At 59.2% G+C, this 56,632-nt stretch carries 52 protein-coding genes, 1 tRNA gene and 1 pseudogene (2 of these 54 only partly in view); 31 read left to right on the plus strand and 23 right to left on the minus strand.

The window, feature by feature from the left end; all coding sequences use genetic code 11:
• Positions 1-83, minus strand: partial view of a LysR family transcriptional regulator gene (locus PSJ8397_RS00815; protein ID WP_085863431.1) — the beginning only. Its footprint begins 823 nt before the window's first position; the window shows 83 of its 906 coding nt (coding positions 1-83); the start codon lies at positions 81-83; its stop codon lies beyond the left edge, outside the window.
• A 160-nt stretch (positions 84-243) separates the two neighbouring features.
• On the opposite strand from PSJ8397_RS00815, the gene PSJ8397_RS00820 reads away from it, so the two are divergent.
• The 10 genes from PSJ8397_RS00820 (at position 244) to PSJ8397_RS00865 (ending at position 11,664) form a co-directional block, all read left to right on the plus strand.
• Positions 244-3,654, plus strand: a complete 3,411-nt coding sequence (locus PSJ8397_RS00820) for an indolepyruvate ferredoxin oxidoreductase family protein (protein ID WP_085862672.1) — start codon at positions 244-246, stop codon at positions 3,652-3,654.
• 72 nt (positions 3,655-3,726) lie between these two features.
• A complete protein-coding gene (locus PSJ8397_RS00825; RefSeq protein WP_085862673.1) occupies positions 3,727-4,611 on the plus strand; it encodes a lysophospholipid acyltransferase family protein in 885 nt (294 codons plus the stop codon).
• A 3-nt stretch (positions 4,612-4,614) separates the two neighbouring features.
• Entirely contained in the window at positions 4,615-5,424 is an 810-nt protein-coding gene (gene murI, locus PSJ8397_RS00830; RefSeq protein ID WP_085862674.1) for a glutamate racemase, read from the plus strand.
• A 52-nt stretch (positions 5,425-5,476) separates the two neighbouring features.
• Entirely contained in the window at positions 5,477-6,505 is a 1,029-nt protein-coding gene (argC, locus tag PSJ8397_RS00835; protein WP_085862675.1) for an N-acetyl-gamma-glutamyl-phosphate reductase, read from the plus strand.
• Between the two features lie 15 nt (positions 6,506-6,520).
• On the plus strand, positions 6,521-6,991 hold the full coding sequence (gene ccmE / locus PSJ8397_RS00840) for a cytochrome c maturation protein CcmE (protein WP_085862676.1): 471 nt from the start codon (positions 6,521-6,523) through the stop codon (positions 6,989-6,991).
• Positions 6,992-7,033: 42 nt separating this feature from the next.
• A complete protein-coding gene (locus PSJ8397_RS00845; RefSeq protein ID WP_085862677.1) occupies positions 7,034-7,645 on the plus strand; it encodes a holin-associated N-acetylmuramidase in 612 nt (203 codons plus the stop codon).
• The gene (locus tag PSJ8397_RS00850; RefSeq protein WP_085862678.1) at positions 7,636-8,208 is read left to right on the plus strand and encodes a holin family protein; all 573 of its coding nucleotides are present in this window, start codon (positions 7,636-7,638) and stop codon (positions 8,206-8,208) included. The genes PSJ8397_RS00845 and PSJ8397_RS00850 overlap by 10 nt, the downstream gene beginning before the upstream one ends.
• Positions 8,209-8,304: 96 nt before the next feature.
• Positions 8,305-10,356, plus strand: a complete 2,052-nt coding sequence (locus PSJ8397_RS00855) for a heme lyase CcmF/NrfE family subunit (RefSeq protein WP_085863432.1) — start codon at positions 8,305-8,307, stop codon at positions 10,354-10,356.
• On the plus strand, positions 10,353-10,799 hold the full coding sequence (locus tag PSJ8397_RS00860; protein WP_085862679.1) for a cytochrome c-type biogenesis protein: 447 nt from the start codon (positions 10,353-10,355) through the stop codon (positions 10,797-10,799). Before PSJ8397_RS00855 ends, PSJ8397_RS00860 begins: the two co-directional genes overlap by 4 nt.
• Before the next feature lie 88 nt (positions 10,800-10,887).
• The gene (locus PSJ8397_RS00865; RefSeq protein ID WP_085862680.1) at positions 10,888-11,664 is read left to right on the plus strand and encodes an enoyl-CoA hydratase-related protein; all 777 of its coding nucleotides are present in this window, start codon (positions 10,888-10,890) and stop codon (positions 11,662-11,664) included.
• 88 nt (positions 11,665-11,752) lie between these two features.
• Here PSJ8397_RS00865 and PSJ8397_RS00870 read toward each other — a convergent pair whose 3' ends face one another.
• From PSJ8397_RS00870 to gltX, 4 genes are all read right to left on the minus strand, one after another.
• Positions 11,753-12,394, minus strand: a complete 642-nt coding sequence (locus PSJ8397_RS00870; protein WP_085862681.1) for an alternative oxidase — start codon at positions 12,392-12,394, stop codon at positions 11,753-11,755.
• A 136-nt stretch (positions 12,395-12,530) separates the two neighbouring features.
• Positions 12,531-13,025 (minus strand): GNAT family N-acetyltransferase, encoded by a 495-nt coding sequence (locus PSJ8397_RS00875; RefSeq protein WP_085862682.1) that lies wholly within the window; start codon positions 13,023-13,025, stop codon positions 12,531-12,533.
• A 54-nt stretch (positions 13,026-13,079) separates the two neighbouring features.
• Complete coding sequence (gene gltA / locus PSJ8397_RS00880; protein ID WP_085862683.1) at positions 13,080-14,372, minus strand: citrate synthase; 1,293 nt, start codon at positions 14,370-14,372, stop codon at positions 13,080-13,082.
• A gap of 93 nt (positions 14,373-14,465) precedes the next feature.
• Complete coding sequence (gltX, locus tag PSJ8397_RS00885) at positions 14,466-15,869, minus strand: glutamate--tRNA ligase (protein ID WP_085862684.1); 1,404 nt, start codon at positions 15,867-15,869, stop codon at positions 14,466-14,468.
• Positions 15,870-15,969: 100 nt separating this feature from the next.
• On the opposite strand from gltX, the gene PSJ8397_RS00890 reads away from it, so the two are divergent.
• Entirely contained in the window at positions 15,970-18,060 is a 2,091-nt protein-coding gene (locus PSJ8397_RS00890) for a ComEC/Rec2 family competence protein (RefSeq protein ID WP_085862685.1), read from the plus strand.
• Positions 18,061-18,081: 21 nt separating this feature from the next.
• Here the strand turns inward: PSJ8397_RS00890 and lexA are convergent, their stop codons facing one another.
• From lexA to PSJ8397_RS00920, 6 genes are all read right to left on the minus strand, one after another.
• Complete coding sequence (gene lexA, locus PSJ8397_RS00895; protein WP_085862686.1) at positions 18,082-18,795, minus strand: transcriptional repressor LexA; 714 nt, start codon at positions 18,793-18,795, stop codon at positions 18,082-18,084.
• A 72-nt stretch (positions 18,796-18,867) separates the two neighbouring features.
• Entirely contained in the window at positions 18,868-20,058 is a 1,191-nt protein-coding gene (locus tag PSJ8397_RS00900) for a molybdopterin molybdotransferase MoeA (RefSeq protein ID WP_085862687.1), read from the minus strand.
• Positions 20,055-20,531, minus strand: coding sequence for a cyclic pyranopterin monophosphate synthase MoaC (moaC, locus tag PSJ8397_RS00905; protein WP_085862688.1), 477 nt, complete (start codon positions 20,529-20,531; stop codon positions 20,055-20,057). The genes PSJ8397_RS00900 and moaC overlap by 4 nt, the downstream gene beginning before the upstream one ends.
• Entirely contained in the window at positions 20,531-21,337 is an 807-nt protein-coding gene (trpC, locus tag PSJ8397_RS00910; protein ID WP_085862689.1) for an indole-3-glycerol phosphate synthase TrpC, read from the minus strand. The genes moaC and trpC overlap by 1 nt, the downstream gene beginning before the upstream one ends.
• Before the next feature lie 156 nt (positions 21,338-21,493).
• Positions 21,494-22,510: an anthranilate phosphoribosyltransferase gene (trpD, locus tag PSJ8397_RS00915; RefSeq protein ID WP_085862690.1), complete on the minus strand. Its 1,017-nt coding sequence runs from the start codon at positions 22,508-22,510 to the stop codon at positions 21,494-21,496.
• Entirely contained in the window at positions 22,507-23,100 is a 594-nt protein-coding gene (locus tag PSJ8397_RS00920) for an anthranilate synthase component II (RefSeq protein WP_085862691.1), read from the minus strand. The genes trpD and PSJ8397_RS00920 overlap by 4 nt, the downstream gene beginning before the upstream one ends.
• Positions 23,101-23,284: 184 nt before the next feature.
• On the opposite strand from PSJ8397_RS00920, the gene PSJ8397_RS00925 reads away from it, so the two are divergent.
• A complete protein-coding gene (locus tag PSJ8397_RS00925) occupies positions 23,285-24,871 on the plus strand; it encodes a divergent polysaccharide deacteylase family protein (protein ID WP_085862692.1) in 1,587 nt (528 codons plus the stop codon).
• Between the two features lie 252 nt (positions 24,872-25,123).
• Here PSJ8397_RS00925 and PSJ8397_RS00930 read toward each other — a convergent pair whose 3' ends face one another.
• The 6 genes from PSJ8397_RS00930 to fabI all read right to left on the minus strand — a co-directional run bounded on the left by PSJ8397_RS00930 (position 25,124) and on the right by fabI (position 31,555).
• Entirely contained in the window at positions 25,124-25,486 is a 363-nt protein-coding gene (locus PSJ8397_RS00930; RefSeq protein ID WP_085862693.1) for a hypothetical protein, read from the minus strand.
• Between the two features lie 8 nt (positions 25,487-25,494).
• Positions 25,495-26,997, minus strand: a complete 1,503-nt coding sequence (gene trpE, locus PSJ8397_RS00935) for an anthranilate synthase component I (RefSeq protein ID WP_085862694.1) — start codon at positions 26,995-26,997, stop codon at positions 25,495-25,497.
• A gap of 3 nt (positions 26,998-27,000) precedes the next feature.
• Positions 27,001-28,845, minus strand: coding sequence for a peptidylprolyl isomerase (locus tag PSJ8397_RS00940; RefSeq protein ID WP_085862695.1), 1,845 nt, complete (start codon positions 28,843-28,845; stop codon positions 27,001-27,003).
• Between the two features lie 72 nt (positions 28,846-28,917).
• On the minus strand, positions 28,918-30,087 hold the full coding sequence (locus PSJ8397_RS00945; RefSeq protein WP_085862696.1) for an aminotransferase: 1,170 nt from the start codon (positions 30,085-30,087) through the stop codon (positions 28,918-28,920).
• Between the two features lie 119 nt (positions 30,088-30,206).
• Entirely contained in the window at positions 30,207-30,737 is a 531-nt protein-coding gene (gpt, locus tag PSJ8397_RS00950) for a xanthine phosphoribosyltransferase (protein WP_085862697.1), read from the minus strand.
• Positions 30,738-30,742: 5 nt separating this feature from the next.
• Positions 30,743-31,555 (minus strand): enoyl-ACP reductase FabI, encoded by an 813-nt coding sequence (fabI, locus tag PSJ8397_RS00955; protein WP_085862698.1) that lies wholly within the window; start codon positions 31,553-31,555, stop codon positions 30,743-30,745.
• A 160-nt stretch (positions 31,556-31,715) separates the two neighbouring features.
• Here fabI and pdxH point away from each other — a divergent pair, with 160 nt between their 5' ends.
• From pdxH to PSJ8397_RS00975, 4 genes are all read left to right on the plus strand, one after another.
• Entirely contained in the window at positions 31,716-32,336 is a 621-nt protein-coding gene (gene pdxH / locus PSJ8397_RS00960) for a pyridoxamine 5'-phosphate oxidase (RefSeq protein ID WP_085862699.1), read from the plus strand.
• Positions 32,337-32,453: 117 nt separating this feature from the next.
• Entirely contained in the window at positions 32,454-32,981 is a 528-nt protein-coding gene (locus PSJ8397_RS00965; protein ID WP_085862700.1) for a cold-shock protein, read from the plus strand.
• Positions 32,954-33,445, plus strand: coding sequence for a DUF192 domain-containing protein (locus PSJ8397_RS00970; RefSeq protein ID WP_085862701.1), 492 nt, complete (start codon positions 32,954-32,956; stop codon positions 33,443-33,445). Before PSJ8397_RS00965 ends, PSJ8397_RS00970 begins: the two co-directional genes overlap by 28 nt.
• 62 nt (positions 33,446-33,507) lie before the next feature.
• A tRNA-Pro gene (locus tag PSJ8397_RS00975) sits at positions 33,508-33,584 on the plus strand.
• Between the two features lie 31 nt (positions 33,585-33,615).
• Here PSJ8397_RS00975 and PSJ8397_RS00980 read toward each other — a convergent pair.
• Positions 33,616-34,080 carry a hypothetical protein gene (locus PSJ8397_RS00980; protein WP_235000532.1) on the minus strand — a complete coding sequence of 155 codons (465 nt, stop codon included), beginning with the start codon at positions 34,078-34,080 and terminating at the stop codon, positions 33,616-33,618.
• Positions 34,081-34,631: 551 nt separating this feature from the next.
• Between PSJ8397_RS00980 and PSJ8397_RS00985 the strand changes: the two genes are divergently transcribed.
• Both PSJ8397_RS00985 and PSJ8397_RS00990 read left to right on the plus strand, forming a co-directional pair.
• Positions 34,632-38,306, plus strand: a complete 3,675-nt coding sequence (locus PSJ8397_RS00985; protein WP_085862703.1) for a vitamin B12-dependent ribonucleotide reductase — start codon at positions 34,632-34,634, stop codon at positions 38,304-38,306.
• Positions 38,307-38,617: 311 nt separating this feature from the next.
• A complete protein-coding gene (locus PSJ8397_RS00990; RefSeq protein WP_085862704.1) occupies positions 38,618-39,625 on the plus strand; it encodes a hypothetical protein in 1,008 nt (335 codons plus the stop codon).
• 646 nt (positions 39,626-40,271) lie between these two features.
• Here PSJ8397_RS00990 and PSJ8397_RS16770 read toward each other — a convergent pair.
• Positions 40,272-41,312, minus strand: a complete 1,041-nt coding sequence (locus PSJ8397_RS16770; RefSeq protein ID WP_159453073.1) for a LacI family DNA-binding transcriptional regulator — start codon at positions 41,310-41,312, stop codon at positions 40,272-40,274.
• A 105-nt stretch (positions 41,313-41,417) separates the two neighbouring features.
• Here PSJ8397_RS16770 and PSJ8397_RS01005 point away from each other — a divergent pair, with 105 nt between their 5' ends.
• From PSJ8397_RS01005 to PSJ8397_RS01040, 8 genes are all read left to right on the plus strand, one after another.
• A complete protein-coding gene (locus tag PSJ8397_RS01005) occupies positions 41,418-42,953 on the plus strand; it encodes a sulfatase family protein (RefSeq protein ID WP_085862705.1) in 1,536 nt (511 codons plus the stop codon).
• A gap of 41 nt (positions 42,954-42,994) precedes the next feature.
• Positions 42,995-43,930: a Bug family tripartite tricarboxylate transporter substrate binding protein gene (locus PSJ8397_RS01010; RefSeq protein ID WP_159453074.1), complete on the plus strand. Its 936-nt coding sequence runs from the start codon at positions 42,995-42,997 to the stop codon at positions 43,928-43,930.
• A gap of 54 nt (positions 43,931-43,984) precedes the next feature.
• Positions 43,985-44,443 (plus strand): tripartite tricarboxylate transporter TctB family protein, encoded by a 459-nt coding sequence (locus tag PSJ8397_RS01015; protein ID WP_085862707.1) that lies wholly within the window; start codon positions 43,985-43,987, stop codon positions 44,441-44,443.
• A gap of 3 nt (positions 44,444-44,446) precedes the next feature.
• Complete coding sequence (locus tag PSJ8397_RS01020) at positions 44,447-45,919, plus strand: tripartite tricarboxylate transporter permease (RefSeq protein ID WP_085862708.1); 1,473 nt, start codon at positions 44,447-44,449, stop codon at positions 45,917-45,919.
• A gap of 10 nt (positions 45,920-45,929) precedes the next feature.
• Positions 45,930-46,847, plus strand: a complete 918-nt coding sequence (locus PSJ8397_RS01025) for a formylglycine-generating enzyme family protein (RefSeq protein ID WP_085862709.1) — start codon at positions 45,930-45,932, stop codon at positions 46,845-46,847.
• A 73-nt stretch (positions 46,848-46,920) separates the two neighbouring features.
• Positions 46,921-47,850 (plus strand): LysR family transcriptional regulator, encoded by a 930-nt coding sequence (locus tag PSJ8397_RS01030; protein WP_159453075.1) that lies wholly within the window; start codon positions 46,921-46,923, stop codon positions 47,848-47,850.
• Positions 47,851-47,916: 66 nt separating this feature from the next.
• Positions 47,917-48,159 carry a hypothetical protein gene (locus PSJ8397_RS01035; protein ID WP_085862711.1) on the plus strand — a complete coding sequence of 81 codons (243 nt, stop codon included), beginning with the start codon at positions 47,917-47,919 and terminating at the stop codon, positions 48,157-48,159.
• A gap of 10 nt (positions 48,160-48,169) precedes the next feature.
• Entirely contained in the window at positions 48,170-48,427 is a 258-nt protein-coding gene (locus PSJ8397_RS01040) for a hypothetical protein (protein ID WP_085862712.1), read from the plus strand.
• A gap of 703 nt (positions 48,428-49,130) precedes the next feature.
• Here the strand turns inward: PSJ8397_RS01040 and PSJ8397_RS01045 are convergent.
• Entirely contained in the window at positions 49,131-49,673 is a 543-nt protein-coding gene (locus PSJ8397_RS01045; RefSeq protein WP_159453076.1) for a superoxide dismutase family protein, read from the minus strand.
• 633 nt (positions 49,674-50,306) lie between these two features.
• Between PSJ8397_RS01045 and PSJ8397_RS17310 the strand changes: the two genes are divergently transcribed.
• Both PSJ8397_RS17310 and PSJ8397_RS01050 read left to right on the plus strand, forming a co-directional pair.
• Positions 50,307-50,429 carry a hypothetical protein gene (locus PSJ8397_RS17310; RefSeq protein ID WP_268794652.1) on the plus strand — a complete coding sequence of 41 codons (123 nt, stop codon included), beginning with the start codon at positions 50,307-50,309 and terminating at the stop codon, positions 50,427-50,429.
• Positions 50,430-50,682: 253 nt separating this feature from the next.
• The gene (locus PSJ8397_RS01050; protein ID WP_085862714.1) at positions 50,683-51,462 is read left to right on the plus strand and encodes an SDR family NAD(P)-dependent oxidoreductase; all 780 of its coding nucleotides are present in this window, start codon (positions 50,683-50,685) and stop codon (positions 51,460-51,462) included.
• A 93-nt stretch (positions 51,463-51,555) separates the two neighbouring features.
• On the opposite strand, the pseudogene PSJ8397_RS01055 reads toward PSJ8397_RS01050, so the two are convergent.
• A pseudogene (locus PSJ8397_RS01055) lies at positions 51,556-51,972 on the minus strand (phytanoyl-CoA dioxygenase family protein); the annotation flags it as partial.
• Between the two features lie 83 nt (positions 51,973-52,055).
• Positions 52,056-53,303: a urate hydroxylase PuuD gene (locus PSJ8397_RS01060; RefSeq protein ID WP_085862715.1), complete on the minus strand. Its 1,248-nt coding sequence runs from the start codon at positions 53,301-53,303 to the stop codon at positions 52,056-52,058.
• A 96-nt stretch (positions 53,304-53,399) separates the two neighbouring features.
• Here PSJ8397_RS01060 and PSJ8397_RS01065 point away from each other — a divergent pair, with 96 nt between their 5' ends.
• Positions 53,400-54,332: a LysR family transcriptional regulator gene (locus PSJ8397_RS01065; protein WP_085862716.1), complete on the plus strand. Its 933-nt coding sequence runs from the start codon at positions 53,400-53,402 to the stop codon at positions 54,330-54,332.
• Here the strand turns inward: PSJ8397_RS01065 and uraH are convergent.
• On the minus strand, positions 54,317-54,670 hold the full coding sequence (gene uraH / locus PSJ8397_RS01070) for a hydroxyisourate hydrolase (RefSeq protein WP_085862717.1): 354 nt from the start codon (positions 54,668-54,670) through the stop codon (positions 54,317-54,319). The genes PSJ8397_RS01065 and uraH overlap by 16 nt on opposite strands.
• A 152-nt stretch (positions 54,671-54,822) precedes the next feature.
• Between uraH and puuE the strand changes: the two genes are divergently transcribed.
• Together puuE and PSJ8397_RS01080 are read left to right on the plus strand one after the other, a co-directional pair.
• Entirely contained in the window at positions 54,823-56,235 is a 1,413-nt protein-coding gene (gene puuE / locus PSJ8397_RS01075; protein ID WP_085862718.1) for an allantoinase PuuE, read from the plus strand.
• On the plus strand, positions 56,232-56,632 hold the 5' portion of the coding sequence (locus PSJ8397_RS01080; protein WP_085862719.1) for an ureidoglycolate lyase. Its footprint extends 103 nt past the window's final position; the window shows 401 of its 504 coding nt (coding positions 1-401); its start codon is at positions 56,232-56,234; its stop codon lies off the right edge, out of view. Before puuE ends, PSJ8397_RS01080 begins: the two co-directional genes overlap by 4 nt.

Here is a 56,632-nt window from a genome sequence, read left to right on the forward strand (position 1 = left end):
GACAAATGAAGGATATCGCCGGCATGGGTCAATGACCCCGCCGCAGCGACCGCGTGAAAGATTCGAAGTTTATCCCAGTCCATCGGATAGCCCTGCTGCATCTGATACCGCTCACATTTTTCCTAAGGTTGCGCGGCCTTTATGTCTGTTTCAGTTCGTGATGTCAGGTCAAAATATGGTTTGTAGGTCAGGATTATTGACCTAAGGTGAGTGTACGGCATCAAGCAGGGGAGGAGCCTTGGCGTGCGTGACGATATTTCATTGAATGATCGATTTGATCTTACCAAAGATCAGGTGCTTTTGAATGGCACGCAAGCGCTGGTGCGGCTGATGTTGATGCAAAAGGCGCGCGATGAGGCGGCGGGGTTAAACACTGCGGGGTATGTCACGGGGTATCGCGGATCGCCCTTGGGGGCCGTCGACATGCAGATGACGCGGGCAGCAGGGCCACTGGCCGAGGCGGATGTGACGTTTCAGCCCGGATTGAACGAGGATCTGGCCGCCACGGCCCTTTGGGGCACCCAGCAGGCCAATTTGCGCGGGGAAGGCACCTATGACGGCGTTTTTGGCCTGTGGTACGGCAAGGGGCCTGGGGTGGACCGGTCGGGCGATGTGATGCGTCACGCCAATATGGCGGGCACGTCGCCCCATGGCGGTGTGATCATGGCCATGGGTGATGATCACACGGGCGAAAGTTCGACCACATTGCACCAATCCGACTGGGCTATGGTTGATGCTTACATGCCCATCGTGAGCCCCGCTGGCGTGCAAGAGGTTTTGGACATGGGGCTGTATGCCTATGCGCTGAGCCGGTTTGCGGGCGTTTGGGTGGGCCTGAAGACCATGAAAGATACGATCGAGGTCACGTCCGTGGTGAATGGCGACCCGCATCGGCTGACTTTTGTGGAGCCTGACTTTGAGGGGCCGGACGAGGGGGTGCACATCCGGCTGGTCGACACGCCTGTGGCGCAAGAGGCGAGGATGATCGACCACAAACGGTTTGCCGTTGAGGCGTTTGCGCGGGCCAACGGGATCGACCGGACCGTCTGGCCAAAGGACGGCGCCAAGATCGGATTTGTGGCGGCGGGGAAAAACTGGCTTGATCTGATCCACGCGCTGTCGCTGCTGGGCATAGATGAGGCAGAGGCCGCACGTTTGGGGATCACGACCTATAAGGTGGGGCAGGTCTGGCCGCTGGATGTGCAAAGCTTTGACGCATGGGCCGCTGACCTTGATCTGATCGTGGTGGTCGAGGAAAAACGCAAGCTGATTGAGGTGCAGATCAAAGAGGCGCTCTTTGATGACCGGCGCGGGCGGCGTGTCTATGGCTGGCACAAGGGCGATAACGTGGTGAATGGGCGACGAGAGGAGCTGTTCCCGACGCTCTATGCACTCGACCCCGTTTGGATCGCTGAAAAGCTGGGTGCGATCCTGATCGAGGAGGGCTGCGGCACGCCGGATCTTGACGTGGCCATGGCCCAGCTGGCCGACGCCAAACGCAGCGACAATGCCGAAGAGATCGCCGCGCGGCTGCCGTATTTCTGTTCTGGGTGCCCGCATAACTCCTCCACCCGTGTGCCTGAAGGTGGTCGGGCCTATGCGGGGATCGGATGTCATTACATGGTGCAGTGGATGGACCGCGACACCATCGGGTCGACACAGATGGGCGGTGAGGGCGCAAATTGGATCGGGGAGGCCCCGTTCTCCACCCGCAATCATGTGTTCCAGAATATGGGCGACGGCACGTACAACCATTCCGGCGTGCAAGCGATCCGATTTGCCCAGATGGCGGGCACGAATGTCACCTATAAAATCCTGTACAATGATGCCGTCGCCATGACCGGAGGGCAGGGCAATGACGGCGGGTTGACCGCCGATCAGATCTGCCGAGAGATGTTGGCGATGGGCGTGGCGGAGGTGCATCTGGTTCACGACCCGTCCGAGGGGTTGGATGTGGGCAAGATCCCAGCGGCTGTCCACATTTCGACGCGGGATAAACTGGACCAAGTTCAGAGAAACCTTAGTCAGGTCAAAGGCGTATCTGTGCTTGTTTATGTGCAAACCTGTGCGGCCGAAAAGCGGCGTCGCCGCAAACGCGGGCTGTTTCCCGATCCCGACAAACGCGTGTTTATCAACACCGACGTCTGTGAAGGTTGCGGCGATTGCGGGGTGCAATCCAATTGTGTGTCGATCGTTCCGGTGGACACGGAATTGGGACGCAAACGCGCGATTGATCAGTCGTCGTGCAACAAGGATTTTTCCTGCGTGAACGGGTTTTGCCCGTCTTTCGTGACCGTCGAAGGGGCGGTGATGAAAAGGGCCGCGACGACGACGATTGAATTGCCGAAGATGCCCGCGCCCGAGACGGCAGAGATCAAAGGCACCCATAATGTGGTCATCACAGGCGTCGGTGGCACTGGCGTTGTGACCATCGGTGCAGTCTTGGCGATGGCCGCCCATGTGGACGGCAAGGCCGCCAGCATGATGGAGATGGCAGGCCTCGCGCAAAAGGGCGGTGCGGTGCATATCCATTGCCGGTTGGCGGAACGGGCCGAGGATATTCAGGCGATCCGTGTGTCTACGGGCGAATGTGATACACTGATTGGCGGTGATTTGGTCGTCTCTGCGGGGGCCAAAACGCTTGGTCTGATGCAGACGGGACGCACGCGCGGTGTCGTCAACGGGCATGAGATCATGACCGGGGACTTTACGCGCAACACTGAATTTAGATTGCCGACAGATCGGCTGTCACTGGCGTTGCAGGCGCGGCTGCAGGACGGGTTCGCGATGTTTGACGCCTCCGGTCTGGCCCGCGCGCTGATGGGGGATGCAATCTATTCCAACATGATGGTGTTTGGGGCCGCGTGGCAACAGGGGGCAGTGCCTTTGTCCCATGACGCGATCCGCCGCGCGATTGAGCTGAACGGCACAGCCGTGGCGCGCAACCTGCAGGCGTTTGAATACGGGCGGTGGGCCTATTTGTACCCAGAGGACGCGGCGCAGGTTTTGGCCCCACAGGACGTGAATTCCCCCAAATCGTTGGACGAAAAAATTGCCTTTCGGGTTGATCATCTGACGGCGTATCAGGATGCCGGCTATGCCGCGCGATATAGGTCAATGGTTGATCGTTTTGAGGGCGATCTGCAGGCGGCGGTGGCCGAAGGCTATCACAAGGTGTTGGCCTACAAGGACGAATACGAGGTCGCGCGGTTGTTGATGGATACCCGCGCCAAGGCCGAGACGGAATTCGATGGCGAATTGAAGCTGACCCATCACCTTGCCCCGCCGATGTTGACGCGCACGGGCGCGGATGGACGGCCCAGAAAGGTCGCCATGCCGCGCATGGTCGCACGCCTGTTTCCCCATTTGGCGCGCCTGAAACGGCTGCGCGGAACGCGGTGGGATGTCTTTGGGCGCACGGCTGAACGGCGGATGGAACGGGCGCTGATCACCCAATATGAGGCAGATATGGAGGAGGTCCGCCAGATCATGCGCCCTGATACTATGCAGGCCGCTGTGGCCCTGGCACGGTTGCCATTGGACATTCGCGGCTTTGGACCGGTGAAACTGCAAAACGCAGCGAAGGCGGAAAAACGGCGCGAAGAATTGTTGGTCGTTCTTCGGGCTGGCCCCATGCGGGCCGTTGCCGAATAACAAAACCGTCACATTGGCTGGATAAAGCGACAAGAGGCGCATAGAAGGCAACCAAAGCAAAAGGGGCAGGCCATGGCACCACGTCACGCAGCACGCGAGATTTCCTATGCGCATTCCGCAGAGACGCGGCGTGCCCGCGCGGTGATCCGTCTGATGGAAAATTCGACCGGACGTTTGCGCTTGTTGCGCCATGCCAAGGGCTACGACCAAGAGGTGGCCGAGGGCGCCGATTTCTGGCGTGTCATGTGTGACCGCTATAAACTGGGGCTGGATGTTGTTGGCGGTGATCTGTCTCATATTCCTGAGACCGGCCCGCTGGTTGTTGTGGCCAATCACCCATACGGCATTCTGGACGGTCTAATGATGGGACGGATCCTGTCTGAACGTCGCGGCGGCGACTTTAAGGTTTTGGCCAATTCGGTGTTCCGTAAATCGAGCGATCTTGAGAAGGTCATTTTGCCGGTGTCCTTTGACGACACGAAAGACGCGGCTGTGCTGAACCTTAAGACCCGACGTGATGCGCTGTGCTATCTGAATGGGGGCGGGGCCATTGGTGTTTTTCCGGGCGGCACAGTCAGCACCGCCGCACGGCCTTTTTCCAAGGCGTTGGATCCACAGTGGCGCAATTTCACGGCCAAGATGATCGCCAAAAGCGATGCGACCGTGGTTCCGATCTTCTTTGATGGCACGAATAGCCGTGTGTTTCAGCTGGCCAGCCGAATGTCGCAGACGTTGCGCATGGGTCTTTTGATCCGCGAATTTCGGGCGCGTGTCGGATCTGATGTGCGCACGGTGATTGGCGCGCCGATCCCGCCGTCAGAGCTAAAGGCGCGCGCTGGGGATGCCAAAAGCCTCATGGATTTCCTGCGTAAAGCGACGTATGACCTGTCCCCAACACCGCTGCCCGCCAATGATCTGGGGCTGGAATTCGAGACGCGGTACAAACGTAAGGGTTGAATTATGGCAGTGGGTATTTTTGACAGTGGGCTAGGCGGATTGACCGTGCTGGATGCGGTGCAAAAGCGGCTGCCGGATGTGCCGTTTGTCTATTACGCCGACAGCGCGCATGCGCCCTACGGGGTGCGCACAGCCGATGATATTTATGATCTGACAACGAAGGCCACACAGGCGCTGTTTGATGCGGGGTGTAATCTTGTGATTTTGGCCTGCAACACGGCCTCGGCCGCCGCTTTGCGCCGCATGCAGGAGGGCTGGGTGCCCGAAGGCAAGCGCGTGTTGGGCGTCTTCGTGCCCCTGATTGAGGCGCTGACCGAACGGTCATGGGGTGACAATTCCCCCCCGCGTGAGGTCGACGTGAAACATGTGGCGCTTTTTGCGACACCGGCCACCGTGTCCAGCCGCGCATTTCAGCGCGAACTGGCGTTCCGCGCGGTGGGTGTCGATGTTGAGGCGCAGGCCTGCGGCGGTGTCGTCGATGCCATTGAAGACGGCGATATGATCTTGGCGGATGCGCTGGTGCGGTCCCATGTGGACGCGCTGAAACGGAAGATGCCGCAGCCGGATGCCGCGATCTTGGGATGCACGCATTATCCGTTGATGCAGGACCAGTTTCAGGATGCCTTGGGTGCGGATGTCAAAGTGTTCTCGCAGGCCAATCTGGTGGCAGAAAGCCTTGCCGACTACCTCGACCGGCGGCCTGAGATGAAGGGGAGCGGCACGTCGCGCTTTTTGACCTCTGGCGACCCAAAGCGGGTGAGCCAGCGGGCCATCCAGTTCTTGCGACGAGACATCACATTTGAAGCAGCTTAATTCTAATATGTGATGAAAGACCTGCGTGAGCATCGCAGGCAAGGAGACTGAAATGACTTACAAAATCGCCATTCTTGGGGCGTCCGGGTATACGGGAGCAGAATTGGTCCGCCTGATTGCGAACCATCCCAACATGGAGGTCGCGGCGCTGTCGGGCAATTCGAAGGCAGGCATGACCATGGCGCAGGTGTTTCCGCATTTGCGGCACCTTGATCTGCCCGTTTTGACCACCATTGATGACATGAATTTCGACGGTATCGATCTGGCGTTTTGTGCCTTGCCCCACAAGACCAGCCAAGAGGTGATTGCGAAACTGCCAACGGACCTGAAGATCGTCGATCTGAGTGCGGATTTCCGGCTGCGCGATGTGGCGGCCTATGAAAAGTGGTATGGCAATCCTCATGCGGCGCCAGAATTGCAGAAAGAGGCGGTCTATGGCCTCACCGAGTTTTATCGCGATGACATCAAAAGTGCGAGGCTTGTGGCCGGGACGGGCTGCAACGCGGCCACGGGGCAATATGCGCTGCGTCCGTTGATTGCTGCGGGGGTGATTGATCTCGATGAGATCATCCTCGATCTGGCGTGCGCTGTGTCCGGTGCAGGGCGGTCGCTGAAGGAAAATCTGTTGCATGCGGAATTGTCCGAAGGGGCGCATGCCTACGCTGTAGGTGGCACGCACCGGCATTTGGGTGAATTTGATCAGGAATTTTCGGCCCTTGCGGGCCGTCCGGTTGAGGTGCAATTCACGCCTCATCTGATCCCTGCCAACCGCGGGATTCTCGCGACTGTTTACGTCAAGGGTGACGCGCAGGTTATTCATAATACACTGCAATCTTCCTACCTCGGGGAACCCTTCGTTGAGGTTTTGCCCATGGGCGAACATCCCAGCATCCGCCACATCCGCGGGTCCAACTTTTGTCATGTCGGCGTCGTGGCCGACCGGCGTAAGGACCGCGCGATTGTGGTTGCAGCCCTTGATAACCTGACGAAAGGTTCATCTGGCCAAGCCTTGCAGAACGCCAATCTGATGTTAGGTGAGGATGAGACAACGGGCCTGATGATGGCGCCGGTTTTTCCGTAGATCTGTGAGGTTGCGATGAAATCCCTCAAAAAGACCCGACGCATTCAGATTATCGCAGTGGCGTTTGTGGCGCTGACGTTGTCCACGGGAATCATCGGGTATGCGCTGCGCGACGGGATCAACTATTTCCGGTCACCGACCGAAGTCGTGTCGGAACCCCCCGCAGAGACGGAGCTTTTCCGTATTGGTGGCATGGTGCAAGAGGCGTCGATCGTGCGCGGTGAGGGCACTGAAGTGAGTTTTGTCGTCACCGATTGCTTCAGCGCGGTGCCTGTCGTCTACGAGGGCATTTTGCCGGATCTTTTTGAGGAAGGTCAAGGCATGGTCGGGCAGGGCCGTTACGTGAACGGAACCTTCGAAGCCGTTGAAATCCTTGCCAAACATGACGAGACCTACATGCCCGCCGAGGTCGAGGACATGCATGAAGCCCAAAACTTTTGTGAGCCAGAGGTTAACGACCCGAACGGTGACACCACCACCGGTTAACCCTTTGCGCACACCCTTATGGCCAAACATGAGGGGTGCGGTATGCAAACTGTTGAAGACATTGCCAAAGAGATTGTCGCCCGGGAGGGCGGCTATGTGAATGACCCGGATGATCCGGGCGGGGCCACCAACCACGGCGTGACCATCCACACGATGCGTCGGTTGGGGCTTGATCTGGACCGTGACGGGGATATCGATGCGCAAGATGTGCGCGTGCTGACCCAAGATCAGGCGCTGACCATCTTTGTTGAACACTATTTCGATCGTCCGCGTATTGCGGCCTTGCCTGCGCCACTGCACCCAACGGTGTTTGACATGTACGTGAATGCCGGGGCCAATGCGGTGCGCATTTTGCAACGTCTGTTGCGTGACATGCGCATTGACGTCGATGTTGACGGGTTGATTGGGCCGCAAACAATTGGGGCCACCCAGCAGGGCATGGCGGCGGCGCCAGACCATTTCGTGGACGCCTACGGCATCGCACGGCGCAACTACTATTACGCTTTGGCCGATGGCCGCCCTGCCAGCCGTAAATATGCGCGCAGACGGGATGGCGGCAAAGGCGGTTGGATCGTGCGGGCGGAGGAGTTCATCTCGCCGCGGTTTCATCTGACCGCCGCCGAACACCGTGAAAGGACTGCACGATGGGGCTGATTGACCGGATTTTTGCTGCGATTTTCGGGGGCGGTCGCAATGTGGTCGTCGAGACGGCGCAGGTGTTTCGTGAGAACGCCGAAAACGCCGGCGTGCGGGACGCCGCTGTGAAGCAACAGGCAATGCAGCAATATGCGGCGGAGTTCATGGTGGCGCGCCGGGGCGGGTTTGACCGTCTTATGGACGGCCTGAACCGACTGCCGCGCCCTTTGCTGGCGTTCGGGACGATTGGATTGTTCGTGGTCGCGATGGCGGACCCTGTGTGGTTTGCCAGCCGAATGCAAGGGATCGCGCTGGTGCCTGACCCTTTGTGGTGGTTGATGGGGGCCATTGTCAGCTTCTATTTCGGCGCGCGTCATCAGGCCCACAACCAAGAGTTCCAACGCTCTATCGCGCAAACCATGGCGCGTGTGCCCACGGTCGTCGAAAACACGGCCCGATTGGACGCCCTGCGGGCGGATGCGCCCCGTGCGGCGGATACGCCAGAACCTGCGGTGATTGAGCAAGCCACGGTTCCGTCAGACAATCCGGCCTTGTCGGAGTGGGCACGGCTGAAATCATAAAGCGCTGACACAGACGTGACCATTTGCCCGCCCTGTCACACCGTGTGGCAGGGCGGTTTTGCTGGCGGCCCCCGCAGCGCGCCTTATATTCAGCGCATGATTACAGAAATCGGACATTTCGCGTTGATTCTTGCGGCGCTTGTAGGCGTCGCGCAGATGGTTATGCCCCTTGTGGGCGCGCATAGAGGGTGGCGGGGCTGGATGGCCATGGCAGACCCTGCGGCGACGGTGCAATTCTTGCTCGTCGCGGCAAGCTTTGCAGCCTTAACCTACGCCTTCGTTGTCTCGGACTTTTCGTTGAAACTGGTGGTGGCCAACAGCCATTCCGATAAGCCGATGCTGTACAAAGTCACGGGCGTTTGGGGCAATCACGAAGGGTCCATGCTGCTGTGGCTGCTGATTTTGGTGCTGTTTGGCGCCTGTGCCAGCTGGTTTGGCGGCAATTTGCCTGACAGCTTGCGGGCGCGGGTTCTTGGGGTGCAGGCCGCGGTCAGTGTCGCATTTTACGCGTTCATTCTCTTTACATCCAACCCGTTTGAACGCCTCGATTTTCCGCCCTTTGACGGGCGCGACCTGAACCCGCTTTTGCAAGACCCCGGCTTGGCGTTTCACCCACCGTTTTTATATTTGGGCTACGTCGGCCTTTCGATGTCGTTTTCTTTCGCCATCGCGGCCCTTCTGGAGGGGCGCGTGGACGCCGCATGGGGCCGCTGGGTGCGTCCGTGGACCTTGGCCGCGTGGCTGTTTTTGACCGTTGGCATCGCGCTGGGGTCCTGGTGGGCCTATTATGAACTTGGCTGGGGCGGCTTTTGGTTCTGGGATCCGGTCGAGAACGCGTCGTTCATGCCATGGTTGCTGGCCGCGGCCCTGCTGCATTCGGCCATCGTCGTGGAAAAGCGCGAAAGCCTGAAGGCCTGGACAATCCTGCTGGCGATCCTTGCCTTTGGCTTTTCGCTTTTGGGGACATTCATCGTCCGCTCTGGTGTGCTGACATCGGTGCATGCCTTTGCCAATGATCCTGAACGGGGCATGTTTATCCTGATGATCCTCGCCGTATTTACCGGTGGCGGTTTGCTGCTTTTTGCGCTGCGCGCGAGCGCGATGGAGGCGAAAGGCGTGTTTGGCAGCGTCAGTCGAGAGACGGCACTGGTTGCGAACAATGTTCTGTTGGCGGTGTCATCTTTCGTCGTGTTTGTCGGCACGATTTGGCCTTTGGTGATCGAACTGGCCTCGACCAATGCGCGCTGGACGTTTGGCAGCACGCAATTTGCCAATCCGTTTTACACTGTCGGGCTGTTTGACCGGCCCGAACAGGTGTCCGTTGGCCCGCCGTTTTTTGACGCGGCGTTTACGCCCTTCTTTGTTGCCTTGTCGCTGATCCTACCCATTGGCGCGGTGTTGGCGTGGAAGCGTGGATCTTTGGCGAAAGCTGTCAAACCTATGGTGCCGGTGGCGATTTTGGCGATTGCCTTGGGTGCGCTGGCGTTTGCCATGCAGACAGGGCGCAGCGCGCTTGGTCCTATCGGGGTGGTGCTTGGCGCGTGGGTCGTTGGGGGGGCCATGATGGATCTTTGGCTGCGCACTGGCCGCGGTGACATCCGGGGTCGTCTTGGCCGTTTGCGCCGTTTGCCGCGCGCTGATTGGGGAAAGGCCACAGCCCACGCAGGCATGGGGATCACGGTCTTCGCCGTTGCGGCCCTTTTGGCGTGGGAGGATGAGGACATCCGCGTGGCCAACGTGGGCGACCGCTGGGACGTCGGCGTGCATGAGATCGAATTGGCAGGTGTGCGCGACGTACGGGGGCCTAATTTCATCGGCCAAGGGGCGGATATTATTGTCTATCGCAACGGACGTGAGGTCGGACATATCTTCCCTGAAAAACGGTTTTACCCTGTGGCGCAGATGCCGACCACGGAAGCCGGAATTCGGAACGGTGTAGTGCGCGATGTCTACGTCACACTCGGTGATCCGCAGGAGGGCGGCGGTTGGGCCGTTCGGACATATATCAAGCCCTTCGCCAACTGGATTTGGGGCGGGTCGATCCTGATGGCGATTGGCGGTGTCATTTCCCTGACGGACAGACGGTTGCGTGTCGCGGTAGGTGCGGCGAAGCCCAAACCCAAGACGCCAGCGGTGCCTGCGGAATGAAACGGGTCGCTCTTGCATTGTGCCTTTGGGTGGCGCCGGTCTGGGCTGTACAACCGGATGAAGTTTTAGACGATCCGCTGTTGGAAGAGCGCGCCCGCGCGTTGTCGGACGGTCTGCGCTGCCCGGTCTGCCGAAACGAAAGCATTGATGAAAGCAATGCGGGCATCAGCCGCGATCTGCGCATTTTGCTGCGCGAACGCTTGGTGGCCGGAGACACGGACGCCGAGGCGCTGCAATTTCTTGTGGATCGATACGGCGATTACATCCTGCTGAACCCCAAGGTTGAGGGGGCGAATATCCTGTTGTGGCTGGCCGCGCCTTTGATGTTGATCCTCGCCGGTGGGGTGGCGTTTGTCACCGTCCGAGGGCGGTCGTCCGCGCCCGCACCTGAGCAGTTGAGCGAGGCTGAACAGCGCAAATTGGATGATATCCTGAAATCCTGATGGGTCCTGCGTCAAATGACGGGACGTAGGGGGTTTTCTAAACCGCTCCGTTCACTAGGTTAGGGGCAACCAAGATAAAGGACGCCCCATGGACTACGCCGCGATCACCTATGAAAACGTCAACAACGTGGCTACGATCACGCTGAACAGGCCTGAGTTGAAGAACGCGCTGAACGTCCAGATGCGTGCGGAAATTGTGCATGCCGTTCGGGCAGCGGAGCGCGATGCGCGCGTGCTGATTCTTGGCGGGGCAGGCGACGCCTTTTGTTCTGGTCAGGATTTGGGCGACAGCGGAAATGCCACCAATCTTGATCTGGAACGTACGTTGCGGGACGAATATGTGCCCATGCTGCGCGCCATTGCGGAATGCAAAATCCCGACGATATCGGCGGTTCATGGTGCGGCCGCCGGGGCCGGGGCCAACCTTGCGCTTTGTGCGGATGTGGTGATTGCCGCTGAGGAAGCCTATTTTATTCAAGCCTTTACGCGCATCGGCCTGATCCCGGATGCAGGTGGCACCTATTTTCTGCCACGCCAGATGGGTGCGGCCAAGGCCATGGGGGCTGCGCTGTTTGGCGACAAGATCACGGGTCGGCAGGCCGCGGATTGGGGAATGATTTTTGAGGCAGTGCCCCTTGTGGAGTTTGATCGCCATGTGGCGAGCCGCGCGCTTCATCTGGCGCAGGGGCCCACGGCGGCCTATGCACGGATCAAACAGGCTTTGCGCGGATCGTTTGAAAACACATTGGATCAACAGCTGGCGGTCGAGGCAAAACTGCAAGGCGAATGCGGCAAAACCCGTGATTTCCAAGAGGGCGTGATGGCCTTTCTTGAAAAGCGCCCCGCCCAGTATGAGGGCCGATAAAGGCGCCATCCTGCGGTTCGTTCTTCCGCGATAAACCCCATGGTGCGGCAGATTGAAAGGGGCCGACGGCCCCACTGACTGTCGACCTTTAGGGGGCGGACCCGTCGATGATCTTGTCGGCAAACATGTGGTTCGTGTCGCGATGTTCCGCTTCATCCTGACGGATGACGACAACCACGTCACGCAGGCGCGCATCATCGGGCAGGTTCCAATAGGCCTTGGCGATTTGAGGCGCAGGGATGTTTTCGATATGGCCTGCGTCGATTTCAGCAAGATACTGGGTGTAGGACGTCACGGCCTCTTCCTCAAGGTATCCGACCACGCGGTGGGCAATGCGCGGGGCAAACAGATACAGGAAGAAGTAAAAGTTATAGAAGATCAGCTGCACAGCCATGATCAGGAACCGTTCAAACCGGCTTGGCTGGGCAATTTGGATGAACGTCATCAGGTGCATGCGCTCATTGTCCGCCTCATCGATCAGTTCCTTGATCCACCCCTGATCATCACGGATGTGGCGCAACGCTTTCAGGTGCTGCAACAGACCGCCGACCATTCCGGGCACGGCCGCCACGGTTTCCAGCACGACGGCGCGATGTCCGTAGCGTTTGGCGAAGAATTTATCGGGAACGACGCGCATCAGCTTGACCAACCGGAACGCAAAACGGTCGCGCCAGTCTTGCGGGACATGGTGAACCGTTTCAAATGCGGTGGTTTCGACGTCGTGTTTCATTTTGATCCCCTGTTTGGGCGCAGTGTCTTCATCGCCTTAATGAACAGATAAGAACGCGGCCCACCCCGCGTAAAGGTGCGACACCTGCGGCAAATTACCCGACCGGCAGCATACTTTTGTATGCGATGTCAGGGGGTTAGGTGGGGCGATTCAATCTGAAATACACGCTGTCAGACCACAGGCCGTTGATACAGAACGTCCTTTCAGCGCGGTGCGTTTCGTGAAACCCCAGCGATGTCAGCAGCCCGCAGGACGCCGCATTCAACGGATCTGCATCGGCAAAAAGATGGTCGTGGTCGGTGACCTCCCACAGATAGGGAACGATCGCCTCCATGGCCTCGGTCAGGATGCTTTGCCGCCAGAATTGACGTTGCAACATAAAACCCACTTCGTTGCGGGCGTAATTGCCAGCATTGCCGATATAGTGTCCGTCCAATTCGATCTGGAAGTTGACCTGAGCCTTGGCCCAATGGGCGATGCGCCCGTCCAGAAGGGTTTGCGTCACGTCGGGTGTTTCATGGGGCGGGGTGGACCAATACCGCATGGCCTGAGGATCAGAATAGGCCGCGAACATGGCGTCCAGATCTTCGGCACGCGGTTCGCGCAGGATCAATCGTTCCGTTTTAAGCATGAAAAAAGCCCCCCAAGAGATCTTGGAGGGCCTTTGGTGTCACGTCCAGCGTGATTAGCGTTTTTCAATGTCCACATAGTCCCGAGCAGTCATGCCGCAATACAGCTGACGGGGGCGGCCAATTTTCAGTTGCGGATCATCCAGCTGTTCTTTCCACTGAGAAATCCAGCCCACGGTGCGCGCCAGCGCGAAGATCGGTGTGAACATGGAGGTCGGGAAGCCCATCGCCTCAAGAATGATGCCGGAATAGAAATCCACGTTCGGGAAGAGCTTCTTCTCAGCAAAGTATGGATCGGCCAAGGCCTGTTTTTCCAACTCCATCGCGACTTGCAACAGTGGGTTGTCTTCGACGCCCAGCAATTCCAACACTTCGTCGGCGGATTGCTTCATGACCGTCGCGCGGGGGTCGTGGTTTTTGTAGACGCGGTGGCCAAAGCCCATCAGGCGGTAGCTGTCGTTCTTGTCCTTGGCGCGGGCGATAAACTCAGGAATGCGATCGGGCGTGCCGATTTCCTTCAGCATTTCCAGACAGGCCTGGTTCGCACCGCCGTGGGCTGGACCCCAAAGGCAGGCGATGCCAGCCGCGATACAGGCGAACGGATTGGCACCGGACGAGGACGCCAGACGCACGGTCGAGGTCGATGCATTCTGCTCGTGATCAGCGTGCAATGTGAAAATGCGGTCCATCGCGCGGGCGAGGATCGGGTTCACATTATAATCCTCAGCCGGAACGCTGAAGCACATGTTCAGGAAGTTCGACGCGTAATCCAGATCATTGCGCGGATATACGAAGGGCTGACCGACCGTGTATTTATAGGCCATGGCCGCAATTGTTGGCATCTTGGCGATCAGGCGGATCGTGGCAACCTCACGCTGGTGCGGGTCGTTGATGTCTGTCGAGTCGTGATAGAAGGCGGACATGGCGCCCACGACACCGGTCATAATCGCCATCGGGTGCGCGTCACGGCGGAACCCACGGAAGAAATTGACCATCTGTTCGTGGATCATCGTGTGATTGGTCACGAGGCTTTCGAATTTTTCCAATTCAGCGGAACTTGGCAGGTCGCCGTAAAGAAGGGCGTAACAGACCTCAAGATAGTGGCTGTCACCGGCCAGTTGTTCGATCGGGTAGCCACGGTGCAGCAATTCACCCTTGTCACCGTCGATGAAGGTGATGGTGCTGTCGCATGACGCGGTGGAGGTGAAGCCGGGATCGTAGGTAAACACGCCCGCCTGACCATAAAGTTTGCGAATGTCGATGACATCAGGCCCCGCAGTAGGCGAATGGATCGGCAGTTCATAGGACGTGCCGTCGATGGTCAGCGTTGCGGTTTTCTGATCGGCCATGTGTTTCCCTTTCTTGGCAGCGCGGGGGGCGGCCCCCGTGCGTCAGCGGTGGTTCGGCTGCACCACCGCTAGCCTCAAAAGGTTAGCGATAGGTCAACCTGCGGCATCTTGGATGCGAGCGATGGATTCCTCGCGCCCAAGAACGAGCATCATGTCAAAGACCGAAGGGGACACCGCGCGCCCTGCAAGGGCCGCGCGCAGCGGGCCTGCCAGTTTGCCAAGTTTGGTGTCATGAGCCTCTGCGAGGGCGCTCACGATCCCCTGAAGGTCGTCTCGCGTCCAGCTAGCATCTTGCAACTGCGGCGTCAATTCTGCCAGTATACCTTTGTGTACACCATCCAGTGATTTCGCTGATTTCTCATCCGGAACGACAGGGCGCGATGTCAGAACAAAGTGTGCCTTATCAAGGAGTTCCGGGAAGGTTTTAGAGCGTTCTTTCAGGCTTGGCATGGCCGTTAACAAACCGTCATTTTGTTGTGAAGTGAGCGCCGGCGCACCGGTTGCGGCCAAATAATCTGTCACTTCATGCAGCAGTGCAGCATCCTCGGCCACGGCGATGTGCTGACCACACAGGTTTTCGAGCTTTTTGGTGTCAAACCGTGCCGGCGACTTGCCGATGCCGCCCAGATCAAACCAGTCACGGGCCTGCGCATCCGTGAAGAATTCATCATCCCCATGGGACCAGCCCAGACGGGTCAAGTAGTTGCGCATGCCCGCGGCGGGATAACCCATCGCCTGATATTCAGCCGCGCCCGTGGCGCCATGGCGTTTGGACAGTTTTTTGCCGTCTGGCCCGAAAATCAGCGGGATGTGTGCGAGAACAGGCTTTTCCCAGCCCATCGCGTCGTAGATCAGGTTTTGGCGGAAGGCATTGGCCAGATGATCGTCGCCACGGATCACATGGGTGACGCCCATATCGTGGTCATCCACCACAACGGCCAGCATATAAACGGGGGATCCGTCAGACCGCAGCATCACCATATCGTCAAGCTGGTCATTCTGATAGGTCACGTCCCCTTGAACCTCATCATGCAGCGTGGTCGACCCCTCGCGCGGGGCTTTGACGCGGATCACGAAAGGCCCGTCAGGATGGTCGGCCTCTGGCACGTCGCGCCAGGGGGAGCGGAAGAGGGTGGAGGATTTGTTGGCGCGGGCCTCTTCGCGGAAGGCCTCGATCTCCTCTTGGGTGGAGAAACATTTGTAAGCGGTGCCCTCGGCCAGCATCTGCAACGCCACCTCGGCGTGGCGGTCGGCATTGGCGGCTTGCGATGCAGGTTCGCCATCCCAATCCAGACCCAGCCAGGTCAGACCGTCCAGAATGGCCTGCCGGTTTTCCTCGGTTGAGCGGGCCTTGTCCGTATCTTCAATACGCAGCAGGAATTTGCCGCCGTTGCCACGCGCATAAAGCCAGTTGAACAGCGCCGTGCGGGCGCCGCCGATGTGCAAAGCGCCCGTGGGAGAAGGGGCAAAGCGGGTGACGACGGTACGGTCGGACATGATGACATTAACCTTTTGCTAACCACGAGGTGGGACAGTTGTCGCGGCCAATCGGCGCGCCTGCGCCGCAGATACATTTGCAGCTGTGGAAGGACAAGGGATGCAACGCGCCTTGCGTCAGATTGCAGACCACATCGCGCACCAACGCGACCAGAGCTTTCTGTGGGCACCCATCGGGGTGGCGTGCGGCATTGCGTTGTATTTTTCGTTGAAATTTGAGCCGGCCTTCGCCGCATCTGCCGGTCTGTTGGTGGCGTCCTTGGGGCTGCTGTTGGGCCAACGCTGGCTGCCTTACGGTGTGCGGGCCTGTCTTGTGGCGGCGGCCCTTGTGGGGGCTGGGTTTGGCATTGCGGGCGTTCGCGCGCACATGGTGGCCGAACCCGTCTTGGGCTTTCGGTATTATGGTCCGATTGAGGGGCGGGTGGTGGTGATCGACAGGTCTGGCTCGGATGCGGTGCGCCTGACGCTGGACCGCGTGGTGCTGTCACGCATGGATCAGAGGCGGACGCCCGACCGGGTGCGCATTTCTTTGCACGCAGAGCAGGGCTACATCACCCCAGAGCCCGGGCAGACGGTGATCCTGACGGGGCATCTGTCGCCGCCCTCCGGCCCGGTTGAACCCGGCGGCTTTAACTTTCAACGCATGGCGTGGTTTCAGGGCTTGGGCGCTGTGGGGTATACTCGGGTTCCCGTTTTACTGGCCCGTCCGGCAGAGGACGGGGCAGGCGGGCTGTGGATATACCGCTTGCGGGTGTCGATCAGTCAGGGCGTTTTGGACAGGTTGGGCCCGAGGACAGGATCCTTCGCTGCGGCCATCCTGACGGGCGACAGATCCAACATCCCACAGGACGATCTTGAGGCGCTTCGCGCGTCAAACCTTGCCCATCTGCTTGCGATTTCGGGGATGCACATGGGCATCCTCGCGTCCTTCATTTTTGGAGTGGTACGCTACGGTTTGGCCTTGGTGCCCGCTGTCGCGTTGCGCTGGCCGACCAAGAAGATCGCGGCGGTCACGGCGTTGGCGGCGGCTGCGTTTTATTTGGCCTTGTCGGGGGGGAATGTGGCCACGCAGCGGGCGTTTGTCATGGTCGCTGTGATGTTGGTGGCTGTGTTGTTTGACAGGCGGGCGCTGACCCTTCGGGCGGTGGCGATTGCGGCGCTGATCGTCCTGACCTTGCGGCCCGAGGCCTTGTTTGGCCCTGGGTTTCAGATGTCTTTTGCCGCGACAACCGCCCTTGTCGCTGTGTTTTCCCGCCTGCGCTATGTCGAAACGCAAATGGTGCCGAAATGGCTGCGCCCGTTCAGTGCTGTGTTCATCTCATCGTTGGTGGCAGGGCTGGCCACGGCGCCCATTGCCGCATTTCATTTCAATCAGGTGGCGCAATATGGATTGATTGCGAACCTTCTGTCCGTGCCCTTGATGGGGGTTCTGGTCATGCCGGCGGCAGTGTTGGCGGCTGTCCTTTATCCTATTGGGCTGGAGGGCGTGGGCCTTTGGTTTATGGGGGCTGGCCTCGATTGGATCTTGGGGGTGGCCCATGTGATCACCGGTTTTGAGGGCAGCCTGCGCCACGTGGTTACGCCTCAGCCCTGGGTGTTGGTGTCAATTGCGATGGGCGGGGTATTGGCCGTTGTGTGGCGCGGCCCTGCGCGTTGGGTCGGCGTTGTCCCGATCATTATGGGGTTTGCGGCGTGGCAGGTTGCGGACCGTCCTGATCTTTTGGTCGCTGACAGTGGATCGTTGATCGGGGTGATGACACCGCAGGGACGGGACGTGTCCAAGGAACGGGGCGAAAGCTTTGCTGCGGGCAGTTGGCTTGAGAATGACGGCGGCCCCGTTCCCCAAGAACAAGCTTACGCGCGCGATGGCCTGATCGAAGACGGGCGTATTGTTTGGGCCGTTTTGGGCGACACGCGCGTGGTCAATGTACGGGGGAAAACCGCGTTGGAGGCCTTGGGCGGATGTGGTGGCGCGGATGTCCTGATCACCAACCAAGAGGCCTCATTCACTGGCTGTCAGGTCTACGATATCAACCGTCTAAGGAAAACGGGGGCCTTGGCTGGATGGGTCGAGGAGGGCCAGCTGCGCCTTGAAAGCGTGCAGGACAGAGCAGGCGCCCGTCTGTGGAACTCTCGGACTGTCCAACGGCGCGCAACGCCGCTGGACCGAGTTCTTGCGTGGGGGGACTGACGCGCCTGTGCGGCGGGCGCCCTAATAGGACCGGATCAGCCCGACCAACCGGCCCTGAACCTTGACCTGATCATCGCGGAACAGCCGCGTTTCATAGGCTGGGTTCGCGGCCTCAAGCGCGATGGCGTTGCCGTTGCGGCGGTAGCGTTTCAACGTCGCCTCCGCGTCTTCAACCAAAGCGACCACGATATCACCGTTGTCGGCTGTCTTGGTTTCGCGGATGATCACCACATCGCCGTCGTTTATGCCCGCGTCGATCATCGAATCGCCTTTTACCTCAAGGGCATAGTGTTCCCCTTGGCCGACCATACCGGCCGGCACGGCGACGTTGTGGCTGACCTCTGAAATGGCGGCGATGGGCACACCTGCAGCGATGCGGCCCATGACCGGCAATTCAATGGCGGCCGCCGACGTATCCAGCGTTTGCGCGGCCGTTGGCCTGCTGTCGGGGCGATCCCCGTCGATGACACGCGGCGCGAAGCCAGAGGGGGCAGAGGTTCCACCCAATTTTGCCTCAAGCGCTTCGGGCAGTTTCACGATCTCAAGCGCGCGGGCACGGTGGGCCAAACGGCGGATAAACCCGCGTTCTTCAAGGGCCGTGATCAGACGGTGAATGCCGGATTTCGACCGCAGATCAAGGGCTTCCTTCATCTCGTCAAAACTGGGTGGGACGCCGTCGCGCTGCACACGCTTGTGGATGAATTCCAGCAGATCAAGTTGCTTCTTGGTGAGCATTTGGCCCCTCTCTCAACACTATTGGTTGGGGATGTTCTACTGCTGTTCCCGTTTTGTGTCAATATGTTCTGGCTAGATCGGATAGATTGTCACCGGATCGCCTGTATCCTTGGGACCATCGCCAATCGGGCGCAGCAACAGACAATTCGCATCCGCCAGCACCGTCAACATGGAGCTGTCTTGCTTATCAAAAGCCGTAACAGTGCGGCTTGTGTCCCCTTCGTCAAACACGGCGCGCATGTAGTGAGCGCGGGGGCCGCCCTTGGGCAGGGGGGCCGCCAGGCGCGCGGTCCGCCCTTTGGGCAGCACATCGGTCTGTCCAAGGGCACGGCGCACCATGGGCAGCAGGAACAAATGGCCACACACCACCGCGGAGACAGGGTTTCCAGGCAGGCCCAGGAATGCGGTGTCGCCCTTGGCACCCGCCATCAACGGCTTACCGGGACGCATGGCGATTTTGTGAAAACTGCGGGTGACGCCAAAGCGGTCAAGGGCGGGGGCGACAAGGTCATGATCGCCGACCGACGCCCCGCCGATGGTCACAATGAGATCCGCGCCCCATTCGGCGGCTTGCATCAACACGGCATCCAAGGCCTCGGGGGTGTCTGGCGCAATCGGCAAGACCAGCGGCTCGGCCCCGGATTGGGTCAGCATCGCCTGCAATGCAAAGACGTTGGATGCGATAATCTGATCGGGCGTGGGTGTGCCGCCCGGCATGATCAGTTCATCCCCGGTTGAGATCAACGCGACCTTGACGCGCCGCGCCACAGTCACATCAGCGTGGTTCATTGCCGCAATTAATGCAAGATCTGCAGCGGTTAGGACGCGTGGCGCTTTAAGGATGAAATCACTTTTGAAATCAGCGCCTTGCGGGCGAATATTGATGTTCTGGCCAAGGTCTTCGGTCAAGGTGATCGTGTCGCCGTCGCGGTCTACATTTTCCTGTATCACAACACGGTCGGCCCCGGCTGGAACCGGTGCGCCGGTGAAAATGCGGACGGCTTGAGACGGGCCGACAGTGCCGGCCCATCCGTGACCTGCCGCCGCTTCACCAACGACTGTGAACACGTCGCCACGGGCGGCGTCACCGGACAAGATCGCATAGCCATCCATGGCGGAGGCAGAAAAAGGAGGCTGGTCGCGTCGCGCGGTTAGTGGGGCTGCGAGGGTACGGCCCAGACCTTGGGCCAGAGGCACTGTATCCGGCCCCGTTTGACGGATCAGGCCAAGGCAAAGCGCCTGCGCGTCTTCGACGCTGATCATCCCTCAAACCGGCCGGATTTGCCGCCATCTTTGAGGGTCACGCGCAGCCCGCCGATTTCCATATCCTTTTGAACAGCCTTGAGCATATCGTAGATCGTCAGGGCGGCGGTCGAGGCGGCGGTCAACGCCTCCATTTCAACGCCGGTCTGGCCGGTGGTCTTGACCGTGGCGGTGATGCGCACGCCGGGCAGGTTTGCATCCGGCGTCAGATCCAGCGCAACTTTAGTGATGGGCAGGGGGTGACACAGCGGGATCAGATCGGCTGTTTTCTTGGCGCCTTGTATGCCCGCAATGCGCGCGATGCCCAGCACGTCGCCTTTTTTAGCAGTACCTTCAGTAACATGTGTCAACGTCGTGGCCGACATTTTCACCCAAGCCTGCGCCGTGGCGATCCGGTCTGTGACAGCCTTGTCAGACACATCGACCATATGCGCCTGTCCGGACGGGTCAAAATGGCTGAGCCCGCCTGACATCACATGCCGCCCGAGGTGGTCGGGTTGGCCAGCAGCGTGCGGGTGGCCGCGGCCACGTCGTCCTGTCGCATCAGACTTTCGCCGATGAGGAACGTGCGCGCGCCGTAGCGGGACATATCTGCCAGATCATCTGAGGTGTTCAGCCCGCTTTCGCAGACAATCAGCCTGTCGGCAGGGACATGTTTGGACAGGGTCCGTGTGGTATCCAACGTGGTCTCGAACGTCTTGAGGTTGCGGTTGTTGATGCCCATGAGCGGCGATTTCAGGTGGCAGGCGCGCTCTAGCTCTTCGGCATTGTGGACTTCTAGCAGGACATCCATGCCCCAATCAAAGGCTGCGGCCTCAAGCTCTGCGGCTTGGGTGTCTTCGACGGAGGCAAGAATGATCAGGATCGCATCAGCGCCGAGCGCGCGGGCCTCTGCCACTTGATAGGTGTCGTACATGAAATCCTTGCGCAGCGCAGGCAGATCGACCGCGTCGCGGGCAGCGGTGAGGTAGTCGTCGGCGCCTTGGAAGCTTTCGACATCGGTCAGCACGCTCAGACATGTTGCGCCACCGTCGGCATAGGCCTGCGCCAGTGCGGGTGGGTCAAATTCTGCGCGGATCAGGCCTTTGGAGGGGCTGGCCTTCTTGATTTCTGCGATCAGACCGTAGCCTTCGCGGCTGGCCTCGGTCAGGCGGTCTGCAAAACCGCGCGTTGGGGAGGCATCGCGGGCGGCGGCCTCAACTTCCGACAGAGGGCGGCGGTCTTTGCACGCGGCGATATGGTCAAGTTTGTAAGCTTTGATTTTGTCGAGGATATCCATGTAGAGAGACCTAGCGGTGGGACGCGGCAAAGGCAATTGCGCCTGCGGCGGGCGGGCGCAAAATTTCAAGGAAATTTTGGGGGGGCGTTGCCCCCAGGTGCAGGGCACCTTCCCCCAAGGTATTTTCGACCCAAAGAAGTCAGGCTGGCGCGCAGATCAGGCGGCGGACGTGATCCGCGCTAGGGTTTCGAGGGCTGTTTTGGCCGCGCCGCTGTCGATGCTTTCGGCGGCCATTGCTGCGCCCGATTTCAAGGTTTCGACCTTGCCTGCGATCAACAAGGCAGCCGCGGCGTTGAGCAGGACGGCATCGCGGTAGGCGGAGTGTTCACCATCCAGCAAGGCGCGGAAGGCCTTTGCGTTGTCTGCGGGTGCGCCGCCCATGATGGCCTCAAACGGATGCACGGGCAGGCCTGCGTCCTCTGGGTGGACTTCGCGCGCCACGATCATGCCACCGGACAGGGCCGCCACGGCAGTGGGGCCTGTTATGGTAATTTCATCGGTCCCGTCCGAGCCATGAACCAGCCAGGCGGCCTCGGACCCCAATTCCTTGAGTGTTTCGGCCATGGGAAAAATCAGATCGGGCGCAAAGGCGCCCGTCAGCTGGCGTTTTGCGCCCGCGGGATTGGTGAGAGGCCCAAGGATGTTGAAGATGGTCTTGGTGCCCAGTTCCTGACGCACGGGCATCACGTGTTTGATGGCAGGGTGGTGCATGGGGGCCATCATAAAGCCGATACCTGCCTCGGCCATTGCGCGTTCGACGACGTCGGCGCCAACCATTGTGTTCACGCCCATTTCACTGAGGGCATCGGCGGCCCCTGACAGGGAGCTGAGGTTTTTGTTGCCATGTTTGGCTACAGGCACGCCTGCGCCCGCCACCACAAAGGCTGTTGCGGTCGAGATGTTGAGCGTGCCTTTGCCGTCGCCCCCCGTGCCGACAATGTCGATTGCGCCGTCCGGAGCCGTGACTGGCACACATTTGGCGCGCATGACGGCGGCAGCCGCGGCGTATTCTGCAACGCTTTCGCCGCGTGTGCGCATCGCCATCAGCAGACCCCCCATTTGTGCTTGGGTGGCGGTGCCGTTGAACAGCTCTTCAAAGGCGGCTTCGGCTTGTGCGCGAGCCAAAGGCCCTTCGGTGGCGGCGTAGATGATGGGTTTCATGGCGTCGCTCATGCGGCAGCCCCTTTTTTGGCAGGCAGAATGTCGAGAAAATTCTTTAGCATCGCGTGGCCGTGTTCCGACCGGATGCTTTCGGGGTGGAATTGGACGCCGTGGATTGGCAAATCGCGGTGTTGCAGCCCCATGATGGTGCCGTCGTCGAGCTCTGCTGTGACCTCAAGGCAGTCGGGTAGGGTGGCGCGGTCCACGATGAGGCTGTGGTAGCGTGTGGCCTGCAGAGGCGAGGGCAGGCCTGCAAAGACCGAAGCGCCGTGATGGTGCATCGCGCCCATTTTTCCATGGACGATTTCGTGGCATCGCACGACCTTGCCGCCGAAAGCCTCACCAATGGTTTGATGCCCCAGACAAACCCCCATGAGCGGTGTTTTTGTCTCAGCCGCGGCTTGTGTCAGGGCCAAGCAAATGCCCGCTTGGGCAGGATCGCACGGACCAGGCGACAAGACGATGCCGCTGGCCCCCATCCCGATCGCCTCTTGGACATCAATGGCGTCGTTGCGGCGCACGACCACATCGGCGCCAAGTTCACCAAAATAATGCACCAGATTATAGGTGAAACTATCGTAGTTGTCGATCAGCAGGAGCATGGATCCGCCACCTTTGGATAGGGTCAATTTGGGGCTACCGCAGGGGCGCGGCTCGCCTGTATACTGGCCACATACATGGGCCGGAGCGCGGGGGGGCGTCAAGGCCTGCAATGGGACGTCAAACCCCGTTATAAGGGGCAGGCAGCGCAGGCTGCCGCACGAGATCAAAGAAGAGGTGCAGTGCATGCAAGGTTTTTTGGGTGGGATTGTCAGCGGCGGTCTGGTGTCGGTTCTGGCGTTGTCCGTGGCCTCTGTCGTGTCGGAAGCCCCACCCGGGGCCACGCCCCCTGCGCTACCGTTGGTGCAGGCCCCACAGGTAGACGTCGCGCCAAGCCCAGTGGCGGCCGCTGATAGCGCAGAGCCTGCGTCAACGCCCGTGGGCAGTGTCTCCATTGAGGCGCCGGTGACGCCGGATCTGCCCGAGGGTGAGACGGCATCCAGTACGGATACGGCCCCTGTGCCGCAGACATCACAGGTGGCACCGCAGGACACGCAATCGGCGCCGCTGGCCGATACGGCCCCGCTTGACGCGCCTGAAGTGGTCGCGATTGAGGGCGCACTGGCCGCGCCAGAGACGCCAGCGGGCGCAGGGATTGAGGCCGAGCCGGTGGACCCAGTGTTTCCCAATCCGCAGTCATTGGCCCCCGAAACACCACAAACCGAGGCGGATTTGACCGTCTCGACCGCGCCTGCGCCACAGGTGGTGGTGATCGAGCCCGAGGTCGCACCACAAGACGCCCCTGAACAGGCGGCTGTCGAAGGGGCGCAGGAGGTGTCTGACGCGGATCGAACGCAGGTGGCTGACGGCGCCACAGGAGAGGTTGCGGCCATTGCACCCGATCCGTCAGCTGAGGCACCGACGGCTGATGAAGATGTGTTTATTGTCGATCTTGAGGCCAATGAAGGGCCTACCACAGACGTCAGCCCAGCCCCGGAGGCCGCAGATATTGCGGCGGCCGTGCAACCCGCGCCACGCCTGCAACTTCAGGGGGACGGGAACACGCTTTTGGCGGATCGCGCGACGGGCGTGACGGTGCGCAGGCCTGGCGCCGTCGCGGATACGGATGCGCGTGAGACGGCGACTGAGGATGCGGCCCCTGTCAACGCCCTTGTTGATTTTGCGGCACCGGTGCCGGATGACGCCAGTGGGGCGTTGATGTCGATCGTCTTGATTGACGACGGGTCGATGTCTGCGGCGGCTGCTGCGTTGTCCGGTGTGCCTTTTCCGGTGACAATTGCCCTGGACCCGGAACGGGCAGATGTGACGGAGGCGATGGAGGGTTATCGCGCAAATGGGTTCGAGGTTGCTGTTTTGGCAAAGGTGCCGGAAGGCGCGCAGCCTGCTGATGTGGAAGTCACCTTGCAAAGTGTCTTTCGGTCTGTGCCCGAAAGCCTTGCGGTGCTGGATATCGGGGACGGCGGCCTGCAATCGGACCGCGCCGTCACACAGCAGGCGATGGAGGCTTTGGCCGCCCAAGGTCGTGGATTTGTAACTGTCTCTCAAGGATTGAACATGGCGGGGCGCGCCGCGGAACAAGCGGGTGTGCCTGCGGCGACGGTGTACCGTGATTTGGATGCAGATGATCAAGACGCCCGGGTGATCCGGCGGTTCGTGGATCAAGCGGCATTTCGGGCGAGGCAGAATTCCGGTGTGGTGCTTGTTGGACGGGTGCGGCCTGATACCTTGTCGGCGTTGATCCTGTGGGGGACCGCGAATGATGAGGATCAAGTGTCTTTGGTGCCGTTGAGCGCTGTTTTAATGGCACAGTGACCCTGCGGGGCGGGGAGGGGGGACGCTGTCCCCCCCGACGCGTGCCGCGTCTCCCCCCCTGAGGTATTTTTCACCCAAAGAATTCGAGCCTCCATGGAATTGATCCGAGGGATCGATTTAGGCGAAGTAAGATCGGAGCGCAAAGCCGTCTCGTATGTGACCGGGTGAAGGTTCTTTGGTGAAAACTGTCGTCGACCCGAGCGGTCCCAAATTGGCAGCGTGGACAGTTCGATTGTCTGTGCGATTGACGCATCACCTGCAAATCGATTGATCAACGACGGTCACATGCCAAGCCTTTGACCAACGACCCAAGCGGAGAAAAGCGCAGAGCGTGCCGTCGTCATCAATGAAGTTGGGCTGAGTGGCCAGTGGCGTTTCCTTGCCATTGGGCAGACGGACGACTGCACGAAAAGTCCGTAGGTTGCTGCCGGAGTTTACTGATGGACGTTCCCAATAGTGTTCGACGACGGCTAAATTTTGATAACCGACGTCCTGTTTCGGTTCGGCAAGGTAGGCTACAAACCCAAGTCCGCTCATAACCATCAAAAACATCAATGCAGCAGATGCCACTTTGAACACGGCAAAGACATTTAACGATTCAATCCAGCGGCGCATGGAGTGCCTTAACTGTTCCCCCGCCGAAAGGTCGCCGCATCTGCGGCAGCGCGGCGGATGGCGTTCGATTTATGGACGGTTTCCATGTATTCGGCGTGAGGATCGCTGTCATAGACAACACCGCCGCCGGCCTGAATATAAAGCTGGTCGCCCTTAAGGACCGCGGTGCGCAAGGCAATGCACATATCCATGTCACCATTGGCCGAGAAATACCCACACCCGCCGCCGTAGATGCCGCGTTTTTCGGGTTCCAACTCATCAATGATCTCCATGGCCCGCACCTTGGGGGCACCCGACACGGTGCCGGCGGGCATGCCTGCAAAAAACGCACTCAGCGCGTCTTGATCATCGGCCAATTCGCCCACCACGTTTGACACGATGTGCATGACGTGGCTGTAGCGTTCGACGATGAATTCTTCGGTCGGTTTGACTGTCCCGATCTTTGACACCTTCCCCGTGTCGTTGCGGCCAAGATCAAGGAGCATCAGATGTTCGGCGAGTTCCTTTTCATCCGCCATAAGATCCACCTCATTGGCGCGGTCTTCGTCGGGGGTCGCCCCACGGGGGCGGGTCCCGGCGATGGGGCGGATCGTGACTTCGTTGCCGAACACACGCACGAGGATCTCGGGGCTGGCGCCAATCACCTGATAGCCGCCGTAGTTGAAAAAGAACATAAACGGCGAGGGGTTTGTGCGCCGCAAGGACCGGTAAAGCGCGAAGGGCGGCTCTCGGAAGTCTTGGGTCCAGCGTTGGGCGGGGACCACCTGAAAGATGTCGCCTGCGCGAATGTAGTCCTTGGCTTTCTCAACGGCGGCCATGTAGCCGTCTTTGGTGAAATTCGACGTGGGCTCTGCCAACTCAGTTGGGGGCGCACTTGCCAGTTCGGTGTTGGGCGTGGGCAGTTCCAACGCGCGTTGGGCGTCCATGACGCGTTCGGCGGCTTGGGCGAAGGCGGCTTTGGCGGACAGCCCGCTGCCTGTGTATGCGGGTGCAACAAGGATCACTTCGCCTTTAACACCGTCAAGAACCGCCACAACCGATGGCCGCATCAACACAGCGTCGGGCAGACACAGTGGATCAGGGTTCACGTTGGGCAGATGTTCCACCAGACGGATCATGTCGTAGCCCAGATAGCCGAACAGCCCTGCAGAGGCCGCGGGCAATTCGTCGGGCAATTCGATCCGGCTTTCGGCGATAAGCGCCCGCAGGTTGTCCAGAGGATCACCGGCCTGGACTTCAAACCCATCCTGGTCAAATCGCGCGGCGCGGTTGATGCGGCTGGTGGTGCCACGGCACTCCCAGATTAGATCGGGTTTCATACCGACGATGGAATACCGCCCGCGCACCTCTCCGCCTGTCACGGATTCAAGCAAGAACGAATGCAGGCCCGCGCCGTTGAGTTTCAGCATGAGCGACACAGGCGTGTCCAGATCCGCCGTCAGACGGGTGTAGACAATCTGATGTTTGCCCGCCTCAAAGCCGGTTTGAAAGGTCTCGAAATCAGGCGTCATGGCTTATCGGAAGTTTGAGTGGATTGCGTTGATGGCCGCTTGGTTCAGTTGCACGTCGGTGTTGACCTGAATGTTGCGGGTATAAAGTTCATAGATGTCCTGCGCGATGCCTTGGGCGGCGGATTCAGACAGCGCAGTGGCCTCTGCAGCGAAGGCCGCGTCGGTTTCGTCGGCAGCCGTGATGGCGTCTAGACGCACAACAATGGCCCCGCCGTCATTTGGTAAAACGCGAATGTCGCCCACGGCCATGTCAAAGACGTCTGTCATGAAGGTCGGGGGGGTGCCATTTACAAAGGCGCGGCGGGTAAGGTTCGTTTCCTGAATGCTGTCCAGGTCTGCGGCAGAAAATTCGACCCCTTCGCGCAAACGTGCGGCGCGCGCCTCGGCCTCCTCCGCGATGGCTTCGGCCGTGGCTTCGGCTTCCCAGCCTGCAATCACGTCGGCGCGAATGTCGTCAAGGGCAGGAACCTCTGGCGCGCGGATGCTGACGACCTCGAGGGCAAAAAGGCCACCGTCGTCAAGTTCCTCAACCTCAGCAAAATCGCCCACATCGGTCGAAGCGGCCACGTCGCGGAAGGCGGCATAGGCAGCGATGCCGTCTGTGACATCTGTGGTCCAGTCGATGGTGCCCAGCTCCATCTCGGTCTGGTCGGCCACATCGGCCAAAAGCGCGCCACCGGCCAGAAGGTTGGTGATCGGGTCGATTTGGTCTTCGATCATCCGACGCGCACGGGCGGCTGCCTGATCTTCACGCAGATCGGGCAGCGCCTGTTCAAAAGTCGTGTTGCGGGCCGCCAGAATGGCATTCATGCGGAACAGGGCAGGGCCCAGATCGGTGGGAAAGGGGCCGACGGTGTCGCCTGTCTGTGCCGCAAAAATGGCAGGGCCTGCCTCGTCCATCTGAGCCTCTGTTACGTCGCCAATGTCGACGTCATTCAAGGTCAGACCGCGTGCAGCCACCAGATCGGGGAAGGTTGTCTCTTCCGCTTCGATCTGCGCCAGCGCAGCCTCAGCTGCCTCGGCGTCGGAGAACACCAATTGTTCGACCAGACGACGTTCGGGCTGTTGGAATTCCTCAAGCCGCGCGTCGTATTCGGCGCGCAATTCGTCTTCATCCACCGGCGTCTCGTCTTGGATCATATCGGGCGTCAGCCAGACATAGCGGATCTCGCGGGTCTCAAGGGTGCGGTACAGATCGGGATTTGCGTCATAATGCGCCTGAAGGTCATCCTCAGACGGTTCTGGCAGCACGATTTCAACGTCGGCCTCCGTTAAGGAGGCCCAGGTGAACGTCCGGCCCTCGCGGGAAAACTGCGCCAATGTGTCGGCATAGACCTGTGGATCGGGGATGCCGGTAAAGACCGCCCCCTGGATCAAGGCACGGGAAGCCTGATCGCGCAGGCTGTCTTCGTATTCGCGCACACTGAGGCCGGATTGCGCCAGCGCTTCGCGGTATTGCGTCCGGTCAAATGAGCCGTCGATACCACGGAATGACGGTGTTGCCAGGACTTGTTCGCTGATCACCTCATCCCCGACGGACAGACCCAGTGTGGCGGCTTCGTTGTCAAGTGCCCGACGCCCGACGACCGCTTGCAACGCAAGGGCTGGAATGCCGTCGGCCTCGGCCTCGGGGAAGGAAATTGCGCGGCCTTGCTGGGCTGCGGCAGAGCGAATGCGGTTTTGGACTTCAAGGTAGTAGTTTTGTGCCGAAATCGGTTTCTCGCCCGCGCTGCCGATGGACCGAACGGTGCCCGTCAACCCGGTGGCACCAAACCCCATGAGACCGATAAAAAGAAGGCCCATGATGATCCATACGAAGAAGTTTCGCGTCTTACCTGCTTTGGCCATGACTGCACGCCCCTGAAATCCCGTTTGCCCCTGTCTATGTGGGTGCTGCACGGGGTGCAAGTGAAGTTGGCGCTAGCTGGGTTGGAATGCCGCCAGACGGTCAAACAAGGTTGTGATGGCGGCGCGGTCGACGTTGGCAAAGGCGATGCGCAGATGCTGCGTCCCACCGCTCTGAGGCATAAAGAAGGTCCCCGGCAGGGTCAGCACACCTGCGTCGCGCACCAGCACGCGGGCCAATTCATCAGATGGGAGGGGGAAGGGATGCCGGAGGTAGGCGAAATAGGCCCCGCAGCCCTCAAGCTGCCAGCCTTTTTCGGCCAGTCGCGGCATTTGCTCCTCGATGGCGGCCCGTCGGTCGAGAATTTCAAGGCGTTCGCCCGCCAACCATTCGCCCAGGTTCTCCATCCCCCAAAGAGCGGCGCGCTGGCCCAGTTGGTTGGGGCAGATAGTGACGGTATCAAGAAACTTCTCAACCTCACGCAGTCGCTCGGTTGAGGCGATCATGGCGCCAATGCGGTGGCCGGTCAAACGGTAGGCTTTTGAAAAAGAATACAGTTGGATCAGGGTGTCGCCCCACTCGGGATCGCAGAACAAAGGGTGCGGGGCACCGGTTCGGCTGTCGAAATCGCGATAGGTTTCATCGATAATGAGCGCGACACCACAACGACGGGCCAGATCGGCAAAGGCCTGTACCGTTTCAGCCGGATATTCCACACCGCCAGGATTGTTGGGGGTCACCAGCACAATGGCGCGGGTCTTGTCGGTGATCAGGTGGGCTGCATCCTCGGCGCTGGGGATCAAGCCAGCCTGTGCCGTCAAAGGCACGGTCGTGACGCCTGCCATGTCGAGCCACATTCGGTGGTTGAAGTAGTAGGGGACAGGCAAAATCACCTCGTCGCCTTCGGCACACAATGTGGCGATTGCAGCGGTGAAGGCTTGATTGCAGCCTGATGTGATGGCCACGTTGTCGTCCGAGATAGAACCCCCGTAGGCCGCAGACCAATCCAGCGCGACCCTCTCGCGAAGGAAAGGCAGGCCCAAAACCGGCCCGTACAAGTGACTTTCGTCATCTTCAACGACGATCCGCGCCAGTTCCTGACGCAGCGCCAATGGCGGAGGATCAACAGGGGCGGCTTGGCTGACGTTGATCAAGGGGCGATCAGAAAAATCGACACCATCGAGCCAGCGGCGGGCCTCCATCACCGGGGGGGGAAACGTGGTGGCGGTGCGCGAAAACGTCATAGGGGGGCCTCTTGTCGCGTCGGTTGGATGCCTCCGGCGGGAGTTTTTTGGGTCAGATGAAAAGGGCGCCCTTCTTCATCTTGGCACATACAACTCCCCCCGGAGGGCCGGGGTGATGTTTAGTCCTTGCCTCGATAGGGCTCGACGTACTGCAGGGCCATGTCCCATGGAAAGAAAATCCATGTGTCTTGGCTGACGCCGGTGATGAACGTGTCCACCTGTGGTTCGCCCTCAGGCTTGGCGTAGACGGTGGCAAAGTGGGCGTTGGGATATAGCTGACGCACCAGTTCCAGCGTTTTGCCGCTGTCGACCAGATCATCGATGATCAGGATCCCCGTGCCGTCGCCCATGACGTCGGCGTCTGGTGCCTTGAGGACCTGCGCCTCACGACGTTGATCGGCTTTGCCGCCGCCCGCGTGATAGGACATGACCGAAATGGTATCGACTTTGCGGATATCCAATTCGCGCGCGACGATCATTGCGGGGGCCATGCCGCCACGGGTGATGGCGACAACCGCGCGCCATGCGCCACCATCGGGGCCTTTCCCATCCAGCCGCCACGCCAAGGCGCGGCTGTCGCGGTGGATCTGATCCCATGAGATGTGGAAGCCTTTTTCGTGGGGCAGGCGGCCCTCTGCGCTGGTGCTCATTGCGCTTAATCCTTGTTGGGGGACATGTCGGGCGCGTCGACGGCCTTCATGCCGACCACATGATAGCCCGCATCGACATGATGGGTTTCGCCGGTCACACCTGCGCTGAGGTCGGACAACAGATAAAGCGCGGACCCGCCGACCTCATCAATGCTGACGTTCTTGCGCAGGGGCGAGTTATATTCGTTCCATTTCAGGATGTATCGGAAATCGCCAATGCCGGATGCTGCGAGCGTTTTGATCGGACCCGCCGAAATTGCGTTGACGCGGATGCCGTCCTTGCCCAGATCTTCAGCCAGATAGCGCACGCTGGCCTCAAGGGCGGCTTTGGCGACACCCATGACGTTGTAATGCGGCATGATCCGCTCTGCGCCGTAATAGGTCAACGTGATCGCGCTTCCGCCAGCATTCATCATTTTTTCTGCGCGCTGCATCACGGCTGTGAAAGAATAGACCGAGATATCCATGGTCATCCGGAAGTTGTCTGCGCTGGTGTCTACGTAGCGGCCGCGCAACTCATTTTTATCTGAAAAGCCAATGGCATGGACAACGAAGTCAATGTTGTCCCACTGTTCCTTAATGCCGTCAAACAGCGCATCGATTGAGGTCGCATCTGACACATCACACGGCAGAACCATGTCTGAGCCCAGCTTTTCAGCCAGCGGTCCGACCCGTTTTTTCAAGGCTTCCCCCTGATACGAAAACGCAAGCTCGGCGCCGGCCTCGGACAGCGCCTTGGCAATGCCCCATGCGATGGATTTATCGTTTGCCAGCCCCATAATCAGGCCGCGTTTTCCCTGCATCAAATTGGATGACATAATTTCCTTTCGGGCCCCAAGGGCCGCCCCACACATCTCGCGTTCGGTTTAGGCGATAGGGCGATCCTCTTCAAGTGAGGGCGGATCCGACCTCAATCGGGGTTGACCCGCCCCGCCAGAACGCCACCTTGCACCCCGTAACGGACCAAAAGGACAGATTATGGCAGATCGAAGCGGAAAATTCGCAGGCGAGGACCCGTTTGAAATCGTTCGGACATGGATGGCGGACGCAGAGGCGTCAGAGCCCAACGACCCCAATGCCATTGCACTGTCGACGGTGGACGCGTCTGGGTTGCCCAATGCGCGGATGGTCTTGCTTAAGGACGTCGAAAGCTATGGCGACGGCGATGGCGCGTTTGTCTTCTACACCAATTATTCCAGCCAGAAGGGGCAGGAACTGGACCAATCCGGTAAAGCGGCATTTGTGATGCATTGGAAAAGTCTGCGTCGCCAAATTCGTGTGCGGGGCACTGTGACCCGCGAAGAGGGAGAGGCGGCGGATGCCTATTTTTCGTCCCGCAGTCTCAAAAGCAGGCTTGGTGCAATCGCGTCGAAGCAGTCTCAGCCCTTGTCATCCCGTGCGGCGTTGGTGGCTGAGGTCGCTAAGGTGACGGCCAAACACGGCACAAATCCGGATCGTCCCGACTTCTGGGGTGGGTTCAGACTCTCGCCGGTTGAGATTGAGTTTTGGGCTGACGGCGACTTTCGGTTGCATGATCGGTTCAAGTGGTCGCGCGAAGGGCGAAATGCCCCTTGGTCAATTGACAGATTGAACCCCTAAATTTCGCGCTTCGTGAAAATCTACCCCCGAAATGCGCTTGTATTGCTGGGTGTATCAGGTCATGTTTGCGCTAAAGATGGGCCGGATTGCCAGAAGGCATGACGGTAAGGGCAAGACATGACAAATGATCAAAATGTCGGTGCGGTAATTGACGGCAACGTTAAGTGGTTCGACCCAACGAAGGGGTTCGGCTTTGTGGTCGCGCGTGACGGTGGCCCTGACATTTTGCTGCATGCGAACGTCCTGCGCACCTATGGGCAAAGCTCCGTTGCGGAGGGTGCCGCGATCACGGTCTCAGTGGTTGAGACCGAACGCGGCCTTCAAGCAACAGAGGTGGTGTCTATCGATCAGGAAAGCCACCCCATCGCAGTTCTGGGGGACTTCGCGGACTTCGACCCCGAGGAGATCATGAACGCGCCCGTTGAGGCTGCACGCGTAAAGTGGTTCGACAAAGTCAAAGGCTTCGGGTTCGCAAATGTCTTTGGGCAATCCGCTGACGTCTTTGTGCATGTCGAAGTCTTGCGTCAGGCGGGCTTCGCTGATCTGATCCCGGGCGAGGCGATTGCGCTGCGGACCATTGACGGCAAACGCGGGCTGATGGCCGCTGAGGTTTTGCCATGGGAAAGTGCGACCGACAAAAGCTGACAGCCATAGGGGCCGGTGCGGTCTTCTTGATGGCGGCGCAGGTCTCTGCGGAGGTGTGTTCCGCGGACAGTGTTTCAGTGCGGGGCGCATTTGGCGAGGCGGAGTTCACGGTTACGGTTGCGGATGACGCGGCCGAACGGGGGCAGGGGCTGATGTTCGTAGAACAGATGGGCCCGTTTGAAGGAATGTTGTTTGTATTTGCGCGCCCGCAGCCGACCAGTTTCTGGATGCGCAACACACTGATCCCGCTGGACATGATTTTCGTGGGTGCCGATGGTGTCATCGACAAAATCCACGAAAACGCTGTGCCGCTTGATGAAACCCCGATCTTTGGCGGTGAGGAAATCATGTATGTGCTTGAGATCAATGGCGGCATGTCTGACCGTTTGGGCCTGACTGCCGGGGATCAGATCCGGCACCCACAGCTTACCGGTGACGTCGTTTGGCCCTGTGACGACAATTAACACCTTTTGGGCAAATTACCTCTTTTCAAATCAGACAACACGCCTTAGATCAGGCCTCGGTCCGGGGCGTGGCGCAGCCTGGTAGCGCACCTGTTTTGGGTACAGGGGGTCGGATGTTCGAATCATCTCGCCCCGACCATCTTCACATATCGTGATACAGCGGGCCGTCCCTATAAGGGGCGGCCGCCTGCTGTTTTCAATAGCGCTGTGAATTCTGCGGCGATCCGGTCGTCGGGAAAGCGCAGTTGTTGTATTTGCCCATCGCGTCCGGGGACGCGGATGTAGCTGTCCGCCGTCACCAGGTAGCCGGTCTGGTCCGATTGTCCGGTAAAGGCGATGACAAAGCGGGGCAGGTTTTCCACGGTTCCGTTGTATTCCAGAATCAGGGCGGCCGCGGACGCTGGGTCTGGCAACGATTCGCATCGCACCTCATTGGGGTTCGGGCGGACGACCATTTGGCCCGGGCCACTGCAAACGGCCTCCCCCCCTTCAAACAAAGCGTCGGGATAGCCTTGAAAATAGGCCTGAACCGCACCTTGTGGTTGTGCGCCTGCGGAAAACGACCCACTAGATGATGTGGTATCTCCGCAGGCGGCCACACCACATATCGCAACCATTGAGAGGTATTTCATCATTTACTTCCTTTGATCGGAGCGTGTCCGCCTTGCCACATCTAGAGCCGCACCGTGCGACCTCAAGTCAGGGTGTCCGCCCTCGGCCTGCCTGTGGATAACTCATGCATTGCGTGAGGTATTAACCATAGTGTGCTGTCATTCTTTGAGTTTTTGCAACTGCGGCTGTGTCCTGCCCGGCCCGTTGTCCTGTGTGCAAGTATGAGGGGGAATCGGGGATCAATTTCGCGGTAATATCGTTAACACTGGGTCAAGAAGATTTAATCCATATTTAGGGTAAAAATTCCGTTGACCCCCTAGGTGTAGTTGCGCCAAGTTGTGCGAGCTGGATCGAACGACACAACATATAGTGGCGAGGCCAGCGTGGGACAGGTAACGACGCATCAGCACGCCAATCGGTGAACTGAGGTTGCGGCCCCTCTGGCGGAGGGGGCGGCGTCGTGCGGCCCGCGCTCAACGATCGATCCTGCAAGACACGCCAGCCTACACCACGGGTTGGATGACGGGACATTGGATCGCCGCAGAGACGGCACGCTAGGACAGGGGCACCTATTATGAAGATCGAACGTAATTTCACAAAGTCCGGACAGGACGCCTACGCAGAGGTGGCGTTCAAATCCGCTACGTCTGAGATCCGCAATCCGGATGGGACGGTTGTCTTTAAGCTGGACGATTGTGAAATCCCGGACGCGTGGAGCCAGGTGGCCTCCGATGTGATTGCGCAGAAATATTTCCGCAAGGCGGGCGTTCCGTCTGACACCGTAAAGGTCGAAGAGAAGGGCGTTCCTGAGTTCCTGTGGCGCTCGGCCCCGGCTGAGGGTGCCACCATGGGCGGTGAGACGTCGGCCAAGCAGGTGTTTGATCGTCTGGCCGGTGCATGGACGTACTGGGGCTGGAAAGGTGGTTATTTCACCACCGAAGAGGACGCCCGCACCTATTTTGACGAAATGCGCTACATGTTGGCGACCCAGCGGGCGGCCCCGAACAGCCCGCAGTGGTTCAACACCGGCTTGCATTGGGCTTACGGCATCGATGGGCCTGCACAGGGCCACCACTACGTGGACTACAAAACCAAGAAACTGACGAAATCGACGTCATCTTATGAACACCCCCAGCCACACGCCTGTTTCATCCAGTCCGTGGCCGATGATCTGGTGAACGACGGCGGCATCATGGATCTGTGGGTCCGTGAGGCGCGCCTGTTCAAATACGGCTCCGGCACCGGCACCAACTTTTCCTCCCTTCGCGGTGAGGGCGAGGCGCTGTCCGGTGGTGGCAAATCCTCCGGCTTGATGGGGTTCCTGAAAATCGGTGACCGTGCAGCTGGTGCGATCAAATCCGGCGGCACAACCCGCCGCGCGGCCAAGATGGTGATCGTTGACGCCGACCACCCCGATATCGAAGAGTTCATTAACTGGAAGGTGCTGGAAGAGCAGAAAGTGGCGTCCATCGTCGCGGGCTCCAAAATGCACGAAGCCAAGCTCAACGACATCTTTGCCGCCATTCGCGGCTGGGACGGGGCCGAGGCAGACGCCTATGACCCCAAAAAGAACGAGCAGCTGAAAACAGCCATCCGTGACGCCAAAAAGGTCATGATCCCAGAGACATACGTCAAACGTGTGCTGGATTATGCAAAGCAGGGTCACACATCGATCGAATTCCCGACCTATGATACGGATTGGGATAGCGAGGCCTATAACTCGGTGTCCGGCCAGAACTCCAACAACTCGATCCGCGTCACCGACGCCTTCCTGAAGGCCGTCGAAGACGATGCCAACTGGAAGCTGATCAACCGTAAGAACGGTGAGGTCGCTAAGGTGATCAAAGCGCGTGAGCTGTGGGAAAAGGTCGGCCACGCCGCTTGGGCCTGTGCTGATCCAGGCATCCAGTATCACGACACGGTCAACGCCTGGCACACATGCCCCGCCGATGGTGAGATCCGTGGATCGAACCCGTGTTCCGAATACATGTTCCTTGATGACACGGCTTGTAATCTGGCGTCCATGAACCTGCTGACCTTCTACAAAGACGGCACGTTCCAGGTCGAGGACTACATGCATGCGTCCCGTTTGTGGACCGTCACGTTGGAAATCTCTGTGATGATGGCGCAGTTCCCGTCCAAGGAAATTGCCCAGCGGTCCTATGATTTCCGCACGCTGGGTCTGGGTTATGCCAACATCGGCGGCCTGCTGATGAATATGGGTCTGGGCTATGACAGCGATGAGGGCCGTGCCTTGGCCGGTGCGCTGACCGCCATCATGACCGGTGTCAGCTACGCGACATCTGCCGAAATGGCCGGTGAGCTGGGGCCCTTCCCGGGCTACAAAAAGAACGCCGACAACATGCTGCGCGTCATCCGCAACCACCGCAACGCGGCCTATGGGGCGTCCGACGGGTACGAAGCCCTCGAGATTAAGCCTGTCGCCTTGGATCACGCCAATTGCCCCGACACCCGCCTTGTCGATCTGGCGATGTCTTGCTGGGACGAAGCGTTGAAGCTTGGCGAACAGCACGGCTACCGCAACGCACAGGCCACCGTGATTGCCCCAACAGGCACCATCGGTCTGGTCATGGATTGCGACACAACCGGGATTGAGCCCGACTTCGCGCTGGTGAAGTTCAAGAAGCTGGCCGGTGGCGGTTATTTCAAGATCATCAACCAGTCGGTGCCTGCGGCCTTGGCGAAACTGGGCTATTCTTCCAGCCAGTCTGAGGAAATCGTGTCCTACGCCGTGGGCCACGGCACGCTGGGCAACGCACCGGGCATCAACCACACGTCGCTGGTGGGTCACGGGTTTGGTCAGGCCGAGATCGACAAGATCGAAGCGGCCTTGCCATCGGCCTTCGACATCCGCTTCGTGTTCAACCAGTGGACGCTGGGCGAAGAGTTCTGCAAAGACGTGCTGGGCATTCCGGCCGACAAGCTGAACGACCCGACGTTTGATCTGCTCAAGTCCCTTGGGTTCTCCAAGGCCGATGTGGATGCTGCCAATGATCACGTCTGCGGGACCATGACGCTGGAAGGTGCACCGCACCTGAAAGAAGAGCATTATGTCGTCTTCGACTGCGCCAACCCCTGCGGTAAGAAGGGCAAGCGGTTCCTGTCCGTGAACTCGCACATCGACATGATGGCTGCGGCACAGTCCTTCATCTCCGGCGCGATCTCAAAGACGATCAACATGCCCAACGATGCGACCATCGAAGATTGCCAAAAGGCCTATGAACGCAGCTGGGCCATGGGGATCAAGGCCAACGCGCTTTACCGAGATGGGTCCAAGTTGTCCCAGCCCCTCGCGGCAGCGTTGATCGAGGATGATGACGAGGCCGCAGAGGTTCTCGAATCCGGCTCCACCATGGAGAAGGCACAGGTCATCGCCGAAAAGATCATCGAAAAGGTCGTCGTCAAAGAGGTCATCAAATCGCACCGCGAGAAGATGCCCGAACGCCGCAAGGGCTACACCCAAAAGGCCATCGTTGGTGGGCACAAGGTCTATCTGCGCACCGGGGAATATGAAGACGGCAATCTGGGTGAGATCTTCATCGACATGCACAAGGAAGGCGCTGGCTTCCGTGCGATGATGAACAACTTTGCCATCGCCGTGTCCGTGGGCCTGCAGTACGGCGTGCCGCTGGAGGAGTTCGTAGACGCCTTCACCTTCACCAAGTTTGAACCGGCTGGCATGGTTCAGGGCAACGACAGCATCAAGAACGCAACGTCGATCCTTGACTATATCTTCCGCGAATTGGCTGTGTCCTATCTGGACCGCACCGATCTGGCCCATGTGAAGCCCGAAGGCGCGTCTTTCGATGATCTGGGTCGTGGTGAGGAAGAGGGCGTGTCCAACATCTCTGAGCCGTCTGAGACCGCGGCGACGAAGTCTCTCGAGGTGCTTAAGCAGATCAGCTCCACCGGCTACCTGCGTAAGCGCGTGCCAAACGAACTGGTTGTGTTGCAAGGCGGGGCAGGGGCTGTGGCCTTTACAGATGGGGACGCCGCAGTTGCGTTGGACACCATTGTGCCGGCGGTCAGTGCAGGCGGCGGCATGGCGCAAGCGACCGGCGGGGCCACGGCTGTGTCCTCCGGTACGGTCAGCATGTCGGCCCGCGACAAGGCCAAGATGCAAGGCTACGAAGGCGATCCATGCGGCGAGTGCGGCAACTACACGCTGGTGCGCAACGGCACCTGCATGAAGTGCAACACCTGCGGTGGCACGTCCGGCTGCAGCTGATACGAGTTCCGAAGGCGGGCACTGCGCCCGCCTTCGTGAGAGCCCTCAGGCCGCAGGCAGAATACCGGGCGGTACACTAGAATGAGCCTGAGTGGCGAGACTTACAGGGGGGACTTCGGTCCCCCCTTTTTTCTTTTTGTCAGAAGCCGTAATTTTGTCGGAATTTCAAAATTCCCTGAATATCGGATGCTGATCTTCAGGCTGAATGTTTGAGGGTGCTCAGGGAGAGGACGGCGTACAACTTATAATAGGCATTCTTTGGAGTTCGTCGACGATGAGTAGGGCGGGATCGTTTCGTTTGGCTCCCGTGGATGTTCGAAGTTGTGGAGTGTGAACCCGATCAGGAGGTCAATGACGGTGGCCAATTTGAAGAACATGTCGCGCGGCGGCTTGCTGGTGAACAGCCAGACGGTTGGGCTCGTCACTTTCCGATTGGCGCGTTAGGCGCAATTTGTGAGATGCTGGGCGTCTCATTGATATCTGGAAAGACCGCAACCCTTCGGTCTCTGTCAAAACTAGAGCTGGCAATTGCGACATCGGCGGGGTTTCGACTTATTAACGCAGATAAATCTGAAGTGGTCGCATACTTTGAAAACCTCAGATTGAGCCCGGGCAAACCGCAGGACCGCCCTCAAGCCCAGTACGGCCGGATATATGATTGGCGAAAACGCGGGGCAGGGTATGGCCCTGAATATGAGCCACTTCGGGAGGCTTTGCGCCAACACATATTGGGTAGCTGGCCACTTGGGGCTGGTGAACAGGCACTCGACCACGTTTTGACCGAACGGCGGCTACATTCGATCAGGACCGCGGCAAAGACCCATGATCTTCATCCGAAACGTTTGCGGCGCCTTTTGGTCGATGCTGACATCATACCGGAGACGGATCGCCCTGATTTCGAGGTTATCTTTGATGCGAATGCAGCTAAGGAATTGCTCGAACAGGCAAGTGGTTCAGTTGCATTCTCTGCGGCCCAAAAGGGATTGGGGCTTACACGAGGACAAATGGAGACACTGACAAAAGCAGATCTGATCAAGCCTGGCGAGGGAGGAGACAGTGCTCGCCCAAGATTTACGGAGGCGACCATCGTGTCGTGGCTGGAGTTCTTGGGGTCCTTTCCTGAATCCGATAAATGGGCGTCGTTGACCAGTATTTCTGACGCAGTTCGAAAGCACGGGGTGCCTACAGATCGGATCTTGAACCACATTTTGGAGGGTCGCTTGAAAAGAGTTTTCAGAGCCAAGGAGCAGAATGTCTTTTCTTCGATCCTAATCGACAAATATGAGGTTTATGTACTTCTTAAGGAGTTAAACGCTTAATTCCACACCGATGGCGCGATGTCCAAGAGTGTGGGGTGGAAGGTGGAAGTGTTGCCTTAAACCGATGGGCGGGAAGGAGACATTCGCTGCGGATGCAATGTGAAAGCTCCTTAGATCTGAAAGCGGACATTGAAAGTACAAAGGCCCGAACTGATGGGGCCCCACACATTTTTGAACGGACCTGGTTCTAAACGCAGACGTCAGAGGTTCTTTTCCAGTTTGGCAAATGACCCAGCCAGAGTTGGATCTGTCTGCAAAAGCAGTTGATAGTCGTGTCAGCGCAGGGGCCAGAAGGGTTTCCTGACCAAGGCTTCAATTGTACATCGCGCAGGGTCTTGAAGGCCGTTCAACTTAATACAAACCGCTCTCACTGTTGGGGCGAGTCTTGGTCCCGATTTCTTTCCGCGATTTTACTTCGATAGCCTTGAGGTGATCGGATCAAGCACAGGCGGGCTGGGACACTTCGGCGGCGATGGGCGCTGTTGTTCGAAGCCTTCGCCTGAGAGACGGCACTGGACGAGGGTGCAGGACTGTTCGCCCGGGAAAAAGGGCTGCTCTGTTACCCTGGGCATGCCGAATCTTTTAGTATCGGATGCCTCTGCAATGACACAATATTCCAAGTGCCACTGTAGATGGACGCAAACGGTCACTCTTCAGTTCCGGGCGCAAGCCGATCCCGGGCTGAAGCTGTCGGCCTTGCGGTTGTCGTCCGTTCGACCAGCTCGTTTTTCACGGTGATCTTGGCGTCTGGACGACGATACTCGTTTCGTCGGCTGACGGCCAATTCAATTGCCTTGGCAAATATCCCAAGCATGTTTTGTCGCACCGATGTCAGCTGATAGGACTGGAAGCGTCCGGTCTCGGTGTCGTCGTGGCCGACCACTTGGATATCGTCGGGTATGTTCAATCCGAAGTCCAGTCGCAGGACATCCATTGCGCCAATCGCCATCGCATCATTGGCGGCAACAACGGCATCCAGGTTCGTGACGCTTGCCCCCAAAGCGCGGATCGCGGACTGGCCGCCATTATAGGTGAAGGCGTCCTCAAGCACGATTGGCTCTGGCAGGCCCTTTGCCGTGCAGGCCTCGACAAATCCACGGCACCGCTCTGCCGAGACCCAATTGTTGCCGCCACCGCCCAGGAACACGCAGTGCCTGGCCCCCGATGCATGCAGCATGTCCACGACGTCATGCATGATCGCGTCATTGGGTGAGCACACCGCATCAACCCCCGCACATTCGGATTGCCGGTTTATCATCACAAGAGGGACGCCCGCATCGGTGCAATGCACTGCGGCCTCGCGGGAAATGCTGGCCGCGCACAGGATCATATCCACGCGTTTTTCCAACAGTTGGCGGATGGCCGCGTCGCCCATATCCGTCGGATCAACGATCTGGATGAGGAGGGCATCGCCGGTCTCGGACATCAGGTCGACGGCGCTTTTCAAGGCCAGCGGATAGTTCTGCTGCGCGTATTGCGTGACCACCAGACCCGCCAGACGGCTGCGCCCAAGACTGAGGGATTTGGCAATCGGGTTCGGGACAAACCCCAATTCGTGGGCGGCAGCCAGAACCCTCTCACGGGTCGTTTTCGACGCACTTCCATTGGGGGAAAACACGCGGGACACAGCGGATTGGCTGACCCCGGCCAGTCTGGCCACGTCATAGGATGTTGCGCGCTTGTCCAAGATATTCCGTGCCTTTTGGTGACAATCCGACTCAAAGTTATTGACAGAATACCGCAATCCGTCCAGCCTTGCATGCGGATGCAAAGCTTGAGAGGGGAGGCTCGGGTGGGACGCAAGATCCTTTTCATCACCACGGATGAGCAGCGTTTTGACGCGCTTGGCTGCTATGGTGGAAAGGTGGCGAAAACGCCCGTTGCCGACGGATTGGCGCGCGACGGCATCCGCTATGACCGCGCCTATAATCAGAACGTGACCTGCATGCCCGCGCGATCGTCCATCGTGACGGGGCAATATGTGTCGACCCACGGGGTTCTGCGCAACGGCTACGCCTTGCCGGAAAATGACCCTTCAATCGCGCGCTACCTGAACGAGCAGGCGGGCTATCGCACAGCGATTGTCGGCAAGGCCCATTGGCAGCCGATGACCGATCACACCTGTTGGGAGGCGTCGGCCGCAGGGCGCGGCGATCATGGGCCGCACCGCGGGTTCGAGTATCTGTCGCTGGCCGCTCATAGCGGCATCTCTTACCGGTGCGAGCTGCACTATAACCGGTGGCTGAAAGAGAATTATCCCGAGCACGTGGACTCGTTCTATCCGCCCGTGGGCCCCGAAAACGGGCCCAACAATCAGACAGGGGGCGAGAGCGACGCGATTCAAGTCCATCACAATGCTTGCCCGAAGAAGGCCTATCACACCGATTGGGTGGCTGAGACGTCGATCAATTGGCTTGATACCCTGGACAAGGATGAGGATTGGTTTTTGTGGGTCAGTTTCCCCGACCCGCACCACCCGTTCGACCCGCCCGTGTCCGAGAAAGATCGCATCGACTGGCGCGATCTGGATCTGCCGGACGCGCACCCGGAGACCGACGAAAAGATCCGCGAGATCCTGGCCCAGAAGCCAAAGCACTGGCTGGAATTCTACGACGGCATCACCGACATCGCCGACGAGACGCCCGATCAGTTCGTCCCCAAGACCATGACCCACGACAACGTGCGTGAGATCAACGCCATGGTCCACATCCAGAATGAGCTGGTGGACGATGCCATGGGCCGCCTGATGGCCTATCTGAAGGCGCGCGGTTGGGACGAAGATACCGACATCATCTATTGCTCGGACCACGGCACCAATCAGGGCGACTTTGGCCTGATGTTCAAAGGGCCGTTCCACACCGATGGGCTGATGCGGCTGCCGTTCATCTGGCGGCCTGCGCCCTCGGCCAGTGTGGCGGGCGGCACGGTCATCGCGGACCCTGTGGGTCACATTGATCTGGCCCCGACCTTTGCCCAGATCGCGGGGCTTCCGGTGCCCGATTGGGTCGAAGGCAAACCGCTGCCCACCGAGGCAGACCCCGAACGGGACTGCGTGTTCTGCGAATGGGATGCGGAACGTCACGGCATCCAGATCAAGATGCGCAGCATTTATGACCGGTCGGGGTATCTCTGCACGGCCTATGACCCGACGAATTATTATGACGGAACCGAGGGCGAGCTTTACGATCTGAAATCCGACCCACGGCAATGGTCCAACCTGTGGGACGCACCAGATCACGCCGACACCAAGGCCGCCCTTGTGGCCAAGATCAACCAACACACACCCGCGCCGCGCGAGCCAGCCCTGGTCCGCATGGCGCGCACCTGAGAGCGACGAAGACCAAAACACGACAACCGGGAGGAAATAACATGAAACTAAGAACCACACTTGCCAGTGTTGCAGCCCTGACGCTGAGCACGGGCGCGGCACTTGCCGAATATCCTGAACGCACCATCAACATGGTTATCCCTTTCAGCGCGGGTGGCGGCACGGACGTCCCCGGGCGCTTCTTTGCGGCAGAGATGGAAAAGCTGCTTGGCCAGAATATCGTCGCCACCAACGTGGAAGGCGCGGGCGGCACCATCGGTGCAACCCAGCAGGCGGATGCGCCGGCGGATGGGTACAACCTGCTCTTTGCGCCTGTCGGCACGATGACAACCCAGCCGCATCTGCGCAACACCAGCTACAACGTGGACAGCTGGACGCCGATCTGCATGGTCAGCGAAGGCCCCTATTATCTGGTGGTCGGTGCCGATAGCGGGATTGAGTCGGTGGAAGATTACAAGGCGATCACGGCCAATGGCGGGCCACGGTTCGTGGGCGCGGGCCCGGGGTCCATGGATCACGTCGCACAGCTGACGCTGGACAGTGAATTGGGGATTGAACAGCAGTATCTGCCGACAGGCGGCGGGGCGGACAAGGCCACCGAGATTGGTGGCGGTCGCGCTGACGCGTCGGTCTGGTTTGCCGATTTCGACACCCGCTTCAACTTCAACGCATTGGCGATCATGGCCGATGAACGCTCCGATCAGCACCCTGACATCCCGACCATGCAGGAATTGGGATATGACGTGAACGTGTCGATCTGGTTCGGCCTGTTTGCCCAGGACGACGCCCCCGCCGAGGCCGTTGAAACGCTGTCTGCCGCCTGTGAAACCGCCGTCAGCACGGACAGCTTCAAGGAAAACATGGCCGGCGCGAACCGCCTGATCCGCTACATGGGGACGGACGAGTTCGGTGACTTTTTCCGGAGGACCTTTGAGTTGAACGGAGAGTTGATGCGCAAGGCAGGCCTTGTGAACTGATCTGACTGTACCCGCCGGGGTGATCCCGGCGGGCAATCCAAAGGCTGAGTTTCAATGCAGAAGACGCTTGATATTGTTCTGGCCAGCGCGTTTCTGCTGGCGGGTCTTGGTCTGTTGTCCATGACATTCGGAGAGGCGTTCGACATCCGCACCTTCGGCGGCGATGTGGGCCCCGCCTTTGCCCCGCGTCTGTTTCTGGCGGCCTGGTCTGTCTTCGCGGCTGTCGCCTTGATGTCGGCCCTCAGGTCCACGCCGGGCGATATGGACAGAATCAACATGACGCAGTTTCTGACCGTTATCGTCATTGCGACCGTCACCGCGCTGGCCATGACGCGGATCGGGTTCGTCTTTGCCGCCGTGCCGGGACTGGCCGCGTTCTGCTGGGCCTTCGGGTATCGAAGGATCGGCGTGCTGGCGATCATCAGCGTCACCGTCCCTGTCAGCATCTGGGCGCTCTTCACTTTCGGGTTTGAGCTGTTATTGCCCCGCTCCCCATGGTTCTATCAGATCTGATTCATGGAAAACCTCAGCCTCGCCATTTCCCAATTCTCAACCTTCGGCGTCCTTGTGGCTTTGGTCATCGGGTGCCTGTGGGGCCTGCTGGCGGGCGCGCTGCCCGGGATGGGCACGGTGGCCGCCCTGATCGTGGCCTTGCCCTTTACCTTCGGCATGAGCACCGAAAGCTCAATCGCGCTGTTTCTTGGGATCTATGTCACCTCCGTCTATGGCGGCTCTATCTCGGCTATTCTGATCAACACGCCCGGCACGCCGCAATCGGCGGCGACGGTGCTGGACGGCTATCCCATGGCGCGGGCAGGGCAGGCGGATCTGGCCATTGGCTGGGCCACGTTGGCATCCTTCATCGGGGGCGTCTTTTCCCTGATCGTGCTGATCGTCGCCGCCCCCCTTCTGGCGGCGGTGTCGATCTCCTTCGGGCCCGCCGCGATCTTTGCCATCATCGTCTTCGCGCTGACCTGTATTGCCTGGGTGTCCGAGGGCAGCACAATCAAGGGGCTTCTGGGCGCCTCAGTAGGCCTGTGGCTGACCACCATCGGCCCCGACGATTTGACGGGCCTCACTCGGTTTGATTTCGGACAGCAGGAGCTGCGCGGCGGCCTGTCCCTGATCCCCGTCCTGATCGGCTTGTTTGCACTGAGCGAAGTCTTCTACCGCGCGGCCTTCTATTTCACGTCAAAGCCATCGGATGTGCAAAACGTGGGCTTCAAATTGCCCCCCTGGGCGGACATTCGGATCCGCGCGCCGCAGTTCCTGCGCTCCTCCATCATCGGCACCTTTGTCGGCATCCTCCCCGGCACCGGGGCGACGGCAGCCACCTTTGTCAGCTATTCGGAGGCGCGCCGCACCTCGCCCCGGGCCGAGAATTTTGGCAAGGGCGAGCCCGATGGATTGATCGCGTCCGAGGCGTCCAACAACGCCGTCACCGGGGGCGCGCTGATCCCGACGCTGGCACTTGGCATTCCCGGCGACGGGGGCACTGTTGTGCTGCTGGGTGTGTTGACGATCCAGGGGCTGACGCCCGGCTATGATCTGGTCAACAACAACCCCCACATCCTGACCGGCGCGTTTTTGATGCTGATGGTGGCGAATATCGTCATGTTCGCCCTTGGTGCATTCAGCGGCCGGATTTTCTCACGCATCCTTGGCATGCCGGAGCCGATCCTTATGGGGCTGATCCTCATGTTTTCACTGGTTGGTGCCTTTGTCGTCCGCGGCAATCCGGTGGATGTCACCGTCTGTGTTGTGGCGGGTGTGGCGGGCGTGATCCTGCGCTTCGGACGTTATCCCATTGCGCCGATTGTCATTGGCATGGCCCTTGGCACGACCTTCGAGACAAAGCTGCGTCAGGGCATGATCAGCGCGCGCGGCGATTTCGTGACCTTTTTGCAGGATCCCATTGCCCTTGGCATTCTGGGCCTGACCGCTCTGGTCGTGCTGGTCCCGACGTTGAAGCGGCGCAAGGCGCGTTAAAGGGCGACGCGTGACCAAAGCCTGTTGCACCCCCACGACGGACGGTTCTGACGGCGCGCCCTTTGTTGAGGCGATCCAAAAGATCATCCCCGCCGACGCCGGCCAACAGTCCGAGCTGAGGGCAGCGCTGATCAATATCCCCGGCGGGTTCTTCGACATGGGCGCACGGAAATCGCGCTTTCCGAAGGACCGCGACAGCCCGCGCAGGCGGGTCAAGGTCGCGCCATTCCGCATCGCCCCATACGCGGTCACGAACCGGGACTACGGGCGGTTCGTCATGGCAACGGGGTATCGCACGGTGGCAGAGGTTGAGGGATGGTCCTTCGTCTTTCAACTTTTTCTGCAAAGCCCCGAGCAGTTTCAATCGCCGCCCGGATTGCCGTGGTGGCGCAAAGTTGATGGGTCGTTCTGGGCGGCACCCGAAGGGCCCGCTAGTCACGTGGATGACCGGCCCGACCATCCGGTCGTCCATATCAGTTGGTATGATGCGCAGGCCTATTGCCGTTGGTCGGGCCTGCGTCTGCCGTCCGAGGCAGAGTGGGAACGCGCCGCGCGTGGCGGCATCGCACGGGCGAAGTTTCCCTGGGGCAACAGCTTCATGCCCGGTGGCGCGCACGCGATGAACACCTGGCAGGGGCATTTCCCGCATGAGAACACGGGCGAAGATGGCCACATCGGCACAGCACCCGTGGACGCGTTTTCCGCGAACGGGTTCGGGTTGCACAACATGACGGGCAATGTGTGGGAATGGGCGGCGGATTTGTTCGACGACACATCCGCATTGGGTGCGCGTGTGCAGCGCGGTGGATCGTTCTTGTGCCATGACAGCTATTGCGACCGATACCACGTCCATTCGCGCACCGGCACCGAACCGGACAGCTCAGCCGGTCATTCGGGGTTTCGCGTTGCCGCAGATGTCGAAGCGTGATCCGGCAAACGGGGCAGGTTTAATGAAACACGCTATAGACAGTGGGGGCCTTGAACCGCCAGTGTCCCCAAGTATGACCTCAAGAATCCGGCTTAAACATCTTCAGGCGTTTCGCGCGATCGTGAATGCGGGGTCGATTACGGCGGCGACCCGTATGGTCAACCTGTCCCAACCTGCGATCAGCCGGTTGCTGGCTGTTTTGGAGGAAGAACTTGGGTTCAAGCTTTTCTACCGTCGGGGACGCCGCCTTGTTGCGACCGTCGAAGGGCAATCGTTCTTTCGGCGCATCGAGGGAACGCTGAGCGGCATTGACGACATCCCCTCGATCGCGGCGGATGTTCGGGTCAACAGCTACGGGCGGTTGCGCATTTGCAGCATCGGCCCCCTGCTTTTGGGGGATTATCTGCCGAAAGCAACGGCGCGCTTTCAAGGAGATTTTCCGGACGCCAAAGTCACGATGGAATGGCGACGGCGCGAAGACATCGACGAATGGGTGTCAAGCCGTCAGGCCGACATTGGCTTCACGCTTTTGCCAATCGAAAGCAATTCCGTGACCTGGCGCAAGCTGATCACAGTGCGTGCTGTGGCGATCTTTCCCAAGGGCCAGTGTTTTGACGGGCGCGAGACCGTACATGCGTCCGAGCTACGGGATGAGACGACAGTTCTGCCGAAACAAAACGTGCGCCTCAGGCAGTATAGCGACGCCGCCATGTTCGGGGATCAAGGGGATATGCGCGTTGATATCGAAACCTCGACCGCCGTGACCTCCTGCCATCTGGTGGCCAACAATGTCGGTGTCGGCATCAGCGATCCGTTCAGTGTTTCCGGTCTGGGCCGCGACCGGTTGGGGATCGCGCGCCTTGAGCCGGAGCTGACCCTGACCTATTGCGCGATTTGGCCCAAAGATCGGGAGCCCTCACAGCAAGCCATGGATTTTTTGGATGCGGTCGCACAGGTCGGTGGCGAATTTTTTGAAGCCTTTCCAGAGGCTTGCCCTGTGTGATCCTCTGAGACCAGGCGCGGGAGGACGCGCATGTGCCAACATCTCGGGCACACAAGAGAGGAAAAAATGCTGAAAAAAACAACAACTGTTACGGCGGCTCTGTTGGCCGTTCTGGTCACGCCTGCACTGGCGGAATGGCCCGAGCGGCACATCAACATCACCGTACCGTGGCAGGCCGGGGCTGGCGCCGTCGACCAGATGACGCGTCAGTTGCAGGCCACCGTGGCCGAGGGTGACTTGTCGTCCCAACCGATCACCGTCTTCAACGTCGGTTGTCCGATTCCGATCGGTTTGCGGCAAGGGCTGTAGACAGAGGCCGATGGCTACAAGGGCGGAGTCTCAGCTTCGTCGTGACAGCTATCTGGTCATCAATATCGATGAGGCACAGCACTTATTTGCGGACAAAACAGCGAACGAGATCCAAGTGATTTTGAACGGTCTAAAAGATCTCATGAAACGGCCGGGTTGGCCGGTGCTGCCTATTTACTCCGGCTTACCGGAGCTCTTGGATTATGCGAACGAAAATGAGCAGCTGACGAGCCTGATCGAACCGATCACCTATGATGATATCGCCTAAAATGAGATCAGCCTGAACGAGGTTGATTCAATTCCGGTTACATTCTCGGAAGTCGTTGGATTAGACCCAACCGGAGTGCGCAATTCAGATGCCTTCAATCGGTTGATCCATGCTTCTAATGGTCGATGGGGCAGATTGATCGAGCTGATCATTCACGCATTGGCTGAAATCTATGTCGAACATCCGGATTGAAAGGAGATTCTCACCAGCGAACTTGCTCTGATTTTTCAACGATGGACCGGAGTGTCGGATGCGGCAAATGTCTTCTAAGGTGATAACCCATATCGGATTTCAGTGGGCGTACTCTACCGTCAATAGCCAACGACCGATCTTAAATAAACCAATGACCCCGTAGCTGTTTCAGTTGCGGAGTTTTTATTTTATCTTATTGAAAACATGGGTAATTTTGAAATTGAGGCCGTAAATATTGAAATTTCAAAATTGAGAGCATTTAAGTTGCTGAAAAAATACACTTATTCACCGAGGCCTGAAGCGTCCTCCGACGAAATTACGGCATCTAACACCCAAAGTGGGTCTGGACCTGCAGCCACTGTCGACGACAGCGGGTGAAGGACGTTGGACCAGAGACCAAAATACTTTGGGGGGAAACTTGCGTCTCCCCCCTTTGCCACTGCTCGACGTTGCAGTGTTTCAGATCGGCGTCGTCAACTGGGGGGTGGTGTCGTGCCGATCTGGCCTGTCCTTAGCTCGCTTGCACGATGCCGCAGACAATCCGTGCGCCCGCGCCACCGATGGGCTGAGAGACCTGGTCGTCCATTTCTGCATGGATGACGATGGCCGTGCCGTCGCCGTCCAACAGGGGTTCATCACCGCCGTCCAAAAAGACGCCATCCTTGAAGAATTGCATCTCGCCGACGCCGTCAGAGCCCACAAAGATGTTGCCCAAATCGCCTTGGCCTGGACCTGCGGCATTCAGAAGGCCATGTTCGCCTTCGCCTTCACCGTGGTGACCGTGCGAGGAGGTAAAGCCGTCATCGGCTGCGCACTGGGCGGTCCGGTGAAAGTGGATGCCCTTGGCACCCGGGGGCAGGTCGGTGACGCGCACATGGACCAAGACGCCATGGGGCGTTTGGGTGATTTCCGCCATACCAATTTCAGCCCCTTCGAGGTTCTGGAGCGCCGCAGTGGCGGATGTGATATGGCCGCCGGCGAGGGATATTTGGCCGGTCAGGCCAACCGCGACAGTCATGCTTGTTGCTGCAATAAATGAGAGGGCCGTTTTCATGGTCGTGTCCTTTGTTGAAGTGTTCATGACAACAGAACACCGTCACTTTGCGATCTATTCGATGCTTGGATCAGGGTGGGGATCACGATCGGTCACAGCGCGGTGAGGACGATGGTTTGCCCGAAGGGTTTCGGCCGCGCGGCTTGTTGATTTTAGGTGATGGACGTGACGTAAGGCACCGGATCGGATGGGCATCGCCCATCCGATCCGGCCTAAAATTATATAATTTTAGGGCCTCCGGCGGAGGTATTTTTGACCCAAAGAAACGAGGGCCCCGCAACTTAAGACCTGTGGTCCCCGGACATCTCCTTTGCGCGTTGACAGGCAGTTTGATCTGACCGGTGCTGGCGGCCTGTGCTGTGCAGGTGATGTGTGTCGGCAGCGAGGGGGATTTTGTATTGGGTGAGACCCTGTCCTTTGTTTCGGCTGCAAGTGTGACCCTGCAGCCCAACGACCGACGCCCGCCCTTCACGTGGGCAACGGACGTGCAATAGACCTAGGAGGACGAGTGAGGCATGCAATTGAGCTGTGGACCACGTCCCCCAAATCAATCGCCACTTCGATCAAACGTTTCAGCCAGGCGCGCTAACCTTTGGGCTTGTCGTGCCGATATAGGCGCATAACACTGATCCTGTGCCCACGTTTGAGCGCCATATCGAACGCGCCCGACTTGCGGATGATCTTGGCTTTTGGGCGCTTGGACTGCAGGATGTGCCGTTCAATGTCTCCAACTTCGGGGATGCAGGGCAAATCTGAGATCGGTTTGTTTATCTCTGTTCGCTGGGGGGGCGGACCAATGACATCGGCCCAGGGGCCGTGTCGGTAATGAGCCGCTGCGCCCTCCGGCCTATGGGGCAAGGGCGGCGTGTTATGCCGATGCGCCCTCGGCCGGGCGGGGGGCATCAACCCCGGCGGCCTGCCGTCGCGTTTCAATCTGGCCGGTCTTGAGGTTACGGTAAACCGGCTGGCGGATGAACCGCTGGCGAAATTCAGCATTTAGGAACCTTACATGACCAAAACGATCCTCATCACAGGCGCAACGGACGGCATCGGTCTTTTGACCGCCCAAAAACTCGCCTCTGAGGGGCATAAGGTTCTGATCCATGGCCGAAGTGCGGACAAGCTGACCGCAGCGGCGGACGCGGTGGGGGGACGTCCACAGACCTACCGCGCGGATCTGAGCCGCATGGAGGAGGTCGAAACCCTCGCACAGGCGGTGATCGCCGATCACGGCACGCTTGATGTGGTCATCAACAACGCAGGTGTTCTCAAATCCCCGATCGTTGAAACCGAAGCGGGCCGCGATATCCGTTTTGATGTAAACACCATCGCCCCTTACATTCTTGCGCTGCGGCTTTTGCCGCGTGTTCCGAACGACGGACGCATTGTTAACCTATCCTCAGCAGCGCAATCGCCAGTCGATCTGAACGCCCTGCGCACCTTCCGCCCGATGGGGGACATGGATGCCTACGCACAAAGCAAATTGGCCATCACCATCTGGACAGCGGAACTTGCCAAAGCCCTACCAGAGGGGCCGGTTGTGGTGTCGGTGAACCCTGGATCGTTGCTGGCGTCAAAGATGGTTAAGGACGGTTTCGGTATTGCGGGCAACGATTTGAACATCGGCGCAGACATCTTGATCCGGGCCGCGTTGGGCGATGATTTTGCAACCGCCAGCGGCCGATATTTCGACAACGACAGTGGGGATTTTGGACCCATCCAAGCGACCGCAGCAGAGGCGGCCTCTTTGATGCAGGCCCTGTATGACATCACAGGGCTGTCCTTTTAAAGCGTCATGTTTTCCATGAGGCGTGCTCATGCGATCTATTGCGACCTGCAGACTGTGACCACCCAACAGCGCGAAGGCTGGCCGCGCGACCCATCCGGCCACGCAGCGCAAAGATGCCTGATCTACCGGATCAAGGGGCGACCAGAAGCTGACGGTATGCTGCCCCTCGACGAAGTAATACGGCCCATCTTGATGCCACGGCGTGGGTTTGGATGTACCGGGTTCCTTGACCAGAACATGATCATGGAAGAGCTGCACGCCGTCAGATTCCATCAGGTCGGCCGCAACCTCCGCCGCCGGAGACGCGGCGATGGCTGTGTGAAACTCAGGAACACGCCCCCAATTAAAACAATCAACAAAGAACCGCCCGCCTTCGCCGTCTTTCAGGTTTTCGGCGGCATAGGGGCCCGGCTCTGCCATGTTGCGGGCGACACCTTTTCGCAAAAGATCGACCTGACCCCGAAACAGTCCGTTAATCAGGACAACACCGTCCCGCTGATAGGTTTCGATGTCAGAGGCGGTGACAAGGGGGGCATGGCGTTGGCCTTTCGTTTATGTGCTGCGCAACGAGAAGGTTCATATCACGAAGGACGTCAGTGGTCCCTGCCCAACGCGCGTCCCTCACGCACCCAAGCCACGATCAACTGGCGGGCTTCGTCGGACATTTGAACGGCGTTGGGGGGCGGCATGGCGTGGCTGACACCCGCTTGCAGGAAAATGGCCTCAGCGTGGCGGGCGACGTCTGCTTCGGTTTCAAGATGGACCCCTTTGGGCGCCCATTGCATGTTGCCCCAAACCGGTTCGCGGGCATGGCACATGGAACAATTGCCGCGCACCGTGTAGTAGGCCTGATCGAATGACGCGGCGCTGGCGAACTGCTGTTCATAAGGCGTCAGCTCGGCGGCCTCGAGGGTGTCATAATCCCCATCCCATGTTGATGCGGTGGACAGCCAGGCAATGGCGATCATCAGCAACACAGTCACCGCCCACGTCCAGTGCGGGCCGGATCCGGTGCGGTGCATGGTGTTGAAATAATGGCGGATGGTCACACCTGTCAGAAAGATCAGTGAGGCGATGATCCATGCGTATTGGGTGCCAAACGACAGCGGGTAATGGTTGGACAGCATCAGAAAGACAACGGGCAACGTCAGGTAGTTGTTATGCGTTGACCGCACCTTGGCAATCTTGCCGTACTTGGCATCCGGTGTGCGGCCTTCTTTAAGGTCTTGGACCACGATCCGCTGGTTTGGCATGATCTGAAAGAACACGTTTGCCGTCATGATTGTCGCGGTGAAGGCACCAAGATGCAGCAAGGCCGCCCGGCCCGTGAAAATCTGGTTGTAGCCCCAGGACATGACGACAAGCATCACGAACAGCAGCACCATCAAAAGCGTGGGCGTGTCGGCCAGTTTGGATTTGCAGGCGGCGTCATAGATCAGCCAACCGATGGTCAAGGAACCGGCCGAAATCACGATCCCCTGCCACAAGGCCAAATCGGCTTTGGTTGGATCCAACAGGTAAAGTTCACCACCAACCCAGTAAATGATCATCAACAAGGCCGCCCCCGACAGCCAGGTCGCGTAGCTTTGCCATTTGTGCCATGTCAGGTGTTCGGGCATCCGCGCGGGCGCCACCATGTATTTGACCGTGTGATAAAAGCCGCCGCCGTGGACCTCCCATTCTTCGCCGTGGGCGCCCTCGGGCAGGGCGTCGTTGGGCTTCAGCATCAGGTCGAGTGCGATGAAATAGAACGACGCCCCGATCCAGGCCATCGCCGTTATGACGTGCAACCAACGCACGCTGAACGCGATCCAGTCCCATAGAATTGCGACATCATACATGGGGGGGCTCCCTGATTCCTTGTGGAAATTCTATGCGATTGTAAATTCTTCTGGTATGCAGGCAGAATGCCAAACAGTCTCAAAAAAAATTAAACAATGTCCTATCTCGATAATATCCGGACGTTTGTCCGTGTCTATGAGTTGGGCAGCATGTCCGCCGCGGGGCGCGATTTGCGCATTTCTCCCGCACTGACGTCCAGCCGGATTTCGCAGCTGGAGGACCGATTGAGCGTGCGTCTGTTCCGGCGCACCACCCGCAGCCTGACCCCGACAGAGCAGGGCAAGGCGTTCTATGGCGGGGCGTGTGAAATCCTCGATTCCGTTGAGGCGGCAGAGGCGCAGGTGGTCAATATGACTGAAAATCCCAAGGGATCGCTTTATGTGGCGGCCCCCCTTGGTGTGGGGCGGCGGTTGATCGCGCCGCAAGTGCCTGCCTTTCTGGAAAAGTACCCTGAGGTGTCGATCCGCCTGCGTCTGACGGACCGAAAGGTCGATCTGACGACGGAGGGCCTCGATCTGTCGTTCTTTCTTGGCCAGCCCGAAGACAGCGCGCTGCGGATCCGCAAGATCGCCGATGTGGACCGCGTTTTGTGCGCCTCACCCGAATATATTGAGGCGCGCGGGATGCCCTATACGGGCGCGGATCTGACCACTGGGGCGCATGAGTGTTTGAACCTGCGTTTTCCGGGGGCCACTGAATTTCAATGGCCGCTGATGACACGCGACAGCGTCAAAAAATATTCGGTGAAAGGCCGCTATGAAAGCGACGATGGCGATGTGCTGACCGATTGGGCGCTGGCCGGTCACGGCATCGCCATGAAGCCGGTGTTTGAGGTGGCCAACCATATTTCAAACGGGCGCTTGGTGCCAGTTGCCGTTCAAAACCCGCCCGAGCCAATCCAGATGGCCTGTTTGTTCACCCACAGAAAGCGGCAAGATCCCAAAGCACGGTTGTTCATGGATTTCGTGATTGATCGCATTTCAAAGGACATTCGAAATGCGACCATTCAGGCTCAGCTGCCGCGATAGGTCTGGTAGCCGAAGGGCGAGAGCAGCAGCGGCACGTGGTAGTGTGACGCCTCCGACATGCCAAAGCGCAGAGGGATCACGTCCAGAAACCGCGGCGCTTCTGGTGCCACACCGCTGGCATCCAGATAGGCGCCTGCGTGAAAGACCAATTCATAGGTTCCGATTTCAAACCTGTCTGCGGGCAGGATCTGTTCATCCGTGCGACCGTCATCGTTGGTGTGCAGGGTTTTCAGGTGCGTACGTGTTTCACCGTCGATCTTGAACAGCTCAATCTTGAGGCCCTCAGCGGGGCGGCCCCGTGCCGTATCAAGAACGTGCGTTGTGAGATAGCCAGCCATGTTTGCCTCCTGCGCAAAAGTTGTGCCGTTTATAGGGTAGGTGCCGTATGACGGGCAAAGGCAAGGTCACTTAGGGTCTTTCAAAGTTTTTTTGAAAGAACGGAGAGTTTTTCTGTCATAGGGTCCGTTAACTCTTTCTCAAGGACGGTTCCGTGAAACGATACCCCCGCGATATGACCGGATACGGTGAAACCCCGCCCCAGGCCAATTGGCCCAATGGTGCGAAAATTGCCGTTCAAATCGTGCTAAACTACGAAGAAGGCGGGGAAAATAACATCCTGCACGGGGATCCCGCGTCCGAGGCGTTCCTGTCCGAAATCACGGGCGCACAGCCGTGGCCGGGGCTGCGGCATTGGAATATGGAATCACTTTACGAATACGGCAGCCGTGCCGGGTTCTGGCGTGTGCATCGGATGTTGTCCGATCTGCCGGTGACAGTCTACGGCGTCGCCACTGCATTGGCCCGCGCGCCGGACCAAGTGGCCGCGATGAAACGGGCGGGCTGGGAAATCGCGTCGCACGGGTTGAAGTGGGTCGAACACAAAGACATGGCCGAGGAGGAGGAACGCGCGCAAATCGCCGAAGCCATCCGTCTTCATGCCGAAGTTACAGGCGAAGCCCCGCGCGGCTGGTACACGGGCCGGTGTTCCAACAATACCGTCGATCTGGCCGCCGAAACGGGCCAATTCGCTTATATAGCGGACAGCTACGCGGATGATCTGCCCTATTGGGTCAAGGCAGGCGGGCGCGATCAGTTGATCATGCCCTACACAATGGATTGCAACGACATGCGGTTCGGCATTCAGGCGGGGTTCACCAACGGGGCGCAGTTTGAAAGCTACCTCAAGGACAGCTTTGATTATTTGTACGAAGAGGGGCAGGCGGGCCGTCCTGCGATCCTCTCTATCGGTTTGCATTGCCGCATTGTCGGCCGCCCCGGCCGCGCCGCTGCCCTGCGCCGCGCGATTGAGCACATGAAGTCCCACAACGGGGTCTGGTTCGCCACGCGTCTTGAGATTGCCGATCACTGGGCGAAAGAGCATCCCCCCAAAACAAACGAGCGTCCGTCCCTCATGTCGCGTGAGACCTTCGTGGCGGAATTTGGCGGCATCTTTGAACATTCGCCTTGGATTGCGGAAGGTGCGTATGATCTGGAATTGGGTCCGGCCCATGACACGGCCGCTGGGGTGCACAACGCGCTGTCGCGGGTGTTCCGCACCGCGTCCGAAGATCAACGCCTTGGCGTGTTGACCGCGCATCCTGATCTTGCGGGAAAACTGGCCGCAGCGGGACAGCTGACGGCGGACAGCACAGCAGAGCAAGCGGGCGCGGGTCTGGACCTTCTGACAGACGATGAGCGCGCGACATTCCAGAAGCTGAACGCCGATTACGTCGAAAAGCACGGTTTTCCGTTCATCATCGCCGTGAAGGACAATGACAAGGCGTCGATCCTTGAGGCCTTCCACCGCCGTATCGACAACAGTCGTGACGTTGAATTCGCTGAGGCGTGCCGTCAGGTCGAGCGTATCGCAGAGCTGCGCCTAATGGAGAAGCTGGGCGCATGAGCCGCATCATCCATATTCAGCCGCTGACGAAAGAGGCCTTCACCCCGTTTGGCGACGTTTTGGACACCGACGGTGCGCCGGACAAGGTGATCAATCAGGGCAAATGCGGCCGCTATCACGACCGCGCCCACCTTGATTTCAACGGAGGCCGTGCAGGCGTCAGCCTGTTTAATGCGCAGCCGCGCAGCTTACCACTGTCCTTGCAGATGGTTGAACGCCATCCCGACGGGTCACAGGCCTTCATCCCGATGTCGGAACATGGCTTTCTGATCGTCGTCGCCCCCGACGCGGGCGGCACCCCCGGCACACCCATCGCGTTTGAAAGCACACCCGGACAAGCGATCAATTTTCATCGCGGGACCTGGCACGGCGTGCTAACCCCGCTGTCAGCCCCTGG

The sequence above is a fragment of the Pseudooctadecabacter jejudonensis genome, assembly GCF_900172275.1.
In the GTDB taxonomy this organism is placed as follows: domain Bacteria; phylum Pseudomonadota; class Alphaproteobacteria; order Rhodobacterales; family Rhodobacteraceae; genus Octadecabacter; species Octadecabacter jejudonensis.

What these genes read in the sequence shown, in the direction of transcription:
- PSJ8397_RS00825 (WP_085862673.1), top strand. Translation starts at nt 3,727, where the DNA reads ATGGCACCACGTCACGCAGCACGCGAGATTTCCTATGCGCATTCCGCA.
- murI (WP_085862674.1), top strand. Translation starts at nt 4,615, where the DNA reads ATGGCAGTGGGTATTTTTGACAGTGGGCTAGGCGGATTGACCGTGCTG.
- argC (WP_085862675.1), top strand. Translation starts at nt 5,477, where the DNA reads ATGACTTACAAAATCGCCATTCTTGGGGCGTCCGGGTATACGGGAGCA.
- ccmE (WP_085862676.1), top strand. Translation starts at nt 6,521, where the DNA reads ATGAAATCCCTCAAAAAGACCCGACGCATTCAGATTATCGCAGTGGCG.
- PSJ8397_RS00845 (WP_085862677.1), top strand. Translation starts at nt 7,034, where the DNA reads ATGCAAACTGTTGAAGACATTGCCAAAGAGATTGTCGCCCGGGAGGGC.
- PSJ8397_RS00850 (WP_085862678.1), top strand. Translation starts at nt 7,636, where the DNA reads ATGGGGCTGATTGACCGGATTTTTGCTGCGATTTTCGGGGGCGGTCGC.
- PSJ8397_RS00855 (WP_085863432.1), top strand. Translation starts at nt 8,305, where the DNA reads ATGATTACAGAAATCGGACATTTCGCGTTGATTCTTGCGGCGCTTGTA.
- PSJ8397_RS00860 (WP_085862679.1), top strand. Translation starts at nt 10,353, where the DNA reads ATGAAACGGGTCGCTCTTGCATTGTGCCTTTGGGTGGCGCCGGTCTGG.
- PSJ8397_RS00865 (WP_085862680.1), top strand. Translation starts at nt 10,888, where the DNA reads ATGGACTACGCCGCGATCACCTATGAAAACGTCAACAACGTGGCTACG.
- PSJ8397_RS00870 (WP_085862681.1), bottom strand. Translation starts at nt 12,394, where the DNA reads ATGAAACACGACGTCGAAACCACCGCATTTGAAACGGTTCACCATGTC.
- PSJ8397_RS00875 (WP_085862682.1), bottom strand. Translation starts at nt 13,025, where the DNA reads ATGCTTAAAACGGAACGATTGATCCTGCGCGAACCGCGTGCCGAAGAT.
- gltA (WP_085862683.1), bottom strand. Translation starts at nt 14,372, where the DNA reads ATGGCCGATCAGAAAACCGCAACGCTGACCATCGACGGCACGTCCTAT.
- gltX (WP_085862684.1), bottom strand. Translation starts at nt 15,869, where the DNA reads ATGTCCGACCGTACCGTCGTCACCCGCTTTGCCCCTTCTCCCACGGGC.
- PSJ8397_RS00890 (WP_085862685.1), top strand. Translation starts at nt 15,970, where the DNA reads ATGCAACGCGCCTTGCGTCAGATTGCAGACCACATCGCGCACCAACGC.
- lexA (WP_085862686.1), bottom strand. Translation starts at nt 18,795, where the DNA reads ATGCTCACCAAGAAGCAACTTGATCTGCTGGAATTCATCCACAAGCGT.
- PSJ8397_RS00900 (WP_085862687.1), bottom strand. Translation starts at nt 20,058, where the DNA reads ATGATCAGCGTCGAAGACGCGCAGGCGCTTTGCCTTGGCCTGATCCGT.
- moaC (WP_085862688.1), bottom strand. Translation starts at nt 20,531, where the DNA reads ATGTCAGGCGGGCTCAGCCATTTTGACCCGTCCGGACAGGCGCATATG.
- trpC (WP_085862689.1), bottom strand. Translation starts at nt 21,337, where the DNA reads ATGGATATCCTCGACAAAATCAAAGCTTACAAACTTGACCATATCGCC.
- trpD (WP_085862690.1), bottom strand. Translation starts at nt 22,510, where the DNA reads ATGAGCGACGCCATGAAACCCATCATCTACGCCGCCACCGAAGGGCCT.
- PSJ8397_RS00920 (WP_085862691.1), bottom strand. Translation starts at nt 23,100, where the DNA reads ATGCTCCTGCTGATCGACAACTACGATAGTTTCACCTATAATCTGGTG.
- PSJ8397_RS00925 (WP_085862692.1), top strand. Translation starts at nt 23,285, where the DNA reads ATGCAAGGTTTTTTGGGTGGGATTGTCAGCGGCGGTCTGGTGTCGGTT.
- PSJ8397_RS00930 (WP_085862693.1), bottom strand. Translation starts at nt 25,486, where the DNA reads ATGCGCCGCTGGATTGAATCGTTAAATGTCTTTGCCGTGTTCAAAGTG.
- trpE (WP_085862694.1), bottom strand. Translation starts at nt 26,997, where the DNA reads ATGACGCCTGATTTCGAGACCTTTCAAACCGGCTTTGAGGCGGGCAAA.
- PSJ8397_RS00940 (WP_085862695.1), bottom strand. Translation starts at nt 28,845, where the DNA reads ATGGCCAAAGCAGGTAAGACGCGAAACTTCTTCGTATGGATCATCATG.
- PSJ8397_RS00945 (WP_085862696.1), bottom strand. Translation starts at nt 30,087, where the DNA reads ATGACGTTTTCGCGCACCGCCACCACGTTTCCCCCCCCGGTGATGGAG.
- gpt (WP_085862697.1), bottom strand. Translation starts at nt 30,737, where the DNA reads ATGAGCACCAGCGCAGAGGGCCGCCTGCCCCACGAAAAAGGCTTCCAC.
- fabI (WP_085862698.1), bottom strand. Translation starts at nt 31,555, where the DNA reads ATGTCATCCAATTTGATGCAGGGAAAACGCGGCCTGATTATGGGGCTG.
- pdxH (WP_085862699.1), top strand. Translation starts at nt 31,716, where the DNA reads ATGGCAGATCGAAGCGGAAAATTCGCAGGCGAGGACCCGTTTGAAATC.
- PSJ8397_RS00965 (WP_085862700.1), top strand. Translation starts at nt 32,454, where the DNA reads ATGACAAATGATCAAAATGTCGGTGCGGTAATTGACGGCAACGTTAAG.
- PSJ8397_RS00970 (WP_085862701.1), top strand. Translation starts at nt 32,954, where the DNA reads ATGGGAAAGTGCGACCGACAAAAGCTGACAGCCATAGGGGCCGGTGCG.
- PSJ8397_RS00980 (WP_235000532.1), bottom strand. Translation starts at nt 34,080, where the DNA reads ATGATGAAATACCTCTCAATGGTTGCGATATGTGGTGTGGCCGCCTGC.
- PSJ8397_RS00985 (WP_085862703.1), top strand. Translation starts at nt 34,632, where the DNA reads ATGAAGATCGAACGTAATTTCACAAAGTCCGGACAGGACGCCTACGCA.
- PSJ8397_RS00990 (WP_085862704.1), top strand. Translation starts at nt 38,618, where the DNA reads ATGTTCGAAGTTGTGGAGTGTGAACCCGATCAGGAGGTCAATGACGGT.
- PSJ8397_RS01010 (WP_159453074.1), top strand. Translation starts at nt 42,995, where the DNA reads ATGAAACTAAGAACCACACTTGCCAGTGTTGCAGCCCTGACGCTGAGC.
- PSJ8397_RS01015 (WP_085862707.1), top strand. Translation starts at nt 43,985, where the DNA reads ATGCAGAAGACGCTTGATATTGTTCTGGCCAGCGCGTTTCTGCTGGCG.
- PSJ8397_RS01020 (WP_085862708.1), top strand. Translation starts at nt 44,447, where the DNA reads ATGGAAAACCTCAGCCTCGCCATTTCCCAATTCTCAACCTTCGGCGTC.
- PSJ8397_RS01030 (WP_159453075.1), top strand. Translation starts at nt 46,921, where the DNA reads ATGACCTCAAGAATCCGGCTTAAACATCTTCAGGCGTTTCGCGCGATC.
- PSJ8397_RS01035 (WP_085862711.1), top strand. Translation starts at nt 47,917, where the DNA reads ATGCTGAAAAAAACAACAACTGTTACGGCGGCTCTGTTGGCCGTTCTG.
- PSJ8397_RS01040 (WP_085862712.1), top strand. Translation starts at nt 48,170, where the DNA reads ATGGCTACAAGGGCGGAGTCTCAGCTTCGTCGTGACAGCTATCTGGTC.
- PSJ8397_RS01045 (WP_159453076.1), bottom strand. Translation starts at nt 49,673, where the DNA reads ATGAAAACGGCCCTCTCATTTATTGCAGCAACAAGCATGACTGTCGCG.
- PSJ8397_RS01050 (WP_085862714.1), top strand. Translation starts at nt 50,683, where the DNA reads ATGACCAAAACGATCCTCATCACAGGCGCAACGGACGGCATCGGTCTT.
- PSJ8397_RS01060 (WP_085862715.1), bottom strand. Translation starts at nt 53,303, where the DNA reads ATGTATGATGTCGCAATTCTATGGGACTGGATCGCGTTCAGCGTGCGT.
- PSJ8397_RS01065 (WP_085862716.1), top strand. Translation starts at nt 53,400, where the DNA reads ATGTCCTATCTCGATAATATCCGGACGTTTGTCCGTGTCTATGAGTTG.
- uraH (WP_085862717.1), bottom strand. Translation starts at nt 54,670, where the DNA reads ATGGCTGGCTATCTCACAACGCACGTTCTTGATACGGCACGGGGCCGC.